At 58.3% G+C, this 55894-nt stretch carries 57 protein-coding genes, 1 tRNA gene and 1 other RNA gene (2 of these 59 cut by a window edge); 35 read left to right on the plus strand and 24 right to left on the minus strand.

Translation table 11 applies throughout. The annotated features are described in order from the left end of the window. The 6 genes from WG934_RS06730 to rpmB form a co-directional block, all read right to left on the minus strand. A protein-coding gene (locus WG934_RS06730) for a TIGR03089 family protein (protein WP_339989318.1) crosses the window boundary here: on the minus strand, nt 1-557 show its 5' portion. It extends 169 nt beyond the left edge of the window; 557 of the gene's 726 nt are visible here — the first part of the coding sequence; it begins with the start codon at nt 555-557; its stop codon lies beyond the left edge, outside the window. A 28-nt stretch (nt 558-585) separates the two neighbouring features. Beyond that, a complete protein-coding gene (locus tag WG934_RS06735) occupies nt 586-1515 on the minus strand; it encodes an AEC family transporter (RefSeq protein WP_339979122.1) in 930 nt (309 codons plus the stop codon). A 281-nt stretch (nt 1516-1796) separates the two neighbouring features. Then, nucleotides 1797-2048, minus strand: coding sequence for a 30S ribosomal protein S18 (gene rpsR, locus WG934_RS06740; RefSeq protein WP_339979124.1), 252 nt, complete (start codon nt 2046-2048; stop codon nt 1797-1799). An 11-nt stretch (nt 2049-2059) separates the two neighbouring features. Beyond that, entirely contained in the window at nt 2060-2365 is a 306-nt protein-coding gene (gene rpsN, locus WG934_RS06745; RefSeq protein WP_339979126.1) for a 30S ribosomal protein S14, read from the minus strand. A gap of 4 nt (nt 2366-2369) precedes the next feature. Next, nucleotides 2370-2534 (minus strand): 50S ribosomal protein L33, encoded by a 165-nt coding sequence (gene rpmG / locus WG934_RS06750; RefSeq protein WP_005511413.1) that lies wholly within the window; start codon nt 2532-2534, stop codon nt 2370-2372. A 2-nt stretch (nt 2535-2536) separates the two neighbouring features. Beyond that, nucleotides 2537-2773 (minus strand): 50S ribosomal protein L28, encoded by a 237-nt coding sequence (gene rpmB / locus WG934_RS06755; protein ID WP_339979142.1) that lies wholly within the window; start codon nt 2771-2773, stop codon nt 2537-2539. A 492-nt stretch (nt 2774-3265) separates the two neighbouring features. Between rpmB and WG934_RS06760 the strand changes: the two genes are divergently transcribed. From WG934_RS06760 to WG934_RS06790, 7 genes are all read left to right on the plus strand, one after another. After that, complete coding sequence (locus WG934_RS06760) at nt 3266-3532, plus strand: type B 50S ribosomal protein L31 (protein WP_339979144.1); 267 nt, start codon at nt 3266-3268, stop codon at nt 3530-3532. 21 nt (nt 3533-3553) lie between these two features. Then, on the plus strand, nt 3554-3727 hold the full coding sequence (gene rpmF, locus WG934_RS06765) for a 50S ribosomal protein L32 (RefSeq protein ID WP_339979146.1): 174 nt from the start codon (nt 3554-3556) through the stop codon (nt 3725-3727). Between the two features lie 177 nt (nt 3728-3904). Then, nucleotides 3905-4597, plus strand: coding sequence for a response regulator transcription factor (locus WG934_RS06770; protein WP_339979149.1), 693 nt, complete (start codon nt 3905-3907; stop codon nt 4595-4597). A gap of 152 nt (nt 4598-4749) precedes the next feature. Continuing rightward, nucleotides 4750-6159, plus strand: coding sequence for a sensor histidine kinase (locus tag WG934_RS06775; protein WP_445228225.1), 1410 nt, complete (start codon nt 4750-4752; stop codon nt 6157-6159). A gap of 72 nt (nt 6160-6231) precedes the next feature. Next, a complete protein-coding gene (locus WG934_RS06780; RefSeq protein WP_339979155.1) occupies nt 6232-7515 on the plus strand; it encodes a S1C family serine protease in 1284 nt (427 codons plus the stop codon). Nucleotides 7516-7666: 151 nt separating this feature from the next. Further along, nucleotides 7667-8152 (plus strand): MogA/MoaB family molybdenum cofactor biosynthesis protein, encoded by a 486-nt coding sequence (locus WG934_RS06785; protein ID WP_339989625.1) that lies wholly within the window; start codon nt 7667-7669, stop codon nt 8150-8152. Then, a complete protein-coding gene (locus tag WG934_RS06790; protein WP_339989323.1) occupies nt 8152-8355 on the plus strand; it encodes a hypothetical protein in 204 nt (67 codons plus the stop codon). The genes WG934_RS06785 and WG934_RS06790 overlap by 1 nt, the downstream gene beginning before the upstream one ends. 22 nt (nt 8356-8377) lie before the next feature. Here WG934_RS06790 and mscL read toward each other — a convergent pair whose 3' ends face one another. The 3 genes from mscL to WG934_RS06805 all read right to left on the minus strand — a co-directional run bounded on the left by mscL (nt 8378) and on the right by WG934_RS06805 (nt 10428). Continuing rightward, nucleotides 8378-8863, minus strand: a complete 486-nt coding sequence (gene mscL / locus WG934_RS06795; RefSeq protein ID WP_339979157.1) for a large-conductance mechanosensitive channel protein MscL — start codon at nt 8861-8863, stop codon at nt 8378-8380. A gap of 101 nt (nt 8864-8964) precedes the next feature. Next, nucleotides 8965-9576 carry an SAF domain-containing protein gene (locus WG934_RS06800; protein WP_339989324.1) on the minus strand — a complete coding sequence of 204 codons (612 nt, stop codon included), beginning with the start codon at nt 9574-9576 and terminating at the stop codon, nt 8965-8967. A 132-nt stretch (nt 9577-9708) separates the two neighbouring features. Beyond that, nucleotides 9709-10428, minus strand: a complete 720-nt coding sequence (locus tag WG934_RS06805) for a 5-formyltetrahydrofolate cyclo-ligase (RefSeq protein ID WP_339979162.1) — start codon at nt 10426-10428, stop codon at nt 9709-9711. A 94-nt stretch (nt 10429-10522) separates the two neighbouring features. Between WG934_RS06805 and WG934_RS06810 the strand changes: the two genes are divergently transcribed. The 7 genes from WG934_RS06810 to WG934_RS06840 all read left to right on the plus strand — a co-directional run bounded on the left by WG934_RS06810 (nt 10523) and on the right by WG934_RS06840 (nt 16320). Then, nucleotides 10523-11470 carry a UTP--glucose-1-phosphate uridylyltransferase gene (locus tag WG934_RS06810; RefSeq protein ID WP_339989326.1) on the plus strand — a complete coding sequence of 316 codons (948 nt, stop codon included), beginning with the start codon at nt 10523-10525 and terminating at the stop codon, nt 11468-11470. Nucleotides 11471-11510: 40 nt separating this feature from the next. Continuing rightward, nucleotides 11511-12791, plus strand: coding sequence for a molybdotransferase-like divisome protein Glp (gene glp, locus WG934_RS06815; RefSeq protein ID WP_339989328.1), 1281 nt, complete (start codon nt 11511-11513; stop codon nt 12789-12791). A 22-nt stretch (nt 12792-12813) separates the two neighbouring features. After that, complete coding sequence (locus tag WG934_RS06820; RefSeq protein ID WP_339989329.1) at nt 12814-13437, plus strand: GNAT family N-acetyltransferase; 624 nt, start codon at nt 12814-12816, stop codon at nt 13435-13437. Between the two features lie 110 nt (nt 13438-13547). Further along, nucleotides 13548-14843: a divisome protein SepX/GlpR gene (sepX, locus tag WG934_RS06825; protein ID WP_339979172.1), complete on the plus strand. Its 1296-nt coding sequence runs from the start codon at nt 13548-13550 to the stop codon at nt 14841-14843. A 107-nt stretch (nt 14844-14950) separates the two neighbouring features. After that, nucleotides 14951-15026, plus strand: a tRNA-Ala gene (locus WG934_RS06830). A gap of 82 nt (nt 15027-15108) precedes the next feature. Further along, a complete protein-coding gene (locus WG934_RS06835) occupies nt 15109-15513 on the plus strand; it encodes a DoxX family protein (RefSeq protein ID WP_339979175.1) in 405 nt (134 codons plus the stop codon). 9 nt (nt 15514-15522) lie between these two features. After that, nucleotides 15523-16320 (plus strand): zf-HC2 domain-containing protein, encoded by a 798-nt coding sequence (locus WG934_RS06840; protein WP_339979178.1) that lies wholly within the window; start codon nt 15523-15525, stop codon nt 16318-16320. A 28-nt stretch (nt 16321-16348) separates the two neighbouring features. Here WG934_RS06840 and WG934_RS06845 read toward each other — a convergent pair whose 3' ends face one another. Further along, nucleotides 16349-17899 carry a dolichyl-phosphate-mannose--protein mannosyltransferase gene (locus WG934_RS06845; RefSeq protein ID WP_339979181.1) on the minus strand — a complete coding sequence of 517 codons (1551 nt, stop codon included), beginning with the start codon at nt 17897-17899 and terminating at the stop codon, nt 16349-16351. Nucleotides 17900-17955: 56 nt separating this feature from the next. Here WG934_RS06845 and rsmI point away from each other — a divergent pair, with 56 nt between their 5' ends. Continuing rightward, on the plus strand, nt 17956-18801 hold the full coding sequence (gene rsmI, locus WG934_RS06850; RefSeq protein WP_339979183.1) for a 16S rRNA (cytidine(1402)-2'-O)-methyltransferase: 846 nt from the start codon (nt 17956-17958) through the stop codon (nt 18799-18801). Between the two features lie 186 nt (nt 18802-18987). After that, nucleotides 18988-20643, plus strand: coding sequence for a BCCT family transporter (locus WG934_RS06855; protein WP_339989331.1), 1656 nt, complete (start codon nt 18988-18990; stop codon nt 20641-20643). 12 nt (nt 20644-20655) lie between these two features. Here WG934_RS06855 and WG934_RS06860 read toward each other — a convergent pair whose 3' ends face one another. After that, nucleotides 20656-21909, minus strand: coding sequence for an aminodeoxychorismate synthase component I (locus WG934_RS06860; RefSeq protein ID WP_339989332.1), 1254 nt, complete (start codon nt 21907-21909; stop codon nt 20656-20658). Nucleotides 21910-21978: 69 nt separating this feature from the next. Between WG934_RS06860 and metG the strand changes: the two genes are divergently transcribed. Further along, the gene (metG, locus tag WG934_RS06865) at nt 21979-23808 is read left to right on the plus strand and encodes a methionine--tRNA ligase (RefSeq protein ID WP_339989334.1); all 1830 of its coding nucleotides are present in this window, start codon (nt 21979-21981) and stop codon (nt 23806-23808) included. Nucleotides 23809-23837: 29 nt separating this feature from the next. Here metG and WG934_RS06870 read toward each other — a convergent pair whose 3' ends face one another. Further along, nucleotides 23838-24101: a hypothetical protein gene (locus WG934_RS06870; RefSeq protein WP_339979194.1), complete on the minus strand. Its 264-nt coding sequence runs from the start codon at nt 24099-24101 to the stop codon at nt 23838-23840. A gap of 110 nt (nt 24102-24211) precedes the next feature. Further along, complete coding sequence (locus tag WG934_RS06875; protein ID WP_339989336.1) at nt 24212-24904, minus strand: TetR/AcrR family transcriptional regulator; 693 nt, start codon at nt 24902-24904, stop codon at nt 24212-24214. A 349-nt stretch (nt 24905-25253) separates the two neighbouring features. Between WG934_RS06875 and WG934_RS06880 the strand changes: the two genes are divergently transcribed. The 7 genes from WG934_RS06880 to WG934_RS06910 all read left to right on the plus strand — a co-directional run bounded on the left by WG934_RS06880 (nt 25254) and on the right by WG934_RS06910 (nt 33126). Then, nucleotides 25254-26087, plus strand: coding sequence for a TatD family hydrolase (locus WG934_RS06880; protein WP_339989339.1), 834 nt, complete (start codon nt 25254-25256; stop codon nt 26085-26087). Nucleotides 26088-26336: 249 nt separating this feature from the next. Further along, entirely contained in the window at nt 26337-27518 is a 1182-nt protein-coding gene (locus tag WG934_RS06885) for a transglycosylase family protein (protein ID WP_339979198.1), read from the plus strand. A gap of 115 nt (nt 27519-27633) precedes the next feature. Next, nucleotides 27634-28524 carry a 16S rRNA (adenine(1518)-N(6)/adenine(1519)-N(6))-dimethyltransferase RsmA gene (gene rsmA / locus WG934_RS06890; RefSeq protein ID WP_445228226.1) on the plus strand — a complete coding sequence of 297 codons (891 nt, stop codon included), beginning with the start codon at nt 27634-27636 and terminating at the stop codon, nt 28522-28524. A gap of 217 nt (nt 28525-28741) precedes the next feature. Then, complete coding sequence (locus WG934_RS06895) at nt 28742-30151, plus strand: extracellular solute-binding protein (protein WP_445228227.1); 1410 nt, start codon at nt 28742-28744, stop codon at nt 30149-30151. Continuing rightward, on the plus strand, nt 30151-31068 hold the full coding sequence (locus tag WG934_RS06900; RefSeq protein ID WP_339979204.1) for a carbohydrate ABC transporter permease: 918 nt from the start codon (nt 30151-30153) through the stop codon (nt 31066-31068). Before WG934_RS06895 ends, WG934_RS06900 begins: the two co-directional genes overlap by 1 nt. A 5-nt stretch (nt 31069-31073) precedes the next feature. Beyond that, on the plus strand, nt 31074-31907 hold the full coding sequence (locus tag WG934_RS06905) for a carbohydrate ABC transporter permease (RefSeq protein ID WP_339979206.1): 834 nt from the start codon (nt 31074-31076) through the stop codon (nt 31905-31907). 7 nt (nt 31908-31914) lie between these two features. Beyond that, nucleotides 31915-33126: an ABC transporter ATP-binding protein gene (locus tag WG934_RS06910; protein WP_339979208.1), complete on the plus strand. Its 1212-nt coding sequence runs from the start codon at nt 31915-31917 to the stop codon at nt 33124-33126. A 7-nt stretch (nt 33127-33133) separates the two neighbouring features. Here WG934_RS06910 and WG934_RS06915 read toward each other — a convergent pair whose 3' ends face one another. Continuing rightward, on the minus strand, nt 33134-33985 hold the full coding sequence (locus WG934_RS06915; protein WP_339979210.1) for a chromosome partitioning protein ParB: 852 nt from the start codon (nt 33983-33985) through the stop codon (nt 33134-33136). 95 nt (nt 33986-34080) lie between these two features. On the opposite strand from WG934_RS06915, the gene WG934_RS06920 reads away from it, so the two are divergent. Both WG934_RS06920 and WG934_RS06925 read left to right on the plus strand, forming a co-directional pair. After that, nucleotides 34081-35019, plus strand: a complete 939-nt coding sequence (locus WG934_RS06920) for a hypothetical protein (protein ID WP_339989346.1) — start codon at nt 34081-34083, stop codon at nt 35017-35019. A gap of 31 nt (nt 35020-35050) precedes the next feature. After that, entirely contained in the window at nt 35051-36883 is a 1833-nt protein-coding gene (locus tag WG934_RS06925) for an ABC-F family ATP-binding cassette domain-containing protein (RefSeq protein ID WP_339989349.1), read from the plus strand. A gap of 10 nt (nt 36884-36893) precedes the next feature. Here the strand turns inward: WG934_RS06925 and WG934_RS06930 are convergent, their stop codons facing one another. The 3 genes from WG934_RS06930 to WG934_RS06940 all read right to left on the minus strand — a co-directional run bounded on the left by WG934_RS06930 (nt 36894) and on the right by WG934_RS06940 (nt 40289). Next, a complete protein-coding gene (locus tag WG934_RS06930) occupies nt 36894-37844 on the minus strand; it encodes a cation diffusion facilitator family transporter (protein WP_339989351.1) in 951 nt (316 codons plus the stop codon). 91 nt (nt 37845-37935) lie between these two features. Continuing rightward, nucleotides 37936-39453 carry a carboxylesterase family protein gene (locus WG934_RS06935; protein ID WP_339989353.1) on the minus strand — a complete coding sequence of 506 codons (1518 nt, stop codon included), beginning with the start codon at nt 39451-39453 and terminating at the stop codon, nt 37936-37938. Between the two features lie 65 nt (nt 39454-39518). Further along, nucleotides 39519-40289, minus strand: coding sequence for an alpha/beta hydrolase family protein (locus WG934_RS06940; protein WP_339979221.1), 771 nt, complete (start codon nt 40287-40289; stop codon nt 39519-39521). 54 nt (nt 40290-40343) lie between these two features. Between WG934_RS06940 and WG934_RS06945 the strand changes: the two genes are divergently transcribed. Next, on the plus strand, nt 40344-40754 hold the full coding sequence (locus WG934_RS06945) for a YbaN family protein (protein WP_339989355.1): 411 nt from the start codon (nt 40344-40346) through the stop codon (nt 40752-40754). On the opposite strand, the gene WG934_RS06950 is transcribed toward WG934_RS06945, so the two are convergent. Further along, nucleotides 40751-42439 carry an AbgT family transporter gene (locus WG934_RS06950; protein ID WP_339989357.1) on the minus strand — a complete coding sequence of 563 codons (1689 nt, stop codon included), beginning with the start codon at nt 42437-42439 and terminating at the stop codon, nt 40751-40753. The genes WG934_RS06945 and WG934_RS06950 overlap by 4 nt on opposite strands. Nucleotides 42440-42573: 134 nt before the next feature. On the opposite strand from WG934_RS06950, the gene smpB reads away from it, so the two are divergent. Together smpB and ssrA are read left to right on the plus strand one after the other, a co-directional pair. Continuing rightward, a complete protein-coding gene (gene smpB / locus WG934_RS06955; RefSeq protein WP_339979229.1) occupies nt 42574-43077 on the plus strand; it encodes an SsrA-binding protein SmpB in 504 nt (167 codons plus the stop codon). Nucleotides 43078-43168: 91 nt separating this feature from the next. Next, nucleotides 43169-43552, plus strand: a transfer-messenger RNA (tmRNA) gene (gene ssrA / locus WG934_RS06960). On the opposite strand, the gene WG934_RS06965 is transcribed toward ssrA, so the two are convergent. Genes WG934_RS06965 through WG934_RS06970 form a run of 3 tightly spaced genes read right to left on the minus strand, consistent with a single transcriptional unit; the run spans nt 43531 to nt 45683 of the window. Beyond that, a complete protein-coding gene (locus WG934_RS06965; RefSeq protein WP_339989360.1) occupies nt 43531-45102 on the minus strand; it encodes a recombinase family protein in 1572 nt (523 codons plus the stop codon). The two genes, ssrA and WG934_RS06965, sit on opposite strands and share 22 nt — an antisense overlap. After that, a complete protein-coding gene (locus tag WG934_RS10425) occupies nt 45102-45284 on the minus strand; it encodes a helix-turn-helix domain-containing protein (protein ID WP_445228213.1) in 183 nt (60 codons plus the stop codon). The genes WG934_RS06965 and WG934_RS10425 overlap by 1 nt, the downstream gene beginning before the upstream one ends. Nucleotides 45285-45293: 9 nt before the next feature. Beyond that, nucleotides 45294-45683 carry a recombinase family protein gene (locus WG934_RS06970; RefSeq protein ID WP_445228214.1) on the minus strand — a complete coding sequence of 130 codons (390 nt, stop codon included), beginning with the start codon at nt 45681-45683 and terminating at the stop codon, nt 45294-45296. A gap of 183 nt (nt 45684-45866) precedes the next feature. Between WG934_RS06970 and WG934_RS06975 the strand changes: the two genes are divergently transcribed. Genes WG934_RS06975 through WG934_RS06990 form a run of 4 tightly spaced genes read left to right on the plus strand, consistent with a single transcriptional unit; the run spans nt 45867 to nt 51105 of the window. Then, nucleotides 45867-46553: a hypothetical protein gene (locus WG934_RS06975; RefSeq protein ID WP_339989363.1), complete on the plus strand. Its 687-nt coding sequence runs from the start codon at nt 45867-45869 to the stop codon at nt 46551-46553. A 4-nt stretch (nt 46554-46557) separates the two neighbouring features. Continuing rightward, the gene (locus WG934_RS06980) at nt 46558-49839 is read left to right on the plus strand and encodes a DEAD/DEAH box helicase (RefSeq protein WP_339989366.1); all 3282 of its coding nucleotides are present in this window, start codon (nt 46558-46560) and stop codon (nt 49837-49839) included. 1 nt (nt 49840) lies between these two features. Next, nucleotides 49841-50872, plus strand: coding sequence for an Eco57I restriction-modification methylase domain-containing protein (locus WG934_RS06985; RefSeq protein ID WP_339989369.1), 1032 nt, complete (start codon nt 49841-49843; stop codon nt 50870-50872). A 5-nt stretch (nt 50873-50877) separates the two neighbouring features. Beyond that, nucleotides 50878-51105, plus strand: a complete 228-nt coding sequence (locus WG934_RS06990; RefSeq protein WP_339989371.1) for a helix-turn-helix domain-containing protein — start codon at nt 50878-50880, stop codon at nt 51103-51105. Nucleotides 51106-51260: 155 nt separating this feature from the next. On the opposite strand, the gene WG934_RS06995 is transcribed toward WG934_RS06990, so the two are convergent. Beyond that, complete coding sequence (locus tag WG934_RS06995; RefSeq protein WP_339989374.1) at nt 51261-51533, minus strand: DUF2188 domain-containing protein; 273 nt, start codon at nt 51531-51533, stop codon at nt 51261-51263. 153 nt (nt 51534-51686) lie between these two features. Here WG934_RS06995 and WG934_RS07000 point away from each other — a divergent pair, with 153 nt between their 5' ends. After that, the gene (locus WG934_RS07000) at nt 51687-52463 is read left to right on the plus strand and encodes a DNA-processing protein DprA (protein ID WP_339989377.1); all 777 of its coding nucleotides are present in this window, start codon (nt 51687-51689) and stop codon (nt 52461-52463) included. Continuing rightward, complete coding sequence (locus tag WG934_RS07005) at nt 52460-53443, plus strand: DUF4192 domain-containing protein (protein WP_339989379.1); 984 nt, start codon at nt 52460-52462, stop codon at nt 53441-53443. The genes WG934_RS07000 and WG934_RS07005 overlap by 4 nt, the downstream gene beginning before the upstream one ends. A gap of 5 nt (nt 53444-53448) precedes the next feature. On the opposite strand, the gene WG934_RS07010 is transcribed toward WG934_RS07005, so the two are convergent. Further along, nucleotides 53449-54261 (minus strand): hypothetical protein, encoded by an 813-nt coding sequence (locus WG934_RS07010; RefSeq protein ID WP_339989383.1) that lies wholly within the window; start codon nt 54259-54261, stop codon nt 53449-53451. Then, nucleotides 54258-55894 carry the 3' portion of a hypothetical protein gene (locus tag WG934_RS07015; RefSeq protein ID WP_339989386.1) on the minus strand. Its footprint extends 34 nt past the window's final position, so only the last 1637 of its 1671 coding nucleotides appear in the window; its start codon lies beyond the right edge, outside the window; it ends in the stop codon at nt 54258-54260. Before WG934_RS07015 ends, WG934_RS07010 begins: the two co-directional genes overlap by 4 nt.

Below are 55894 nucleotides of genomic sequence, written 5' to 3' on the forward strand. Positions count from 1 at the left end.
ACACGCGCCTGAGTTGGTAGCTCCTGATCGCTGGCGTATTGCTCGGCCATCTCCAACAGCTTCTCGACGGAATGCCCCTCGATCAACTCCGCTCCCATATCATCCAACCCTGGCCCCAGGTACTGATCAGGATGGAGTCGAACCTCTGGGCCGAAGTCGATGACACCTGGAGGAATCGAGCCACCACATTCAGCGACCCCGCGCCCAAAGACATCATCAGTGACAGCAGCAAGGTAGGCATCTGGGCACTTCTCGTCCCACTCGCTCAGTCGATCCAGGGTGGTGAAAACTGCCAACGGCTCGGTCGGGCTGAGATGCATGCCTGCGCGTCGGGCACCCACCAGAATGCACACTGCCGACCAGATCGGGGGCAATTCGATCCAGATGGGGTCTCCTGCTTCCAAGTCGAATTCGTCGTGAAGCATGTTGGCGATCTTGGAGGCCCAGTTATCAAGCGTTGTCGCGGAAAGATCGACGCGTCCGCCCGTCGTTTCGTCGTAGCACGTAAGGCGGGGGATACTGGGATCGGAGTTGAGAAGCTTTTTCAGAAGTTCCACGCCTCTCAATGGTAGCGACTTCTGCCCGTCACCCGAGGAGTAGTGCGATGACGACGACTACAGGGACACACGCAAGAGTCGTAACAACGCCAGAATCACGTGCTTGAATAGTATTCCGCCCGTAGCGAGTACTGAATGTGTAGACGTTCTGTGCGGTTGGCAGGGCAGCGATTACAACGGCGGACAACAAGGTATGCCCACTCATCCCGAACAGCTGAGAAGCGATCAGCCAGGCAGCTGCTGGCTGGCCTATATTCTTCGCAAATGAGGACACCGCCACCGCTCGTCGTGGAGACACTCCATTCCGCAGAAACGGCATGCCATGAAGACTGACTCCGAAAGCAAGCAACGCCATGGGCACTGCCGCCTGGCCAAGCAAACTGACTGGCGTTTCTACCATCGTCGGCAGCGTTACCCCGGTCGCATTGATAGTGAGCCCGATAATTGCAGACAGGAAAATCGGGTTCTTTAGCGGCGACAGCAACGATCTTCCGAGGTTCAGCGAACCTTGCGACGAAGTCAGAACATCAAGAATCGTCAAACAAAAGGGTGCATAAAAGGCAATTTGGAAAATAAGCGCAGGTACGACGGAGGTGGCGTCGTGAAGCACTGCGATGGCAATGGGGATACCGAGGTTCGCGACATTGTTGTAACTGGAACTCATGGCGCCAACAACGGCGTCTGCTCCGCGTTGTTTGAGAAGCGGGGCAGCGATAAGAAGATAAAAGATCGCAACGGTTAATGCAGAACCTGCAGCGACGTAGAAGGGAAGACCGAATACAGCGCTCGTATCAGAGGTGGCCAGTGTGTGCACCAACATGCACGGCATAGCAACCCAAAACACGACCATATTCAGGGTGATGCCACCATTCTTACCCAGGACACCAGATCGACCGACCAGCCAGCCCACGGCAATGATCAGCGCGACAGATCCGAAGCCGGTGAGGATCTCTGTCATATGGGGCATCTAAGGTCGCTTTCGTGGGCAAATAACCGAAAAGTTCATGGGGTCGAGCGGTGGGTAGCAGAGGCTGAGTCGGGAGTCCCCCTTAGAGAGTATCTTCCGTCGCACGCTCTGCTGTGCTTGTCCGCGAGCGGTGTTCTACGTGCCTAGAGAAATAGAAACGGACCCGAGCCAAAAGACTCGGGTCCGTAGACGCTGTCGTCGCAGGTTTATTCACCATGCGGCCCCAGCGCCAAATCAGCCGTGAGGGACTACTAAATCCTCGACCAGCTTTTTTAGCGGCTGGTGAATGGCAGGAGTGCCATCTCGCGGGCATTCTTCACAGCGGTAGCGACCTGGCGCTGCTGCTGTGGGGTCAGGCCGGTGACGCGGCGGGAACGGATCTTACCGCGGTCAGAGATGAACTGGCGAAGCAGGTTGATGTCCTTGTAATCAACCTTCTCAACACCAGCAGCCTTGAGTGGGTTCTTCTTTGGGCGGCGGGACTGCTCCATCCGCGCCTTCTTATTGTTCTGATTGCGCTTCATTTGAGTCTTCCTTACCAGCTGGACTTACGAACGCCCGGGAGCTCGCCACGGTGGGCCATCTCACGAACGCGAACACGGGACAGGCCGAACTTACGGAGGTAGCCGCGTGGGCGACCGTCTGCAGCGTCGCGGTTGCGAACGCGAACAGATGCGGCGTCACGTGGCTGACGGTTCAGTTCGAACTGAGCGTCCATACGCTCTTCGTCAGTGGAGTTAGGGGACTTGATGATGCGCTTGAGCTCTGCGCGACGCTCGGCGTAACGAGCGACAATTTCCTTACGCTGCTCGTTCTTGGCAATCTTTGACTTCTTAGCCATGAATTTAGCGCTCCTCGCGGAATTCGACGTGCTTACGGACTACCGGGTCGTACTTCTTGATCGTGATGCGATCCGGGGTGTTCCGCTTGTTCTTACGCGTGACGTAGGTGTAACCCGTGCCAGCGGTCGACTTAAGCTTGATGATTGGACGAATATCGTTACGGGCCATCTTTAGATCTTCTCCCCACGTGCACGGATCTGGGCAACAACTGCTTCGATACCCTGCTTATCAATGGTCTTCAGACCCTTAGGAGACACGGTCAAAGTGATCGTGCGGCCCTCGGATGCGAGGTAGAACTTCTTTCGCTGCACGTTGGGATTCCAACGGCGCGACGTACGCCGGTGCGAGTGAGAAACGGACTTGCCAAAGCTTGGCTTCCGTCCCGTGACCTGGCAAATCGCCGACATGGAGATTTCCTTTGCTTCTTGGTGGCTCAACAACCACGACAACGGTGCACAAGGAATGACTAAAATTAGCCCCCGGCACTACGTTTTCATCGGCAATTGAGCGTAAACGAATAAACAGACAACAGCGAGAGTCGAGAATACACGGGGAACCCCTGAAAAACCTAATCGCCCGTACACGGTTCCGTATTACCTGCAACCGCTACGCACCTAGGCTCAGCCCAGATCAACTGTTGTGCTGCTTGACGACGAGTCGTCGCAAAGCATGCCGAGAGAATGCTGCAATAGAGCGATTAGGAATCTTACCAGTGACCTTGTACTATTTTCGGAGTCTCATCGGAAACTGCGCGAACGCATTAGGCCAACGCGTTAGGCCTCGATGAAACGGTCACGTACATCCCAACTCGGGCACGAACGCATCGTGATCTAGGTAATTCTAGAGCTCAGCCGATGTGAAAGCGACCCGTAGTTCAATCCTGAGGGAATCGAGAACTTATGAAGAAGGATATCCATCCTGATTACCACCCAGTGGTATTCAAGGACGCCGGCACGGGTCACTCTTTCCTGACCCGTTCGACCGCTACTTCCGACCGCACTATTGAGTGGGAAGATGGCAACGAGTACCCGCTGATCGTCGTTGACGTCACCAGCGAGTCCCACCCATTCTGGACCGGCGCACAGCGTGTCATGGACACCGCTGGTCGCGTTGAGAAGTTCCAGCGTCGTTACGGCAACCGCGTTCGCCGCACCAAGAAGAACTAAGAGTAAGGAGGGTAATTCGATATGGCAGTTCCAAAGCGTCGTATGTCGCGTGCAAACACTCGTGCACGTCGTTCCCAGTGGAAGGCCGACAACGTCGACCTCCAGGAAGTCAAGATCGACGGTCGTGTGGTTCGTATCCCACGTCGTCTGGTCAAGGCTGCACAGCTCGGCCTCATTGATGTTGAGCAGTACTAATTAGTTCTTAACTAGAACTCAAGCTTCGGCTGAAAAGACCCGCGCCACCTCCGGCATTGCCGGCAGGTAGCGCGGGTTTTTGTTTTCAGCGCTTGTGGGAGTCCGGGTTTGGGATATACAGGAACTTTTCAGTAAGTCTCTAGGCACGCAACATACATAGACGGCACAATGGAGAGTATGAAGATTTTGGTTGTCGATGACGATCAGGCGGTCCGGGAATCCCTCCGCCGTTCGTTGACGTTTAATGGCTATACCGTTGACCTTGCTGAAGATGGCTCACAGGCGCTGATGAAGATCGCAGACGATCGACCGGATTTGGCAATTCTTGACGTGATGATGCCGAAGCTCGACGGCCTGGATGTGTGTCGTCGTCTTCGCAGCGAGGGAGACGATCTTCCTGTGCTGATGCTCACCGCGCGTGACTCCGTTTCGGAGCGTGTCGCTGGGCTGGATGCTGGAGCGGATGACTATCTGCCTAAGCCTTTCGCTCTGGAAGAGCTTTTGGCGCGTGTTCGCTCCCTGTTGCGTCGTGCTGCTCTGGAACCATCGTCGTCAGCTGCGCCAGCAACCTTGTCTTTTGAGGATCTGACGCTGGATCCAGATACTCGTGAGGTGTTCCGTGGCGAGCGTCGTATCTCACTGACCCGCACCGAGTTTGCGCTGCTCGAGTTGTTGATGAGCAACCCTCGTCGAGTGCTGAGCCGTACCTCTATTTTGGAAGATGTGTGGGGATACGACTTCCCAACGTCTGGCAATGCGCTGGAGGTGTACATCGGTTACTTGCGTCGTAAGACGGAGTCTGAAGGCGAGCCTCGTCTTATTCACACCGTTCGTGGTGTTGGCTACGTGCTGCGGGAGACCGCTCCGTGATCTTGCGGCGTCGACGTCGGCTGGATACTAGTTCAGCTGGCGTCTCTTCTGTTTCTCCGACCGAAACCCCGGGAGTTCCGGGAGTTGTGCCTCCTGTAGTGGATCCGCGTGATGACCTTAAACGTGCTGAGCCTGCGGATGAGCACGGTGGGATCATTGAATTCCTACTACGGCGTTTTCGCATCGTGTCATTGCGGTGGCGACTGACCATCTTGACGGCGCTGATCGTAGCGGCATCCGTAGGGTTGATGACTTTGGCGGCGTTTGTCACTGTGCAGGCCACGCTGTACCGAGAAGTGGATAACAACTTGCGGGCACAGGCGACGCAGTTGCTGAATTCCCCGTATGCTTCCGAGTTCGCCATCGAACCGATGATTACGGCTGACACCCTAAAGATTTTGAACCCTGACCTGGATGCCATGTATTTCGGTCGGGGCAGTGTCACCGGTCGCGGTGATGTGATCGAACTAGGTGGCCCAGAACTGGCAGTCTTGCGTGGGCACCGATCGGAGTCTATCCGGACGGATGATTTCAATCAGCGACGTATTTTTGCCATCCACGATCCGTCGGGCGCTACTTTGGTGCTCGCTCAGGATCTGAGGTCAACTCGAACCATTTTGGGCTCATTGGGCATGGTCTTACTGATCATTTCCGTCATTGGCGTCTTATTCGCTGTCGCAGCAGGTATCACGGTTGCCACTGCCGGTCTGACTCCAGTAGCTCGATTGCGTAAAGCCGCGGAACGTGTTGCTGACACGGGAGAACTTCGTCCTATCCCCGTCGAGGGTGACGACGAACTCGCCAGATACACCCGAAGCTTCAACGAGATGCTCGTGGCATTGGAAGCATCGCGAACTAAGCAAACGGAGTTGGTGGCAGATGCGGGTCACGAGTTGAAGACTCCATTGACTTCACTGCGTACCAACGTCGAGTTGCTCATGATGGCATCCCGCCCAGGTGCAGCGGGTATTCCGGAACAGGATCGTGCGGACCTGGAAGCTGACGTCATCGCTCAAATCGAGGAACTGTCGACTCTGGTCGGTGACCTGGTGGATCTCGCTCGAGAAGATGGGCCTCAACAGGTTATCGAGGAAGTTGATTTGGTGGATGTCGTCGAGACATCGCTCGAGCGAGTGGAACGACGCCGACCAGACCTTACTTTCGACCTGAAACTGACGGATTGGTATCTGTTTGGTGATCCCGCGGCGCTGGGACGTGCAGTACTGAACCTTATGGATAATGCGGCAAAGTGGTCGCCTGAAAAGGGCACAGTACGGATTCGCCTGGTGCCTTTGTCCGAGGATTTGGCGGAGCTTACTGTCGCGGACTCCGGGCCGGGAATCCCAGCTGAGGACCGAAATAAGGTCTTTGAACGCTTCTTCAGGTCTATCCAGTCTCGGTCAATGCCTGGCTCTGGCTTGGGTCTGGCTATTGTGAAGCAAGTTATCGTCCGTCACGGCGGAACTATTGTTGCCGAAGAGTCTGACGACGGCGGTGCACAGATGCGTGTGTGTTTGCCAGGTTCGCCAGTTCGGAAGCATGACACAGAAATCGATGCCTAACTTTTGGACTTCACGGTCCAACTGAAGAGAATTCTCAGCTATTTGTTAGACGCATTGGGCAAGGTATTTACTATGACAAATCCAGATTCGAACGGACTGTTTGGTACGAGCGGTGGTTCCGGTTACGGGAGTTCCGGTCAGGGAAACTCACAGTGGGGTAGCACTCCACCACCAGGAAATGCATCTTTCGGTAGTTCCCCGCAGTACCAGCAGGCATATTCTGCGCAGCAGCCGAATGGTCTGGCACAGCCAGAGAAGAAGAGTGGTTCGAAGCTGGGGGCAGTGACAATCGCTGCGTTGATGTTGGGAAGCGCGGCGGTAGGTGGTGTCGCAGGAGCATTGGTCACTGACGGTGGCGGATTCGCGACAACCGCGACGGGTTCTCGTGGTGGCAACAATGCACTGGATGAGCCTGGTGCGAAGCGTACTGAGCCACCTGCACCGGGGTCGATTGAGGAAGTCGCGCAAAAGGTGCTGCCAAGCGTGGTGTCTATTCAGGTGAATTCGATGGCGGGCCAGGAATCTGGGTCGGGGTCAATTCTGTCGTCCGATGGTTTGGTGCTTACCAATAATCACGTTGTCGCTTCTGCCGAGAAGCCTGGCTCTGAAATGACTGTTCTGCTTAGCGACGGCTCCTGGCATCCAGCAACCGTCGTTGCTGGTGATGCTGCGACAGACATCGCTGTCATCCGTGTGGAAGGCGTCCGTGATTTACGTCCGATTTCTTTGGGTGAGTCAGATTCTGTGTCAGTAGGCCAAGAAGTTATTGCAGTGGGTTCGCCGTTGGGTCTGACTTCTACAGTAACGTCGGGAATTGTATCCGCGAAGAATCGTCCTGTTGCTGCAGGTCAGGGTGGTGAAACTTCAGTGATCGATGCGATCCAGACTGACGCCGCGATTAATCCTGGTAACTCCGGTGGCGCGCTGGTCGATATGGAAGGCAATCTTATCGGCGTACCCAGCGTTATTGCTTCGAACAGTGCTGAAGGACAGCAGGCTGGCAGTATTGGCCTAGGTTTTGCTATTCCGATCAATCAGGCGCGTCGTATTGCCGATGAACTCATTGAAAATGGTCGTGTGGTGATGCCCGCTATTCAGGCCCAGATTGATACGCAAGCCCCGGTCATGGGCGCGCTGGTGCGTGAAGTAACTCCTGGTGGGGCGGCTGAGCGAGCTGGTTTGAAGTCAGGTGATGTGATTGTGAAGTTCGGTGACCGCACTATCGACAACGGTATTGCACTGATAGCTGCTATCCGGTCGCATAAGGTTGGAGACACTGTCACACTTACAGTGACCGATGAGAATGGTGAACACGAGCGCACTGCTGATGTCACGTTGGATCCGGCTAGGGGCTAGTTCCGCGAGACGGTGGATAGCGATCATCCGTTAGTAGATTGGAATTTCCGTGAGTAAGCAAGAATCAGCCGAGGTTGATGCTCCAGCTGTGCAGTCCACCGAGCCTGGTTTTGAGCCCGATGCCGGTAGCTTGGCGGAGCTGGAACGACTGATGGATCCTGCGGTAGCTACGCGCCGTGCACTTATCGTTTTGTGCAGTGACCATCCGGAAGATGAAGACCGTTTGGGTGAGCTCATGGTTGAGCTGCTTGAGGAAGACGGTTTTATTGTCGATGCTGTCGTTGCAACTCCGTTGGCTAAGCGTAGTATTCGCCAAGCACTGGAGACTGCAGTAGTGGGTGGCGCAGATGTAGTCATCACCATCGGTGGTGTCGGTGTTGGCCCTCGTGATGTTACTCCGGAAGCTACCCGCAAGGTTCTGGATAAGCGCCTCATGGGCATCGAGCAGGCGCTTCGCGCGTCGGGGCTTTCTGCAGGATCTGCAGAGGCTGGAGTTTCCCGTGGTCTCGCGGGCGTTTCTGGTCAGACTCTCGTGGTGAATATGGCGAAAACCCGCGCGGCTATTCGCGATGGCATGGCAACGCTCGGACCGCTAGCCCACCATGTTTTGAAGGACCTGGGGCGTTGGGCAGTCTAATGGGCGAAGAAGGTACCCGTCGTCCACGCCGTAAGCGTCGTAGGGCAGGGGCTGCCCCAGAGGCATTTGCTTCACGACGAGATAGTGAACGCACCTCGCCACTGAAAAGCGAAAACCCCCCACCGGAAACTCCAGAAGAATCTTCTGAGTTTGATGAGGGGTTTTGGAACTCGGAACGACCACCACATTGGGGCAGTTCCTAGAAGGTTGAGTTTCTAAGAACTCTTACTTTGCGTGACGTGGGCCTTCGTCGAGGTCCTCGATGCCCTGCTTAGCAAGGGACTCGTCGGTTGCATTGAGTTCGGAGCGAGGCGTGCGGTTCTGCTCTGCAAGCAGGTCGCGGATCTCGGTGAGCAGGTCTGCCTCGGTGGTTTCCTCTTCAGCAGGGGTTTCCAGCTTAGCTTCGCGGATCTCGTTGAGCTTGTTCATCGGTGCGACGATGAGGAAGTACACAACTGCAGCGACGAGCAAGAAGTTGATTGCTGCGGAGATGACCGTACCGAAGTCAAGGAAAGTGTTCGCCTTGTCCTGAAAGATGCGGAAGCCCAGGCCATCCGCTGCATTGGTGCCACCGACAGCATTCAGCAGTGGCTGAATGAGGTTTTCGGTGAATGCAGTGACAATTGCGGTGAATGCCGAACCGATAACGACACCGACTGCGAGGTCGATGACGTTTCCGCGCATGATGAATTCTTTGAATCCCTTGAGCAAGGAAGTTCCTCTCAAATAAAAGCGTGAACAGCCACGAATCTTGGCCCCATGGAGTATCCCACGATCGAGCCCGCTATGGCGAGTTATTGACTGCGGTCATCTTATGCAGCATCAGTCATTGTTGACAAGACAAGAGATAAAGGAATATCTAGACTTGCCGTCGCAACCTCCCCCGCTCGCTCTCTGGGGAGCGCTAGGAGTACCACGCCGGTTTCATTGTCCGTAACGAGTACACGCGCGCCCGGGGCGATAAGGTGAACGGAATTCTGCTCTTGACCAGCAGAAAAAATATCTACGACTGCGCCGGTATGCAGTACAGGCAAAATGCCTTGGTCATGCGGTGTGATTGCTACTACATGGGCGTTTGGCACCCCCGTTAGTTCAGCTGCTAGCTCTTTGCCGACGAATCGAGGTTCAGTCAATACCTCATTGCGTGCGATTGGCGTAGCTACTCGGCGTCCGACGACACCCTCAGCCGACGCAAAGCTGTGTTGTGACACAAGACCTTCGGGAATTGCAGTCAGAACCACATCGTGTTCAGCAACCTCTGCACCTGCCGAAATATCGCGGGCAGCAACAGCAACGGTGACATGACCTGATTCTGGCTGAACGCGATCGGCGATAACGAGTGCGACGGCTATAGCAAGAAGAAACATGGCGATTGCTTGTCGCCACAACCGGCGCGGATTCGCACGCCGAAATGAATGACGCATGATGGAACTCCAAGTGGATGGCAGTGTGTAGTAAAAGTCCCTCTACTTATACGGACGCTGCGTAACCACTTTCGGTTCCATCGCTTCGAACTGCATCTGAGTTAAATCCGGTGGACTACACCACAGTGTGGGTCAAATCGTGGTGATTCCGTCAGCGGTGATGATGGCATCGACAGGAACATCATGATCGTCAAATGGCACATGATCGACTAGTTCGGAAGGGTGTAGGAGCAAACCAATGAGTTGCTTAGTCTCCTGGACCCCCTCGGGAGAACCGTCAACCGATACGCGACTGCGCTGCTGGACTAGCTCCAGTGAGCGGTCATAGTAGCCTGCGCCTCGCCCCATCCTGTTTCCGTTGCGGTCTCCAGCAATTCCTGGAAGCAACACAATGTGTGCCCCGACGATCGCGGACGTGCCTAGGCGTTCGCCCGCAGGTTCGTACAGACCGTACTTACCGGGAACCAGTGGCTCTTCCAGGGAAGTGTCGTAGCTTGCCCAGTTGAGTGCTGATGGTTTACCTGGCGGGCAGATCGGCAAAAGAAGCTCCGCTTCTGCTGGAATGCCCTGGCGAATCCTGTCCAAGAAACGCGTCGTTGCAGCAAGTGCCTCGGGAATCTTGTCCCCACCAGTGGCGCCAGGCTCAGTTTCCACAGGAGCAAAACAGGTGATTACTGGAGTGGTGATTCCGGCGTTCTTCAGCGACTCACACTGTTCGTTTACCCAGGTCAGGGTGTTGTTGATCAGGCGATCGTCGTGAAGCTGGCGAGTAGAACGCAGCATTTGGTCGCGCTGCTCCAAGAGCCACTGCCGGAGCTCTGGTTTCGTCTCAAATCGTGGCAAAGTACCCATGTTTATGAGAATACGCCGAGAATGCGAAACGAATGTCAAACTTCACCGCCTTGGCTCCGCAGATTCGAAAGATGTTGTGGGTATCGTGGCCACTATGATCCCTGCGACCGATTCTGACGTGACTTCAGCGGAAGAGCGTGTGATTACACCTGCCCGCACCGTAATTGTTCCCGCAGCTGGCATGGGAACCCGCTTTTTGCCAGCTACGAAGACGGTTCCGAAAGAGCTACTACCCGTAGTGGACACGCCAGGTATCGAGATTATTGCCGAAGAGGCGGCAAGCGCCGGTGCATCTCGGTTGGCTATCGTGACGGCTCCATCGAAGGACGGGGTGCTGGGGCATTTCGATGCTCGCCCGGACCTGGAAGAGCTGTTGAATCAGCGTGGCAAGGAAAAAATCGCGGCGAAGGTTGCTCGCGCATCCGAAGTAATCGCAGTGGAATCCGTTATTCAGGACAAGCCGCTTGGTTTGGGGCATGCAGTGCTGGTCGCAGAGCAGTTGCTTGCTGATGACGAAGATAGTGTCGCCGTCATGCTCCCAGACGACCTGGTCTTGCCGATGGGCGTCATGGAACGCATGGCCGCAGTCCGTGAGCAGTTTGGTGGTTCGGTGCTGTGTGCGCTGGAAATCCCTCGTGAAGAAGTCTTCAACTACGGTGTGTTCGACATCGAAGATGCAGATGGCAGCGCGGATAACAACGAGATCGTCAAGCGCGTGAAGGGCATGGTGGAGAAGCCATCCCCTGAAGAGGCGCCATCAAACTTTGTCGCAGTTGGTCGCTACCTGTTGGATCGCGCAATCTTCGATGCGTTACGACGAATCCCGCGTGGCAAGGGTGGTGAGTACCAGCTGACCGACGCTATCGAGCTGCTAATTCAAGAAGGTCACCCAGTGCATATTTTGGTGCACCAGGGCTTCCGTCATGACCTGGGTAATCCAGGTGGTTTTATTCGCGCGTGTGTTGACTTTGGGTTGAAGGATCCGGCATATGGCCCAGGACTAAAGAAGTACCTGGAACAACGGTTGGCTGAAGAGCAATAGACTCAGTTAGTAACTACGGCTGTTTGGCTAGGAGGATCTTGTGCGTTCGGTAGAAGAACAATTGGCGGCAATTACCGCTAATGCAATGCGGCCTGATCCAGTACGTATTGCAATTTCTGAGTCGTTGGGGCTTCTCTGCGCTGAGGATGTCTTGGCGGAGCAACCGTTGCCAGGATTCGTGCAGGCTGCCATTGACGGATACGCCGTCCGTGCGGTCGATGTGGGTGGCCAAACTGGTGCTTTACGTAGCGCCGGAGAGGGCTCTTTGTCCTCTTTCGAGGAAGTAGAGCTTCCGGTTGTGGGCGAAGTGTCTGCTGGTTCTCAGCACCCGATGCGTTTGCAGCCTAATCAGGCGGTTCGTGTGCAGACCGGCGCTCCGCTGCCAACGTTGGCGGACGCAGTATTGCCACTGAACTGGACTGATCAGTCGGGAAAGGGCGGTCGCCGTGTGACGGCGCTACGTCCGGTTCGCACCGGTGATTTCATTCGTCGTGTTGGCGACGACGTCCAGCCAGGTGACATTGCAGTTTCAGCTGGGTCCGTCATTTCACCTGCTCAGGTCGGTTTGTTGGCGGCTGTTGGCAGGTCGAAGGTGTTGGTGCATCCGAAACCACGCATGGCTGTGATTTCTATCGGCAAGGAATTGGTTGATATTGATCGCACCCCTGGGCCAGGCCAGGTCTTTGATGTGAACTCGTACGCATTGGCGTCTGCCGGACGTGATGCGGGCGCAGAGGTGCACCGCGTGGGCATCGTTGATGGAGAGCCACGTCGTATCCGTGAGATCATCGAGGGCCAGCTGATCAAGAGCGAATTGCTGGTCATCACCGGTGCAGTTGGTGGGCAAGCTGGCGAGGAGATCCGTCGTCTGTTGTCGGAGCTGGGCGACATGGATGTGTCGCGTATCGCCATGCATCCAGGCTCAGTGCAAGGCTTCGGATTGGTCGGTGACGACCGCGTGCCAACGTTCTTGCTGCCTTCCAATCCAGTGTCGGCGCTCATTGTCTTTGAAGTAATGGTCCGACCTCTGATTCGCCTGGCGTTGGGGAAGCGGAATCCGCGACGTCGTACGGTATCGGCGCGTGTTGTTGCTCCGATTGAATCGGTGGAGAATCGTCGTGGATTCATTCGTGGCCAGCTCATGCGTGATCGGGAAACTGGCGAGTATTTGGTGCAGCCACTTGGCGGTTCCGGTGGTGCGCAGACGCACTTGCTGGCAGGTATGGCGGAGTCGAACTGCCTTATTGTTATCGATGACGATGTCACGTACGTCCGTCCCGGCGATGCCGTAGACGTGTTGTTCCTAGCGCGACAGGCCTGAGCTTAAGGTGCGCACTTTTCGCTTGCTGACAGACGCTGGTGCTGTTCGGCTTCGTAGCCCTGCGCGTAGCGACGGTCGCCGTTGGCGCGAGCTTCGCCTCGCTGACGAGAACATTCTCCGTAAAGTTGAGCCCACCGTTGGAGTGCCTTGGGCTGATGCGCACACATTGCGTGAGTTTCGCCGGTTCCGTAGAAGGTGGCATGCGTCTGAGCTTGCCGGAACTGGGATAAGCGCCGTTATCGATCTTGACGACGAATTCGTCGGCATGGTGACCATTGGCGGTATCCAACCATTCCCTATTTCTACGTGTTGGATTGGTTACTGGGTTAGTTCTGAGTACGTGGGTAAGGGAATCGCCACGGCGGCGCTTGCGTTGGCCTGCGATTATGCCGCCAGTATGGGTGTGCATCGTATCGAAGCGACGGTCCGCGCAGACAATACTGCGTCCATCAAGGTGTTGAAGAATTGTGGTTTCGTCGAAGAGGGCGTTGCCCGTGAGGCGTTCCATATGGACCACGCATGGCGCGATCATCTCATGCTGTCCAATATCGAGGGCGCTCGGACGGTAGATCGGCTTGTTGAGGCAGGGAAGTTCCGTCGTGAAGCAGCTCCTACTGAAGACGACTGTGATTGGGACTTACGCTGAGTTGAACTCTGGCTAACATGCCGTGAATTTGCGGCGTGGCACAATGTTGCGTGCACGCTGGGGCGATACGGTGTAATGAACTTAACAAGAGCCCGGAGGAGCCCCCAAGAATGTCGACTTCGTTGATTCTGGTGCTATTCATCGTGGTGTGGCTATTTGTGCTGGCACCGCTCGTGGTGAATACCCGTGAGCCGATTCGTCGCACATCAGACGCGCTGGGAAAGACTCGCCTGTTGCACCGTGGTGGTGACGAGGTGGAATCGTCGCGTCGTCGTCCGACGTTGTCTGCGCGCGATGTGCGACATGCTGAGGAAGTCGATGAGTCGTTGGAGACCGTCGATCCGGTAGTCGACGATGCCGATGATCTCTCTGATGTGCTTATCGACGATGACCCAGTGAAGCCGACTAAGTTTGCGCGGAAGACTGCGGAGCACAAGTCTGATGACGCTGATGGCGCTGATGACGCTGATGGGTCGGCTGCGCCGGAAGCGGCACCGGAAGCGGAAGTCGTCGACGGTGACGTTGTCTACGAGTTGGAGTCGGCAGGCGACAAGGCTGACGAGTCGGACAACGATACTGACGCCGATGCGAAGACTGCAGAATCCGCAAATGTTGACGGGGAGCAAGATTCGGAACCAGCTGCCTCGGCAGTTCGCGCAGACGAAGGAGCCTCGGCTGCTACGGCCGTCACGGCCAAGCTTGAGCCGATGTCGGCCGATGACATTGATGTCGCAATCGAAGATGCAATTGCTGATGAGCTTGTTTCTCAGCGCACTGTCGATGTCGATGCTGAGGCTGACTCCGGCTCTGACGCAGTAGCTGATGTGGAGGACGAGTCGACTGCCGACGCGGATTCTGAGACTGACATCGATGCGGAAGACAGTGGCAATGCTGTCGCGGTTGGTGCCCGAAACGATGCTGACCAGCTTGATGACGAGCTCACCGAAGATGACTATGCTTTCGCCGAGCGTCGACGTGGACGTGGCGGTTTCGACCCAGTGTCGGACGCAAAGTACGCTGCAACTCGCTTCGAACGTCGTCGTCGTTCTGTGGCAGGTCTTGTCGCGCTCATTGTCATTCTGGCTGTCGCGGCCTTCTTCATCGGTGGCTGGGCTTGGTGGATGCCACTTGTCGGTGTCGGTCTGCTGACGTTCTACTTGGTGACTTTGCGTCGTACCGTCATGGCTGAGCAGGAGCTGCGTGCCCGCCGTATTCGTCGTATGAAGATGTCCCGACTTGGAGTACGCAACAATGAAGATGAAGAACTCGGTATTCCAGACCGTCTTCGCCGGCCAGGCGCCGTCGTCGTAGAAATTGACGACGAAGCCCCAGAGTTCGCCGACCTCCCTTATGGCGAGTTCGATGACTATGACGACGGCGACGATTACCGTCGCGCTGTTGGCTAAGCAATAACCGTCGAAAAGCTCTCGGCACTACGTTCTAGCAGCTGATTTCAAATGAACACCTGAGGCGCGTAACATGAAAATAGCTACAGCGCAATCGCAGTAGTGTTGGGGCTATAGCGCAGTTGGTAGAGCATCTCGTTCGCAACGAGAAGGTCAGGGGTCCGATTCCCCTTAGCTCCACCATGACACACCGGGTGTGATGGCAGAAAGTCCTCTCCAAGGGGTTGGAGGGGGCTTTTTTGCGTGGTGCGGTACCATAACCGGCATGAACCGACCCGCCGTACGTGACGGAGCGCTGCTGATACTCCGATTGATTCTTGGCGTGATTTTCATTTTTCATGGCTGGGACAAGATTTTTGGCACGGGTGTCGAGGCCACCACGGGCTACTTCGTGGCAGCTGGCATTCCGCAGGCAAGTCTGACGGTATGGGTTGTCGCACTCGTTGAGCTCGTCGGTGGGGCGCTGCTCATTCTGGGACTGTTAGCGCCGACCGTGGCAATCATTCTCGCCATCGAGATGCTGGGGGCTTGGTGGGCCGTCCACTGGGGAAATGGGTTGTTTGTACGTGACGATGGCGCAGAATTGGTTCTCTCGCTCATTGGCGGGCTCATCATCGTGTTTGTGTTTGGTTCAGGGCGAGTAAGCCTCGACCGACTGTTCACTAGGTAGAGGAAAGTCATGGATTGCGAACGTGTCAGGGCAGCGTTGTCTGCTCGACTCGATGGCGAAACCTCGGGAGCTGACGACGACGTCGTCGATGCTCACCTCGATGCATGCCAAGAGTGCCAGGCCTGGTTTGAAAAGGCAGTCTCCCTGAATCGATCGTTGTTGATGGGGCCAGCGTCGTCGTCAGGTCTGTTCAGCGAAGTGAACTCGACCCCAGGCGCGGTGGATCTGAATCTGGATGATCTATCAGAAAGGATCTTGTCGACGGTCGAACCAGAGCGACGTCGCCGCGAACGCGCATGGCTGTTCATGTCAGGTAGCGCACGTGTTGTTTTGGTGATTCTGGGTTTGCTATGGGTGGCGTGGGCGATCATGTCTCTGGTGCATGCCAGCGACATTGCGCAGTCGGTTAATGCTGCTTATGAAGACATGTTTGGTTTCGAGTCGGCATCGATCACCTCGACGCTGGATCCAATGGCGGAAGGCGCTCGCCTTGCTGTCGAACTGGCAGCTATTCGCCTGGCGTTGGCAGTGGGGTTGTTCTGGGCATCATGGCGACCACAAGCCGCGATGGGCATGATGCCGGTCTACGGCGCTATTGCCATGTTTTCGTTTGGCTTTGGCACCCGTGACATGATTCTCGGTGCGTTCACCGTGGCAGATGCTTCCGGCATGGTGTTGATGATTCTTTCTGCGATTGCCCTGGGCATGGTCTGGCTTGGTGGCTTCACCCCAGCTGCATTCGCTCAAGCATGGCGAGCTGCATCTGGTGACCCGGTCCCAGGACTACCTCAGTCACGGTGGTCATAGTGGTGTGACGGGGCCGTCGCAAAGCTCACTACTTCCAGCTTGGCAGCCAGAAGCGCAGATTGAATGTGTCCTCTGGCAGCGGAATACCAGTCATGATGGGGAGCCAGAAAACGAACGAGGCGAGGACAAGGCCCGCGTGGAGTGATACCAAAGCCAGTCCCACCCGACGTCCCTTGACAGTCCAACGTGCGAGGTCACTTGCAATCAACGCGAATGCGATAAGGACAAAAGGAATAAGCGCAGTCGCATAGAAGAAATACATTTGGCGGTCGTACGCGATAGCCCATGGCACCCACGACACGACGAATCCAACAACGGCAATTCCGTAGCGATGATCTTGCTTGACCAGCCAGCGCCACATAGCCCACACCATGACCGGAACGAGCAACCACCAGATTGGTGGCGTTCCGAATAGCATGAGCCAACCCTTGCAATCCCGATCCCCGAAACACTGAGTCTCAGTGGAGTAGTAGAGCATGGGGCGCCATGAAACCAGCCATTCCCACGGCTTCGATTCCCACGGGTGCTCATGGCCACCGGACGTGGTGAGTGAGCCGTGGAATTCCAGCACGCCCCGCTGGTAATGCAGGTAATTCAGAATAGGTTCGGGAAGCCAGTCGAAGCCGAGAGGACCTGGATCGCGGTCGGCTGGATTCTGGTGACGGTACACCGAGGTCTCTTCGGCAAACCAGGAACGCCACGACATAAAGTAGACGATGAGTGGCACGAGGACGAGGTCTCGTAGCGCTGGTGCGGTGTCGCGACCGAGAGCACCAGTGACAGGCTTGTCCACTCCGGCGCGCTTTCGGTCAACGAGGTCGGAAAACACGCTCCAGAGTCCAAGTCCAGCGATGTAGTAGAGCCCCGACCACTTCACGCCTAGCGATAGCCCCAGCAAAATGCCGGCTGCCAGACGCCACCACCGCCAACCGAGATACGGGCCAATGGGGGAGTCCAGAATGGTTCCAGCATCACGATTTTCGCGGAGGCGACAGACTACATCGTCCCGGTCGAGCATCAGAGCCCATACCGCACCGATGACAAACACTGCTTGAATCATGTCCAGCATGCCGACGCGCGAAGACACAAACAAGACGCCGTCCAGCACGGCATACATACCGACGATGGTGACTGCAAGGGTAGAGCCACTGAGTCGTCGCACAATGTCCATCAATGCCATAACGACGAGAACACCTGCGACAGCGGACATGAATCGCCAACCAAGTGGCGTATACCCAAAGAGCCATTCGCCGATAGCAATGACATGTTTAGCAACAGGTGGATGGACGATTAAACCAAAGCCAGGGTTGTTCTCGATACCACCAGATATCGGATCACCAGTGGACTGGAGGATCTGCCATGCTTGCGGTACGTAGTGCTTTTCATCGAATAGAGGAGTGCCCTCGTCAGTGGGATGGGAAATCCACGTGAAGCGAGAAACAGCAGTCACCAGTGCAATAACAGCGAAAACCCACGTATCTGCCGTCGTCCAACGTACTGGCGTACGGAGTGACTTTGGTTCACGTCGCGCGCGTGCGCGATGAGGTTTTTCTACCGAAATTGTTTGAGTCCCGTCCACTGTTACGAGTTTAGGCAATGTCATTAGGAATCTCTGCTTACGGATAGGATCGCAGTATGTCGGTACTCGAGCCAGGAATCACACTTGCAGCTACTCCACTGGGAAATATCGGTGATGCAACCGATCGTTTGCGCAGTGCTTTGGCTGAGGCGGATGTCATTGCAGCGGAAGACACTCGTCGCGCCCGCAACTTGGCATCGGCGTTGAACATTGAGATCCGTGGTCGCGTGGTGTCGAATTTCGACCACAACGAGGAATTCCGTATTACTGAGCTTCTCGACGCCGCCCGCAGCGGCCAGCGGGTGTTAGTGGTGACGGACGCAGGCATGCCGGTGGTGTCGGATCCAGGTTTGGCAGTGGTGGCGGCAGCGCGTGATGAAGGCCTGCCGGTGACATGTATTCCTGGGCCGAGTGCAGTGACGACTGCGCTTGCCTTGTCCGGGCTGAAGGTCGGGCACTTTTGTTTTGATGGGTTCGCACCACGCAAGCAGGGAGCTCGTCGGGAATGGCTGGAGTCTCTGAAGGCTGAACGACGTGCGTGTTGCTTCTTTGAATCACCACATCGGTTGGCCGTGACGTTAGCTGACGCAGCTGAAGTGTTAGGACCGTCGCGCCGGGCAGCGGTGAGTCGTGAGCTGACGAAGATGTACGAAGAAACCAAGCGAGGCACCCTCGGAGAGCTCGCTGAGTGGGCTGCGGGTGGAGTGCGCGGAGAAATTACGGTTGTCATTGAAGGCGCTGAAGCGGCGTCGGCCACGATGTCCATGGAAGAACTGGTGCAACTCGTGGAGGATCAAGTAGCGGATGGTGTCCGCCTGAAGGATGCCTGCAAGGCCGTGGCAAAGAGCGCACGCATGACGAAGCATCGGGAACTCTACGAGGCAGTTCTAAGTGCACGCTAATGGTGACGAACAGTCACTAACGGGTGATCCACTCTGGGATTGTTAGGAAACTGTGATGTTGGGTCGCCATAACTTGACGTGAACTGCAGAAACTTCAGTGGTGGTGTCTGAGGATTAACAAGAGAAACCTCATATTTTCATGAATACAAGTTGAAAAGACCCAGCGCACGCGGTCAAGCTAGAAGAATGACCGATCCACACCACGAAGAATTAATAGGACAGGCTGAAAAAGAGCCCGGTATCGATTTGGGAGTGACAATCCCAGCTGCGTTGTCGATTCTGGCTATTGTGCTGTGGGGCTTGATCAGTCCAGATTCGTTTTCCAACTTCGCAGGAAATTCTCTCAGCTGGGTTGTCACCAACTTTGGCTGGTTGTTCGTCCTTGCAAGTACCGTTTTCGTTTTCTACATCTTCTTCATTGCTATGTCGAAGTTCGGCCATATCCGGCTAGGGCGCGAAGCTGAAGCACCGGAGTTTTCGACTCCGAGCTGGATTGCCATGATGTTCGCTGCCGGCATGGGCATCGGTCTGATGTTCTACGGCGTTGCGGAACCACTGAACTTCTATCGCGATGGTGTTCCAGGACATGAGAAACAAGAAGTAGGTACGGCGATGGCCTCCACGATGTTCCACTGGACGCTTCATCCGTGGTCGGTGTACGCCATCGTTGGTTTGGCCATTGCATATGGTTCCTACCGACTGGGACGTAAGCAGCTGATCTCCGCAGCTTTCATTCCACTGATTGGTGTCAAAAGGGCAGAAGGCGGCATCGGTAAGATCATCGATATCCTCGCAATCTTTGCGACGGTATTCGGTACAGCAGCCTCGCTCGGCCTGGGCGTCATGCAGATTTCGGCTGGACTGAAGTACACCGGCATGATCAGCACTGAATCTATGTGGTTGTGGTTGGGCATCATCCTGGTACTTGGTGTGGCATTCTTGGCATCTGCGTTGTCAGGCGTGGGCAAGGGTATTCAATACGTGTCCAATTTCAACATGGTTGCTGCGGCAATTCTTGCCTTGTTCGTTCTCGTCCTTGGTCCGACGGTGATCATCATGAATATGATGCCAACGGCACTGGGCTCGTACCTCTCGCAGTTCTTCGAAATGGCCTCTCGAACTGCTAACTCAGTTGATGGCACCGCTGGAGAGTGGCTAAGCTCCTGGACCATCTTCTATTGGGCATGGTGGGTTTCGTGGACTCCGTTCGTCGGTATGTTTATTGCTCGTATTTCGCGAGGGCGTACTATCCGTGAGTTCGTTTTCACCGTGGTCCTCGTTCCATCGATTGTGTCGGTGGTGTGGTTTTCCATCTTCGGTGGTACTGCTATTCACCATGAGCAGGACGGAACATCGATCTGGGGTGACGGCAGTGCCGAAGGACAGCTGTTTAACCTGCTGGATCAGCTTCCAGGCGGATTCGCTGCATCGCTTTTGGCAATGGTTTTGTTGGCAACATTCTTCGTTACTTCCGCAGACTCGGCATCGACTGTCATGGGCACGATGAGTCAGAACGGTCGCGAAACGGCGTCACGCCCAATCACGGCAATGTGGGGTATCGGTACCGCAGCTATTGCCATGATTCTTCTCCTCACGGGTGGCGAGGATGCCCTGTCGAATTTGCAGAACGTCACTATTCTGGCCGCAAGCCCGTTTGTCATCGTTATTTTGTTGCTGATGGTTTCTCTGGTGAAGGGGCTCATGGAAGACCCGATGTACTTGGATGACCGCGAACAGCGTCGATTTGCGTTGAAGATGGCTCGCGAACGTCGCATCAGCGAGGCACAAGATAGGCGAGAACACCGTCAAGTCCGCCGCATGAAAATGACGAAGGACTACTAAGTAGAAGATCAGCTACTCAAACAGCGGCGCAACTTTGGATTGAATCTCTGCCCATTCTTGCGCAGGCTGAGAGTCGATCGTGATCCCGCCACCAATTCCCGTTTCAACGCGGACGATATTGGTGGCGGGATCGTCGTAAAATTCGGCCGTGCGAATGGCCACGCTGAGTTCTAGTTGAGCGCCTGTCGACGCGCCAATACAGCCACAATGCACGCCACGGGAGACTGGCTCCCACGTTGCCAACAATTCTTGGGCGCGGAGCTTAGGTGTGCCAGTCACAGATGCAGGCGGGAAACATGCCTCGATGACATCCGCGTGGGGCAACGTCTCCGGAATATCTGCTTCCACCGTAGAGAACAAATGCCAGACGCCCGGGGCAGGTCGAACTGACAGCAAGTCAGTGACCCGGACACCGCCGGTGCGTGCGATTTGACCCAGGTCGTGGCGGACGAGATCGACGATCATGATGTTCTCGGCCACGTCTTTGTCACTTGCCAGCAGCTCGGCCGGGTCAGCTGTAATTGGCAAAGTGCCCTTGATCGGCGTTTCGGTGACGGTGCCCTTGTTCCGAATCAGGAATTCTTCCGGTGACAGGGACGCCACCGTCGGTACGCTTTGCGACGGGCACCCAGGAATGAACGCAGCTCGTGCCGGGGAGAACTCTCGTACTTTGGTGGCGAACCAATGTGCAGAGGCCACGAGTGACGCATCTGTAGTGAGCTCGCCATAGAAGCGGGTAGAGATACAGGCTTGGTAGACCTCACCGGCTTGAATTGCCTCCTTGCAGGCGGTTACCCCACGGGTGTGAGCAGACTCGTTGCCGTTGTCCCATGCAATTGTTGGCGCGGTGGCCTCACGAGCACCACTGAAGGCATGACGTTGCACGTCGGCGGGGACGTTGATGGCGTGCCAGGAGCCGTCGTTAAGTACTAGTACTGATCTAGAGATCCCTCCGAAAGCAGGACCGGAATAGGGGCGAACGCCGAAAAACCAGGGGGAATTGTGAGGAGTGCCACGACCACCGGGCTCGCAGGTTAACTCTGCGACGGATGTCGGCGCGTTTTCCGCAGTAGGGAAGAGATCAACAGGATCCATGGTGCGAACCGAAATGTCCGGCGCAATCACTGCCTCATACCCAAACCAATCACCAATCAGAGCCGCTGGCCGGTATCCCGCAGCCACGAGATTGAGGATGACACTGGCAGCGTCAATCTTGTTGCTGTCGACAGGTTTTCCGTCGCTGGAGACTGGTGTTTGAACACTCACAACTGACAAGCGTAGGACATCGATCGAGGGTAAATGGGGATGACCCAGGTGATGGATTATTCTGTATATATGTCTCGCATCCTCACAGCTGTCGCATGGCCGTACGCGAATGGTCCCCGTCATATCGGGCACGTCGCAGGTTTCGGTGTTCCTTCGGACGTTTTTGCCCGCTACCAGCGAATGTGTGGCAACGATGTGCTGATGGTTTCTGGCACCGATGAGCACGGAACTCCACTGCTCGTGCAGGCTGAGAAGGAAGGCGTGACGGTTCAGGAACTTGCGGACCGCTACAACAGCCAGATCGTCCATGACTTGGCCGGGCTGGGGTTGTCATACGACTTGTTCACGCGTACGACGACTCGGAACCACTACGCAGTCGTCCAGGAACTCTTCCGCGGTCTGCATGACAACGGCTACATGGTTCGTCAGACCACGATGGGTGCGATTTCGCCGTCCACAGGCCGTACTTTGCCCGACCGCTACATCGAAGGAACGTGCCCAATTTGTGGCGCGGGCGGTGCCCGCGGCGATCAGTGCGATAACTGTGGCAACCAGCTCGATCCTGCCGATCTCATCGATCCAGTATCCAAGATCAACGGTGAAACCCCGAAGTTCATTGAGACTGAGCACTTTTTGCTCGACCTTCCTGCGCTTGCCGACGCTCTCGCGGACTGGCTGAAGGGACGCGAAGATTGGCGTCCGAACGTGCTGAAGTTCTCGCTGAACCTGCTTGACGACATCCGCCCGCGTGCCATGACTCGTGACATCGACTGGGGTGTGCCAATCCCGCTGGATGGTTGGAGCGACAACAACGCCAAAAAGCTCTACGTCTGGTTCGATGCTGTGGTGGGTTACCTGTCTGCGTCTATCGAATGGGCCTACCGCACTGGTGATCCCGAAGCGTGGCGCAAGTGGTGGAACGAAGACGATGCATTGTCCTATTACTTCATGGGTAAGGACAACATCACGTTCCATTCCCAGATCTGGCCAGCTGAGCTGCTTGGTTATCGTGGCGAAGGCTCCCATTCCGGTACCGCCGGCGAGCTCGGTGCATTGAACTTGCCAACGGAAGTTGTCTCGTCTGAGTACCTGACCATGTCTGGTTCAAAGTTCTCGTCTTCCAAGGGTGTTGTCATTTATGTCAAGGACTTCCTGAAGGAGTTCGGTCCCGATCCGCTGCGTTACTTCATCGCAGTTGCTGGCCCAGAGAATCAAGACACCGACTTCACGTGGGATGAGTTTGTCCGCCGCGTCAATAACGAGCTCGCGAACGGTTGGGGCAACCTGGTCAACCGCACCGTGTCCATGGCGCACAAGAATTTCAAGGAAGTACCAGCTCCGGCTGAACTACTTGACGACGACCGCGCGCTCATCGACCTCGCAGATACGACCTTCAACTCCGTCAGCGAGAGCCTGAAACTGTCGAAGTTCCGTGCAGGAATTACAGCCGTCATGCACCTGGTTGGTGAGGCAAATGCTTACATTGCAGCGCAGGAACCGTGGAAGTTGGCGAAGGACGAGTCGCAGCGAGATCGCTTGGCGACGGTGCTGTGGACCGCATTGCAGGTAGTAGCAGACTGCAACGTCATGTTGACACCATTCCTGCCAGCTAGCGCACAGAAGGTATTTGAAACCTTGGGTGGCGAGGGTATTTGGGCAGCGATGCCGGAGGTCCGTGAGGTACAGGACGATATGCCAGTTGACCCAGTTGGTGTGGGGATTCCGGAAGCCGGACGCACGTACCCAGTCATCATGGGCGACTACGTCAATCAGAAGGCAACGTGGGGCCGTTACGACATGGTTCCAGGAACCTCGCTATCAAAGCCAAAGCCTCTGTTTATGAAGCTCGACCCAGAGTTGGCCGAAACTGGCCCAGAGTGGGCTCCAGTAGTGAAGTAGCGACACCGGCTGGTGCGTACTTCAGTGATCTAGGATTCGCCGAGCAGCGAACTCGCTGACCACGCTGCTTCCAGATGGCCGATGCCCAAGTCCATGGCATCGGCTGCACGGCGAAGCTCCTCGATGACGGTTGCCACCGTGTCTTCAGAGGTGCGTACCGACGAGTCGTCGACAAGTAGGTTGTTTGGATCCCACACCTCGGCGCTAGCGATGAGCTGGCGTAGTTGATCAACAATGCCACTGAGACCCTCGTGGGTCATACCAACCTGGTGATAAAGCTCCTGTGGGCGCATAAGTTTAACGCTAGCAACGAAAAAGCGGGTACACACTTTGATAGGTGTGTACCCGCTGAACTGTCTAGCAAAAGAATATGCCTGCGAGATGTAACTAGTTCAGGTGGAAACTAGCGTGCGGAGAGGAAGCCAGCATTAATTCCGGCGATGATGAAGTCAACCTTCTTATCGAGGTATCCACGAGCATCCAACGTTGCCGTTGCGAAGTCGGAGTTCTTCTCAATCGCTTCTGAACGAGCCTGGCGAAGCACCTGGTGATTCACCTGATCCAATGCCTGTGCGTTTACTTCACGTGTAGCCTTCAGTGCCGTCATGCCAAGGTGGGTGCCAGCACAGGTTGAGGTCAAGAAATCAACAACAAAGTCGATTTCTTCCTCCGCACATGGTGCGCCCTTCTCCCGCAGTGCGCCAGCGAGAGACTGAACGCGGGGTTGGAAGTGGACCAGCGTGCCAGGGTGGCTAAACAGTATGTGGTCGGTGCCTGGGTACGCATCCATAAGCTCCCAGCTGCCGTCGACGAAATCGCGAGCGACTTCTTCCCAGGAACCATCAAGGTTCAGTGGGCGGAACTGCGATGCGATGTATTCCATGCAGCGGTCAACCAGTGCATCGCGGGATGGAACCACGCGGTACAGGGACGGCGCGGAGACTCCCAGTTTCTTCGAAACCTCGGCGAGTGTGAACTGCTCCAGACCCACTTCAAGTGCTGACTTGATTGCGTCATCAATGCTGAAGCTTGGCTTAGGCCCGGTCTTGCGTCCGCGGTACGGCGAGGAACCGTTACTACTAACAGAGTTAGGCATGTATCGAACTCTACCGCTTAGTTTCGTTGAGTTGTCACTTAACGACCTGTGAGATTAACCGCAAATCTATTAACGGGGTAATCCATTTGCGTAGCCTGGATTTCCCTATTAGTGCCGTGCCTTGATTGGGGGAGGTGTCACGATGTGTGTGAACTGTGTTTTTGTTCGGCAGGCGCACGGTCGGTGATTGTAGGTGTCGCGCCCCATATGGTGGCCCATAATTGTGTGGGGGTATCCATTTTGTGACCAAATACACAATCTTGAATCGCTTTTGCGTGTCGCCAACGTTCTCTGGTGTTCTCTAATACTCGCGCATGGGGTTCGCGACGGGCTATGAAACAATGTGCGTATGTCCAAGAAGAAGCGTCGCATTGCGGAACCGGCACCATTTCTTACCCCTCTCTTTGATGCGCATACGCATCTCGCCTCCTGCGGGGCGCGCGAAGAGCCTGACGTTATTGCTTTGATGGACCGCGCTGCAGCAGCCGGGGTTATTGGCGTTTGCACAATTGGCGATGGCCTGCCGGAAACGGAGCTCGCTTTCACTGCGGCGCACATGGATCCACGTGTCTGGGCGGCGGTTGCTATCCATCCGACGAAGGCTCAGCAGCTTGACGACGTCGCAAAGCAGCGCCTCACTGAGATGGCGCAGGATGAGCGTGTGGTCGCGATCGGTGAGACGGGTCTGGACTGGTATTGGATCGATAAGATGGAGGACTGCGCTTCTCGAGATGAACAGTTCGAGTCGCTGGCCTGGCATATGGAACTAGCGAAGTCAGTGGGGAAGCCACTGATGATCCATAATCGCGATGCGGACGAGGACCTGATGGAGCAGCTGCGGGGCTACGACAATACTGTCATCCTGCATTGCTTTAGTTCGCCCATCGATGTTGCTCGTGAGGCTTTGCAGCGTGGGTACATCCTGAGCTTCACGGGCAATGTCACGTTCAAACGTAACGACGAGCTGCGACAAGCGGTCGCCGAGGCTCCAGTGGAGCAGTTGCTCGTGGAAACGGACGCTCCTTATATGACTGCGGAGCCTTTCCGGGGTGCGCGAAATGAGTCCGCCTTCATTGGGTGGCAGGCCCGTGCGATGGCAGAAGTACGTGACCTGCCCGCTGAAGTGATGGCGAAGCAGCTAACTGACAATGCCACCAGGGTTTATGGCATCGAACTGAATTAATAGTTCTGTGACGGTTGTTTCCATATGTTGTGCAAGAAATGCTTGTGGCGACGTTGGGGGTACTACTGCTTGTGAAAAAGAGTGATACGTCACTCTTTTGGGTTTGTTGTTGGACATTTACGCGTCCTTTATCGTATTGTTACCGAAGAATTGTGACAGGCAAGAAACGGTCACGTGCGGATCACGCTCGCTAGCGCGATTCAGACACCGACCGCCCAACGCACCCAAGCGCAGACAGAGGAAACCTTCGTGGCGAATCAGAAGCAACACATCAACCGTCAGAACAACAAGATCTCGACCCCACAGAAGCTGGTCGCAGGTGGCTTGACCGTCGCCTTCGCAGCTACCGGTGGCGTCGCAGCGGCTGGCTACCAGAATGTCACTGTCGACATCGACGGTGAGATCCAGCAGGTCTCCACCATCTACGGTGATCAGCAGCGCATTCTCGACCGCGCAGGTATCACTGCTGGACCAAAGGACATTGTCCGCGAGCAGGGTAACCTGAAGGACGGTGGCAAGCTTGTCTACCGTTCCGCAAAGCCTGTCCACCTCGTTGTAGATGGCAAGGAAACCCAGATCACCACGAACGCGGTATCTGTGGATGAGCTCATCAAGTCCCTGCCAAACGTGGCTGACACTGATGATATCGACGCTCCAAAGGGTCGTATCCCAGCTGAGGGCATCAAGCTCTCCATCACCACTGCAAAGGACATTGTTCTGCAGGACGGTGGCAAGGAGCAGCCACTGAACATTGCTGCCGCGACTGTAGGTGACGTGCTGAAGCAGCGTGGCATCAAGTTGGGTAAGTCTGACACGGTTTCCCCTTCGGTAGACACCAAGCTGACCGACGGCATGCTCGTTGACGTTTCCCGCATCATCGAGAAGACCATTGAAGAGACCAAGGCTATCGAGCCAACCGAGCAGGTTGTTGAAGATGCTGATCTCTACGAGGATGAGCGCGTTGTAGACACCGAGGGTGTCGCTGGCGAAAAGCTCGTCGAGGTCAAGGTCACCACTCGTGACGGTGTTGAAATGGCACGCGAGGTGCTGAAGGAGACCGAGGTTAAGGCTCCTACTGCAACCGTCATTCGACAGGGCACCAAGGCTCGTCCATCGGCAGCTCCAGCTGCTTCGTCGGAATCCTCCGCAGCTTCCTCTGCGGCAGCAGCTCCAGCGGTTGCAAACGGTTCGGTCTGGGACTCCCTGGCTCAGTGTGAGTCCGGTGGCAACTGGCACATCGACACTGGCAATGGTTTCTCTGGTGGTCTGCAGTTCCACCCACAGACTTGGCAGGCATACGGTGGTGGCGCATACGCTCCAACCGCTGCAGGTGCATCGCGTGAGCAGCAGATCGCTATCGCTGAGAAGGTTCAGGCTTCCCAGGGTTGGGGCGCATGGCCAGCTTGCTCGGCACAGCTGGGCCTGCTCTAAAACTTCCGCAGTTCTTCTGCGACTTCACAATTCACGTGACGACGTCAGTGCGTGGGGCTTTCCCCACCTCTGGCGTCGTTGCCGTTTGACTAGTTCCTGTGCAACGTAGGGTTTAATAGACACTGTGCGATTCCTTGGGCCTGTAGAAATCCGCGAATTGGCGGCTGAACTTGATCTGACTCCAACAAAGAAGTTGGGCCAGAATTTTGTGCATGATGCCAACACCGTGCGTCGGATCGTCGCCGCTGCGGATCTATCGCCGGAGGACTACCCAGTTGAAGTGGGGCCGGGGCTTGGCTCGCTCACACTTGGTCTCCTAGAGCACTGCGGACGCGCTGCAGCCGTCGAGATTGATTCCCGGTTGGCAGGTCGGCTGCCACAGACAGTGGGGGAGTGTGCTCCAGATCGTCCGCTGTATTTGGTACACAAAGATGCGATGCAGGTGACGCAGACAGATTTTGCTGATGCTCCTCAGCTACCGACGGCCTTGGTAGCAAACTTGCCATACAACGTTTCTGTTCCTGTGCTGCTTCACATGTTGGCTGAGTTCCCCTCTATTCGACGGGTGTTGGTCATGGTGCAGTCGGAAGTGGCTGACCGGCTAGCAGCACAGCCAGGGTCCAAGATCTACGGTGTACCCAGTGCAAAGGCATCGTTCTATGGGGCAGTAAAGCGTGCGGGCGCGATTGGGCCCCATGTGTTTTGGCCGGCGCCAAAGGTTGATTCAGGGCTTGTGCGTATTGACATGTACGGGCACGAAGGGGCACCAGCAGCGCCATGGCCTCTCACTGCGCAGATGCGGGACGCTGTGTGGCCACTCATCGATGCCGCTTTTGCACAGCGTCGTAAGACACTGCGGGCAGCGTTGTCTGGGGTCTACGGATCGGGAGCTGCAGCAGAAGAGGCGTTGACTGCGGCGGGAATCGACCCGACATTGCGTGGGGAAAAACTCGATATTTCTGACTTCGTGCGTTTGGCAACAGTGACACAGTTGGATAACGGGTGACCTAAGTTCCTAACAGTTGTGTAAAGAGTTTGCCCAATTGTTGGTGAGATTTTCCTTAAGAACCGGCTCGTACGCTGCGTCAATGTTGCGCATGATGGGGCGTTCAGATCTTTTCGGCTCAGAATCAAATTTGAGAAACGCAGCAATTTTGCAGCAGTAGTGCTCTTACAGTTGTCGTCAAAGCACGATCACATCCCAATGTGAGGAGCTGATGACAATGGTTAGAATGACAAGTCCATCGCAAAAAGGGCGATGGCGCACACGAAGTACCGCGCTTTTATCCGCGTTAGCACTCGCTGCTCCAGTGCTCGGAGCGTGTAGCCCCGAAGCAGAGGGCGCTCCAGTCCTAAGATTTATGGGTCCGGCCGACGGCGCTGATCAATATTCGGCAGCTGCCAAAAACTGCTCGGAAGCCGCTGGTGGGCGCTACACAATTGAGTATGATGTCTCCGCGAAACAAACGGATGATCAGCGACTGCAATTAGCGCGACGAATCGTCGGTGGCGATGATTCCTTCGACATCATGACGCTCGATGTCACCTGGACTCCTGAGTTTGCCGAGGCAGGATGGGCGGTGCCGCTCCCTGACGACGTCGCAAAGCGAGTAGCAGACGGAACTCTGTCCGGCCCGCTGGAGACTGCAACGTGGAAAGACACGATGTATGGCGCTCCGCTCAATACCAACACCCAGTTGATGTGGTACCGCAAATCGCTGATGCCGAAGGGCCCGGATGGGCAGCCTCAGCCACCGAAGACGTGGGATGAAATTGCCGATCATGCGGAGAAGCTCGCTGATGAAGGCAAGCCCTCGTACATCGGAGTACAGGCTGCGCAGTTCGAAGGTGCCGTCGTGTGGCTGAATTCGATGCTGGAATCGGCTGGTGGATCCATGATCGGTGAAGACGGCAAGACCGTGACCATTGGTGATGGGGATGCTGGTCAGCGTGCTCTTGAAACTATGCACCGGGTCGCGACCGCCAAGGGCGCAGACCCTTCCATGTCGCAGTTGGATGAAAACCAAGCACGACTGGCGTTTGACCGTGGCGACGCATTCATGCAGGTCAATTACCCGTTCGTCTACGCAGGTGTGAAGGAAAAGGCAGCCAGCGGTGACAAGAAGGCGAAGGAAGTAGCTGATGACATTGCATGGGCACCATTCCCAGGCCTCGACGCAGATAAGCCGTCGAAGGTGACTATTGGTGGCTTGAATCTTGCGGTGCCGTCGACCTCGAAGTATCAGAAGGAGGCATTCGAGGCTATCGAATGCCTGCGCAACGAAGAGAATCAGATGCACAACGCACTGACAGGTGGTTTGCCGCCTACGCTGACGAAGCTGTACACCGAGGCGACCCCTGAATTTGAGAAGGAATATCCGTTCTATAAGGAGATCTTCGAGTCCGTTTCCAAACTGGAACCGGAAGAGATTACTCCTGAAGAAAAGGCACTCCTGCCGGATGAACGCAACGTCTCGGTAGCAGTTCGTCCGCAGTCGCCGGCATACCAGTCGATGTCGATTTTGCTGGCCTCCCGCATTAGCCCGCCACAAGATATTGATGCTGGCACGCTTATCGACGAACTGCAGACCGAAATGCAGGATGCCGTTAACTCTGAAGGTTTGGTGCCGTGATGAGTAACGCCACGAAACACACAACGAAGAATAAGCAGCATTACTCGGACGGTCGTCGTGCCGAGCGTCGGCTAGGGCTGTGGTTGGTTGCTCCATCGATCATTTTGATGTTGGCAGTGACTGCGTACCCGATCATTTACGCTGTGTGGCTGTCGATGCAGCGTTACGATCTTCGTTTCCCTGAAGATCGCGAGTTCGTAGGACTGTCCAATTACGTGTCGGTACTGACTTCGTCGTACTGGTGGGAGGCACTGTGGGTCACCGTCTTCATCACTGTGGTGTCGGTGATCATTGAGTTCATCTTGGGTTTGGCTATCGCGATGGTGATGCACCGAGCTATTTTTGGGCGCGGCATTATCCGCACCGTGGTCCTCATCCCGTACGGCATTGTGACTGTTGCAGCTGCGTACTCCTGGAACTACGCCTGGACTCCGGGGACTGGTTACTTGGCAAACCTTTTGCCTGACGGTTCGGCTCCGTTGACTGAGCAGTGGCCGTCGATCTTCATCGTGATTATCGCCGAGGTCTGGAAGACCACTCCGTTTATGGCTCTGCTGTTGCTCGCCGGTTTGGCGCTTGTTCCTGACGACGTTCTCAAAGCCGCAGCACTCGATGGAGCTGGCTTCTGGCAGCGACTTTTCAAGATCACTCTGCCGCTAATGAAGCCATCAATTGTGGTCGCGTTGCTGTTCCGAACCTTGGATGCGTTCCGAGTGTTCGACAACATCTTCATTCTGACCAAGGGCAACAACGGTACAGGTTCCGTGTCGATTCTGGGTTACAACAACCTGTTTAAAGCGTTCAACCTCGGCATTGGTTCAGCCATTTCGGTGCTGATTTTCCTGTGCGTTGCCATTATCGCTTTCATCTTCGTTAAGGGACTTGGTGCCTCGTCACCGGGCCAGGGCAAGGACTGATCGCCATGAATTCTGCAACTAGTAAAGAGAAAGTGGCGTGGACCATCGCACTCATCGCGGTGGTGCTGTACGCCTTGATTCCAGTGGTGTGGATTGCGAGTTTGTCCTTCAAGACAACCGCTACTCTCCATGACGGGCACTTCATTCCTCGCGAATGGACCCTGGACAATTACAAGGGCATTTTCCAAACGTCTGAGTTCACCCGCGCCTTGCTTAACTCGATTGGCATTGGACTCATTACGACGATTATTGCGGTCATCATCGGCACGATGGCGGCGTATGCAATTGCTCGATTGGAGTTCCCGGGTAAGTCGTTGATCCTGGGCGTATCGCTTCTGATTGCGATGTTCCCGCAGGTCTCGCTGGTTAGCCCGTTGTTCGACATTGAACGAAAGCTAGGACTTTTTGATACGTGGGCCGGCTTGATTCTTCCGTACATCACGTTTGCGTTGCCGATGGCGATCTTCATTCTGTCGTCGTTCTTCAAGGAGATTCCGTGGGAGTTGGAGAAGGCTGCGCAAATGGATGGTGCGACTCCTTTTCAAGCGTTTCGCATGGTGGTAGCGCCGTTGGCTATTCCAGGCATCGTGACGTCGGCCATTCTGGTGTTCATTTTTGCGTGGAATGACTTTTTGCTTGCGGTGTCATTGACATCCACGGAAGCGGCTCGTACCGCACCAGCTGCGATGGCAAACTTCACGGGTTCCTCGCAGTTCGAAGAGCCCACAGGGTCGATTGCTGCGGCAGCAATTGTCATCACCATTCCAATCATCATTTTCGTTGTTATTTTCCAACGTCGTATCGTCGCCGGCCTGACCTCCGGTGCAGTGAAGGGATAGACCTGTCATGGCTGAGATTGAGCTAAAGAATGTGTACAAGAGGTTCCCCGACGGTCAAGTAGGCGTCGATAATGCGAACCTGAAGATTGAGGATGGGGAGTTCATCATCCTCGTTGGGCCATCTGGCTGTGGTAAGTCCACGACATTGAATATGATTGCTGGGCTGGAGGACATCTCCGACGGTGACCTGCTTATCGGTGGCAAGCGCGTTAATGATGTGGCGCCAAAGGATCGCGATATTGCGATGGTGTTCCAGTCATATGCTTTGTACCCGCACATGACTGTTCGAGAGAACATTGCATTTCCATTGAAGTTGGCCAAGCGACCGCAGTCGGAGATCGACGAGAAGGTCGATGATGCTGCACGTGTCCTTGACTTGGAGCAGTTCTTGGATCGCAAGCCATCGAACTTGTCTGGTGGTCAGCGTCAGCGTGTGGCCATGGGACGAGCGATTGTGCGCCGTCCGAAGGTGTTTCTCATGGATGAGCCGTTGTCCAACTTGGACGCGAAGCTCCGTGTGCAGATGCGCGCCGAGATCTCCCGGTTGCAGGACAAACTGGGTGTGACCACCGTATATGTCACTCACGACCAAACGGAGGCGATGACGCTGGGCGACCGTGTCGTCGTAATGAAGGGTGGCGTTATTCAGCAGGTGGGAGCTCCTCAGGAGCTGTACCGAAATCCAAAGAATCTCTTTGTCGCTGGTTTCATCGGATCACCATCGATGAACTTTATGCCGGGCGCCCTGCGCGGTGATTCCATTGAGACTGCGCTGGGCACGCTGCCGGTGTCTGCAGATTTGAAGAATCGTTTGTCGGGTGCGCAAGATCGCGAGGTAATCGTTGGTGTTCGCCCTGAGACCTTCGAAGACGCTGCGCTTGTCGACGAATCGCAAGCGGGCAGTGGCACGACAACGGATGTCACTGTCGACGTGTTGGAATCGATGGGTGCTGATACGTTCATTCACTTTGCACTGCCAGATGCGGACCTAAGTTCGTCGGCTGCAGTGTCTGATGCAGGGATTTCAGATATTGCGTCTGGAAAGCTCGTTGCGCGATTGTCTGCCGAGTCGCAAGCTCGGCGCGGCGAGAAGGTGACGCTGTGGTTCGACTCAGAGAAGATCTCCGTTTTTGATGCGGAAACTGGGGAAAACCTTGCGCTTCACGATGATGTACAAGGTAGTAACCACTCGGCAGTAGCAAACGGACCGATTAACTAATCGAATATCACGTTGGCCCGGTGCCTTCTTCGCGAATCTTCGTGAAGACGTCATCGGGCCATTCGTGCTTTCGGATGAGCCGATAGCGTTCGTTGGCAATCCATAAGTACAGCTCTGCGTCAGTGTGATGAGGCGCGATGTCACTGGCACGGGCTGCAGTGACCACCGGGTGAAACTCCTCGTTGAACCAGCGCTGCGCGATAGTCTCGCGGTCGTAATACTGCTTATCTGCTTGCATGACACGGAACCCCCATGCTTCGACGCACTCGGCCAGTTCCGCGTACTTCCACGGATTGGGCAACGAGATGGCGACGGCGTGTTCGTGGGGGAGTGGAACTCGAGTCATGAAGACACGGCGGTGAGATTTCAAAACAATGTCTCGATTGCCTTGGATTCCCGATGGATCCACGCGGGTATGGACTTCCGTCACGTGAGCAGCAATGTCGATATCTCCGCGCGCTCTCGCAATAGATACTCGATTATGGCCGTCTACCACGAAGTACATTGTGCCGATTTTGCGCAGCACGACGGGCGGGACCGATTCTCCACGACGCTGTGCAGCGTTCAACTTCGCCCAACGAGCGCGTGTTACTGATGAGGTGGGACGAAAGGAACGGTCGAAATGCTGCGTGCGATCAACCGACCCAACGATGTTCACGACAGGCACCAGACACAACCCGTGGTCAGTCGTCCCGGTGCGTCCAAGAGCCTCAACGACTTCGTCGTAAGGCAGGACTTGGGTGACATCATCGGGTTGGCCACGCAGCCTAGCGATCGTCCGGCCGATGCGAGCGCGGCGCCGGGCGCTGGAGAAATCAGCGTGGGCATCGGCATCAGGAAAACCAGTGTCAGCCATCACGGTGTCCTTTCTCTCTGTAGGGAAAGTGAATCACATGAACTTCGGCTGTGGCGGTGGTTTTCGCAGATGCTGCAGTTCAGCCTTAGGATTGCCACATGATTTCCGCTCATCGAGACGCCCAGACGGTGACAGCGTCCGCACCCGCGTTGCTGACGCTGCACTGTGAGCTGGCAAAAGCTACGAGCACAACTGGCGAACGTGTGCTCGAGATGCTGATGATCGTGCAAGCAGTATCGATGCATGCAACCGTGGAGCTGACGTGGTCTGGTGTCCCTGTGCCGACGGCATCGCTGCCCGATGTGGTCAGGGTAGCTGTACTAGCGGTCGTCGGAAAGCAATCCCCGCATGCGGAAACAGTGCCGTTTACCGCAACCGTGGGTACGGAGATCCCGGACTGTTTGGGGAGGCAGGCTGCGACCCGTGCCGCGGCCGTGGTGGCAGTATCCGAGGCCTTGGAGCTGCAACTGGATGAACAGCAGCTGTCCACGGCGGTGGCTGAGCTGGATCCGCTTGCGCCACTGAGCATGCGCGGGGGAACGCATAGCGTACGAGGCTCGCTCGAAGTGGGGACTGGAAAGCTGTCAGACGTTGTCTCTACGCGGGTGCTGGCGCGCGGTGATCAGTGGTGGGCAATTGCGCTGCAACGAGATTCCGTGAGCGTCGCAGATTCGGTGGCAACGCTGGAGGAATTAGGCCGTGTCAAGGATGCTTCCACAGAAGGCTTGGTGGCGGCCGATGCGGTGTGTGCCAGGCAATTGCAGCAAGCCTTGATTGCGGGCGATGTGATGCGTATCGGAGCACAATTACGCAATGACTTCGACGCAGCAGCGGCCACGTTGGTGCCGAAAGTCCGACGAGTGAAATCGCACGCGAATTCAGGTTTGAACTGTGCACCCGCCGCCGGGGCAGTGCTGTGTTTCAACGGGCCGGCGATCGCCTTTTTAGGGCGCGATCGGGATTCCGCGATTGATCTCGCGGGAGAACTGGCGGTGTCCGGCACGTGCTATGGCGCGGTCGTTGCCGGTTCCAGTTGAATCCGCAGGATCTGGCACAATTAGGGCCATCATGGCGAACTTGATTAATTGTGAAAATATCTCCAAGGCCTTCGGGTTAAAGACACTTCTCGACGGAGTGTCGTTGGGCATTCAAACTGGCGACCGCATCGGCGTCGTCGGTTTGAACGGCGGTGGCAAGTCCACTTTGCTGAAGATTTTGGCGGGGGTTGAACCTGCGGATTCCGGTCGAGTATCGCGCGCTAACGATTTGGCCATGGCGCACGTCACGCAGGGTGCCGAGTTGGATCCGGAAGCGACCATCTTCGATTGCGTCATTGCGCCACTCGGGTTGACCGAACACGAGTGGGCGGGCAACGCGAAGGTACGAAATGTGCTTGAGGGACTGGGCATTAATTATTTGGGGCTGGAAACCCGTGTAGGCGGGTTGTCTGGTGGCGAGCGCCGTCGTGTAAACCTCGCAGCTGCGTTGGTCCAGGACCTGGATTTGCTGATTTTGGACGAGCCAACGAACCACCTTGATATCGAAGGTGTGCAGTGGCTTGCAGATCACGTCATGTCGCGACGGTCGGCTTTGGTAGTTGTCACGCACGACCGTTGGTTCTTGGACACCGTGGCCACGAAGACATGGGAAGTGCATGACGGGGTCGTCGATATGTATGACGGCGGTTATAACGACTGGACGTTTGCTCGTGCCGAACGTGCGCGACAGGCAGATGCAGCCGAGCAGCGTCGGCAGAACCTCGCGCGTAAAGAACTTGCGTGGCTGCGCCGTGGTGCACCAGCGCGAACTTCGAAGCCACGCTACCGTATCGAGGCTGCTGAAGCGTTGATTTCGGATGTGCCACAACCCCGTGACTCAGTGGAATTGATGGCGTTTTCGAAGCGTCGTCAAGGCAAAGTCGTTGTTGAGTTGGAACATGCTGCGTTCTCTGCGCCCGATGGGCGACAGCTGGTGAAGGATCTGACGTGGCGGCTCGCGCCGGGCGAACGCATCGGTTTGGTTGGCGTGAACGGCTCGGGAAAGACGACTCTGCTGCGCACGCTCGCCGGTGAGCACCCGCTGGACGAGGGGCGACGGATCGAAGGCAAGACTGTCCGCATGGGGTGGTTGCGCCAGGAACTCGACGATCTGCCAACGGACATGCGCGTGCTCACTGCAATCGAGGACGTTGCAACGTACATCGATCTGGGCAACAAGCAATTGACGGCGTCGCAGCTTGCGGAGCGTCTTGGATTTTCGCCGAAGCGCCAGCGCACTCCGGTGGGGGATCTGTCTGGTGGCGAGCGTCGCCGGCTCCAGCTCACCCGGGTGTTGATGAGCGAGCCGAATATTCTGCTTCTCGACGAGCCGACGAACGACCTCGACATTGACACGCTGCAGGAACTCGAAGATCTCCTGGATTCGTGGCCGGGCACTCTGGTAGTCATTTCCCACGACCGCTATCTCATTGAGCGCGTGTGTGATTCCACGTGGGCGCTGTTCGGCGATGGCACGCTCACGAACTTGCCGGGTGGGATTGAGCAGTACTTGGAGCGTCGCAAAGTTTTGGCTGCAAGCGGTGTCACTGGTGCTGCGCCGACGCGTGCTGCTGGGGCAGGAGAAGAGTCAACCAACGAACGCGCTGAGTCTGCCGAACGCGCTATTTCTGCTGCCGAAGCTCATGCTGTGCAAAAGAAGATGAACAGCCTTGAGCGCAAAATGGCGAAGCTTTCTGAAAAGGAAGCGAAGCTGCATGCGCAGATGGCGGAAGCCAGCGCTGACATTGCCAACCTGGATACCGAGAAACTGGCGAAGTTGGATAAGGAAGCAGCAGCAGTCCGCGAAGAACGCGACGAATTGGAAATGGAATGGCTGGAACTGGGAGAGCAGCTAGAGGGATAGAGCGCGTCGCCTAACAGTGCGTTTCAAACTCGTGATGTACGTGATCCACGTGTTCGATCTGAATCGTTGAGTGCTCGATTCCGAACTGGGTAGCCAGCATGGTCTGGGCACGATCCAGCAGTGTGGTCTCGTCACAGTTGCCGTGGCAATGTCCGTCCGTGACCAAATGCACGGTGAGCAGTGTCTCGGATCCGGATAGTGACCACACATGAAGATCATGGCTGTCCACTACGCCGTCGAGGCTCTCCAGCGCTTGGCGGATTGTGGTGATGTCGACGTCGTCAGGTGTGTGCTCCATGAGGATGGACACGCACGTGCGCGCGAGTTTTAGTGATCGTGGAACGATGAGCGCTGCAATGATCAGCGATACTACTGCGTCGACGGAGGTCCAGCCGGTGGCTGCGATGAGCAACGCAGAAATGATCACCGCGACGGAACCTGCGGCATCAACGAGAACATGCAGGTAGGCGCCGCGAATATTGACTGAACCCTTGGCTGGTTCCGAGAGCAGCCACATGCCAATGAGGTTGGCGATCAGGCCGACAATCGCGATAATCAACATCTGTTGAGTATTGATCTCCGCGCCCGCCCCGAATCGTTTGACCGCTTCCCACACGATGAAACCGGCGATGACCAATACGCTGATTGCGTTGGCGAGAGCTGCGAATACCTCGGCGCGACGATGCCCGAAAGTCGCGGAATCATTAGCTTTGCGACGACCGATAAACAAAGCAGCAAGCGCCATGAGTAGCCCAGCTGCGTCGGTGAGCATGTGGCCGGCGTCGGCAAGCAGTGCGAGGGAGCCGGACACCAGCCCGCCGATGAGCTCAGCGAAGAAAACTGTGAGTGTTACCGCGGTGGCCGCGATTAAGCGGCGAGGAGAACTGGGCACATGCGAATGATCGTGATCGTGTCCGTGATCGTGGCTGTGGGCGTTGTGTTCGGAAGACTGCTCGCTCATGATTGCCACCCTAGCCGGGGCGGTAAACCCTTGTCTACCTGCGAAAACAGAAAGGATTACCGTTTGCAATTAGCGCGAGGTTGGTTCGAGGTTAGTACGTCTGTTCCAGCTGGAGGAAGTGGGCAGTTTGTTGCGTGACCTCCTTGGAGAATCGACCAAACCGGATGAACTCTGCCCACGCGCGACGTAGTGCATAGCCGTCCACTTCTACCTGCTCCCAGCTCAGGCCATCGATGAGCGCGGAGTTCTCCCACGTTTCTTCGTTTCCCCACAGCAAGGGAAGTTCAGAACAGTGCACACTTCGGTAAGGATTGCTCGGCGCGCCCCAATCGAGCAGGTACCGAAATCCGTGACCTCCACGACGCGCATACATGGTGGTGAAACGGCGTGGGGAATATGTCTTACGTGAGTAGTGGAGAATCGCCTTTTCGGCAAGTCTCTTGCCGACCAGAGGAATGTCACTCATGGACTGGATGCGTTCGTCTGAATTCATGAACAGCGCAGCCTCGCGAGTGCTGCGACCCGCAAGAATGTCGATGTGCGGTGACACGTCGGCAATGCATTGTTCGAAATCCTCGGCAGATGGGAGTGGCGCGAACCCATAGCTGGGACCGAACGGCATGGCCTTTCCATTCGGATAGTCGGCAGCAGCTACTAGCGCGCGTTTCTCGGCTTCCAGCACTTCACTGACAGGCGCATCAGGTGCAGGAAGGCGTGCCTCAGTGCGCATTGCCTCATGCATCAGTGCACGTGGCGACGGCTCTCCATGTCCGGGCGGCAAAGTGAAACTTTCCAAGAAACCGAACGGGGCGCTCTGCAAAATGACTCGATGGAAAAGAGGCTCAAAAGCGTTCTTCTCGGCGAGGGGCGCGCCCATGATGCGGGCGCCCTCGGCGGCCATCATCGCGATGGCTAGGTCGGCACCTGCTGACTGACCCATGAGCGTGACATTGCTGGGGTCGCCACCGAAGCGATCAATGTTCGTGCGGATCCACTTCAGCGCGCTGCGGATGTCGTAAAGCCCCAAGTTTGGCGAAATTGAGTTGGACGCATCGGCATCATCGCTTGTGCCTAGAAAGCCGAAAGCGCCCAAACGGAACGTGAGGTCAACAACGATGATCTCGTGCTCGGCGACAAAGCGACTGGGATTGAAGCGCCCAGCATCGCCGCCACCGGCGACGTTGCCACCGCCATGAAGCCAAACTGCTACGGGAAGGCCACAGAAATGCTGGCTATTGTTCTTGTCCTTCACTGGAATGCCGGACGGTGTGGTGATGGAAAGACGGAGGCAATTTTCGTCCTGTCCTAGTGGATCATCGGCAGGCGCGACGAGCTGCGTTGCTGCCGTCGGCGGATTTTGTGGACACATCGGTGCCGGCGTCGTGGCCTGGAATGCCTCACCAAAATGATCCGCCAAATGCCCAGTGTGCTGCGGGCGTTGGTAACGCTCGGCATAGGCGTAGGGGATGCCTAATGCGCGCGCAACTACTGAATATCCTGCCGTTTTCCCACTTGCCATCGGAACCTGTTCGTACAGACCCTCGATGGTTCCAACTGCGCATTCCCACTGGGGAGGTGCGATTGTGTCACCTTCATTGTGTCCGTTCATGGAACAAAGTATTTCACAGTGAATGGCACTCACGCAGGACTTCGGTTAACGGAGTTCCCTAACGCCTAGTCAAAGGGCAAATATTCCTCAGCCCACACGCGAATCAGATCTGCAGCTCGGGAGGCGGACTTCGCTCTCGTGAGCAAATGATCTGCCCGGTCGAGGCTCATCAGCGACTTCGGATACCTCGCAACCTGAAATATCTTCTGCGCGTTATCAATTCCCACTACCTGGTCCGTCGGAGAATGCAAGATCAACAACGGCTTTCGAAGCTTTCCGACGTAGCTTTCCGGGTTCGTCTCCGCGAGGACTTCGAGGAACTCTCGGGAAATCGGAACCTCGCGACCGCCGATATTGAGGTTCTGGGTTCCGTATTGGTCGACAGTGCTGATGTCTTCGGCGATGCGCAAGATGGAGTGGGCCGGGTCAAATGGGGCGCCAATGGTGGCTACGGCTTTGGCCTTCGGCATGTCCTGCCCGGCGCGAAGTACAGCGGCGCCACCGAGGGAATGGCCGACAAGGAGTGACGGCGCCTGCAATTCTGGGTGCGAGTCCATGAATTCGTAGGCTGCGATGAGGTCATTGACGTTGGTCAGAAACGTCGTCTCGCCGAAGTCGCCACCGGATTCGCCGAGGCCAGTGAAGTCGAACCGAAATGCTGCGATTCCTTGTTTAGCTAGTGCTTTGCAGGTGCGCGAAGCGCCTCGTACTTGTCGATTGCACGTAAAGCAGTGACCGAAAAGCGCCCAGGCGCGAATGTGTCCGTCGGGAAGATCGACGGAAGCCGCGAGCGACTCTCCAGTGGAACCAGTAAAAGACAAGTGCTTGGTAGGCACGGAAAACAGCTTCCTCTCGGTTTTGTGAAGTTAGCTTACGTTAAAATTGCCGCCGTGAAGTATGTGTACATCGGCATCGGCGTGCTGAGTGTCGCGCTGGGTTCGATTGGCATTGTGGTGCCATTGTTGCCGACTACACCATTCCTACTACTTGCGGTGTTTTGTTTCGCGCGAAGCTCTGACAGCTTGCAGCAATGGTTGCTCAACCATCGACTATTTGGCCCATACCTTCGCAACTATTACGACGGCACGATGACCCGTGCGCACAAGGTACGCACGTTGGCCTTATTGTGGATTGGTCTTATGGCGTCTGCATTTTTCATTGGCAAACCAGTGGTGTGGGCCATTTTCGTGTTGCTAGGTGCTGCCGTCACGACGCATATTGTGATGTTGAAACCAGGTCGGAGCCAGAAACCCGGCAGAAAGGCCGGGCGAAACGATGTGGAAGAACCCGAGGTTCGTTAACGCACCGGAACGCCTGGTCCAAGCGGAATGCCTGCGAGGTACCAGATCACGAAGAACAGGAACCAGCCGACAAGCATCGAAATTGCATATGGCAGTGCCAGTGACATCAAGGTGCCGACGCCTGCTGGTTTGTAGTACTTCTGCAAGAAGGTCAGTGCCAAAGCGAAGTACGGCGACATCGGCGTGATGATGTTCGTTGGCGAATCGCCAATACGGAACAACTGCTGTGCAACTTCCGGCGAAACATTGACGTACATCAGCATCGGGACCACAACGGGTGCCATGAGCGCCCACTGTGCTGAGCCAGAGGTGATCAGCAAGTTAAGTACTGCAACCAGCAGCACCAACGCTGCGAACAAGACCAGCGGTGGCAGATCAGCCGTAGTCAGGAATTCGGCACCCTTGATCGCCGTCCACTGACCGAGATTCGACCACTTGAAGTACGCCGTAAACTGCGCAACCGCGAAGAACAACACCATCATCGCGGTGAGCGTATCCAGGCCTCGCTCCATGAAGTCTGGAATATCTGACGACGACCGGATTGTTTTCGCACCAACGCCATATGCAATGCCCGTCGCAGCGAAGAAGATCGCGATGGACACCACGATGTCGGTCAGCAGAGGTGAGTTCAAGATGCCATCGCCTTCACCGCGCAGTGGCGAACCTGGGATGACAAGGAATGCTGTCCACGACGCCAGCGCAATGACCGCCATAATGCCCGCGAACGCCAAGCCTCGGCGTTCATTGCTATCAAGCTTGAGCTGCTCGCGATCGTCAGTGGAGTCACCAGAGGCATGGTTCTCCGCGTTTGCCTTGGCATCTGCCTCGGCTACAGCCTTCTTTGCTCCGGGCTTCGTGAACTCCGCAGCTTCGTGGTTAATGTGCTCGTCATTGATGGTTTTGACAACATGCTTCGTAATGAAGAACTCAGTGACCACCGTGATAATCGTGGCCAGCACGATAGACGATGCCATCGTGAAGAAGTAGTTAGCCAGCGGTGATACCACGTACTCGGGGTCGACGAATGCGGCGGCAGTCGTCGAAATGCCGGCGAGAAGAACGTCGGTAATGTTCAGGACGAGTGAGGCGTTGAAGCCTGCCGACGAAGCTGCGAAGGCCACCATCGCACCAACGATGGGGTTGCGTCCCACGGCTTTGAAAGATGCAGCGCCGAGCGGAATGAGGATTACGTAGACGGCATCCGAGGCAATAGAACCGGTAACACCCGCGAGTGCGACCACAAAAGTCAGCAGCATCGGGGAGTGAACTTTCGCGATTGCAGCGCGAATCGCGGAACCAATCAGGCCTGAATACTCGGCAATTGCGACACCCAGCATGCACACAAGAATGAGTCCGAGTGGCGCGAACTCAGTGAAGTTCGTGACGGCATCGGTCACCATCTTTTGGAAGTACTCGGCGGTGGCCAAGTTTTGAACCGCGATGGTGTCACCGGTAGCCGGATCCTTCGCAGTCATGCCAGCAGCGGAGCCAATCCACGACGAAATGATGACTACGCCTGCAAGAATGACAAACAACCAAAATGGGTTGGGGAGTGCGTTGCCGACTCTTTCTAGCGTCGCCAAGAAGCCCTTTGCTTCGTTCCCAGTTGTGCCCTGGCTAGAGCCACTATTTTCGTTCACATCGGCAGGTCTGGCAGCGTCCCGTTGTGCTGCGTCAATACTCATGAAAACCTCACAGACTTTTAGTGGAATTAACTCGACGTTAAGGGACATCACATCCACGAGTGCCCGGTTTTCCCGAAAACATTGCCCAATTGTTTTGATTCCATGCCCGCCGACGAACTAGGATTGTCCAGGTTATGGGCAAAAAGAAGTCGAAGAAAGAAAAGGTATCGGCCAACAATTCGGTCGTTGCCACTAATCGGCGTGCCCGGCATGACTACAACATCCTGGACACGTACGAGTGCGGTGTTGTACTCGTCGGCACCGAAGTCAAAGCCATCCGTGAGGGACGTGTTTCCCTCAACGACGCCTTCGCCACTATCGATGACGGCGAAGTCTGGCTGCGTGGTCTCCACATTCCGGAGTATTCTCATGGCTCGTGGATGAACCACGCGCCTCGTCGTAACCGTAAGCTCCTGCTGCATCGTGGCGAAATCGATTCGCTGTGGGGCAAAGTCCGCGACGGCAACAAAACCCTCGTGCCGATGAAGCTTTACTTCAAGGATGGCCGTCTCAAAGTCGAACTCGGCCTCGCCGCGGGTAAGCAGGACTACGACAAGCGCCAGGACATTAAGCGTCGCACTGAGGAACGCGAGATCACGCGCGAGCTGGGACGACGAGTCAAGGGCATCACTGGATAGGTGCTGCTTGACGACGGTCGTCGCAAAGCGTTATCCTGATATATCCATCCAGCGCAGATGTACGCGCACCCGCGCCGGGATGGGCGATTGAGGGGCTGATTTTTGGTTTCGACATCGTACAGCGAGCCAGGGGAAGCGTGCCGGTGCAGGCTAGAGACCACCGTAAGCGTCGTAGCAACTATATAAGCGCCGAGAATACTCAGCGCGACTACGCACTCGCTGCCTAAATAGCGATTAGCGTGTCTGTCAGACCGGGCTTGCCCTTTGGTTCGGACCCTGGCATCGACTAAAAAGGGCTTGCCTGCTGTGTTGGTCGCAAGGTGCAGCAGGGATCTTCTTACTTGTGACTGGGCCCGTCATTCGGACATGTTTGCCTGAGCCGAAGGGTCGAGTAGAGACGATCGTGCGAACTGCGCACGGAGAAGTCCTGGCGAGGTGGCGATGGACCCGGGTTCAATTCCCGGCAGCTCCACCCCAGGGGGAAGTGTCGAACTCCACGTTCAACACTTCCCCCGTCTGTTTGAGCTCGTCGAGGTCGGCCAGCGTGAACTCTGCGCCATGGTCGAAGAACCACGACGCGATGGTGAGCGTTGAGGCCCCGACGAAGATCTTGTCGACGAAGTACTCCAACAGCAGGTCTCGCGTCTCGATGTTGTCCATCGTGGCGTGCGCGAACCGCTGGTAGAACGCCCCGATTGAGGCCGCGTCCTCGAACAGCGCCACCTTCACGTGCTCGGCCTGGATTGCCGCGTCCAGGTCCTTCTTCTGCTCCTCCAGGGCCCGCATGGCCTCGGCGGTGGTGTCGTTGAAGATCCCCGCCGCGATTGCCTTCACGAAGTTGCCCAGCTTGGCCTCAACGTCGCGCCTGCGGGCCTCCAGGGCCTCCAGGACGTCCCGGCCGCGCTCGTGCGTCTTCCGGTAGTGGTCGGCCAGATCGACGGCCAAGGAGGCCAGCATCTCGGAGTCGTCAAGGAACCCCTCCACCAGCTCGACGACCCGCGCCTCGATGGCGTCCTTGCGCACGTTCTTGGCCGGGCACTTCTTCTTCCGCTTGTTCAGGCAATAGTAGTAGCGGTACTTCCGGCCGGTCTTGCTCGTGCCCGACACGCCCTCCATCGGCGCGCCGCACAGTTCGCAGAGCAGCTTGCCCGTGAGCCAGTAGTCGGGGGCCTCGTCACCCATGGCCGCGAGCTCGGCCTTCGTCTTGGCGCCGCGGCGCTTGTTGACCGCGAACTTCTTCTGCACCTGCTCGAACGTCTCATCGTCGACGATGCGCGGCATGCCGCCGGGGATCACGAAGCCGGCGTAGGAGTACTCCCCGAGGTAGGCCCGCGACTTCAGCAGCTTGTTGAGGGGCTTGGGCGAGAACTTGAACCCGTTGGTCGTGCGGACGCCGGCAGCGTTCACCTCGTCGCAGATGCGCTGCATCGACTTGCCGGCGGCATAGTCGGCGAACATCTGCTCGACCACCGGGGCGTTCTGCGGGTCCAGCTCGTAGCGCTTGTCAGCGCCGATGGCGAAGCCGAAGATCTTCCTGCCGTTGGCCAAGGCCTTCTCGGCGTTGAAGTGGACCCCGCGGCGGATGTTCGCCGAGAGCTGCCTGGAGTAGTACTCGGCAAAGGCATCGCTGATCCCTTCGACCAAGACCGAGTCGGGGTCATCGGTGGGGGAGAAGCCTTCGATGTAGTGCAGCTTGGCGCCGGCCATGCGGATCGCGTTCTTGACCTTCAGCAGGTCCATCCGGTCGCGGCCCAGGCGGTCGTTCTTCCAGACCGCCACGTAGGAAGGACGGATGCTCGGCAGCTCGCGCAGCATCAGCTGGAACTCGGGTCGTTCAGTGTTGGTGCCGGTCTTGGCCGCGTCGGCATACTCCCGCACCACTTGGAGCCCCTGAGCCTTGGCCCAGCGGTGGACCAGCTCACGCTGCTGCTCGATCGACGCCTCGTTCTGGGAGGCCGACGAGTACCGGTAGTAGCCCACCACGAGGGTGTTGTCGTTGTAGGCAGGTGCACTTCGTCGCGCCATCACGCCACCTCGGCGTAGCGTCCACGGCCCTCCAGGGCGTCGTAGAGCGTCTGGCGTGACACCCCCAGCTCGCGGGCCACCCGGGCCTTCGGCACCCCGTCAGCGACCCGCTGGCGGGCCGCCTGGATCTGCCCAGTGCTGAGCTTGGGTCCTCGGTCGTAGACCCCTTTCGCCTTGGCCAAGGCGATGCCCTAGGCCTGCCGCTCCCGGATGGTCGCGCGTTCGAGCTCGGCGACCGCGCCCAGGATCGTGAGCATGAACTTCCCCTGCGGGGTGTCGGTGCTCAGCTGGGGTGTGTCGACGAACCGCACCTGCACGCCCTTGGCCTTGAGCTCCTCGAGCAGGCCTAGCAGGTCAGTGGTGGAGCGTGCCAACCGATCCGGCGACTTCACCAGCACGACGTCGCCGGTGCGCACGTAGGTCAGCAGCTCGTTGAGCTGGGGCCGGTCTCGCGTCGCGCCGGAGACCCTGTCGACGAACAGCCTGTCGACCTCGCCCAGGGCTTCCACCTGCCGGGCCTCGTTCTGGTCGAGGCTGCTCACGCGCACGTAGCCAACCACCTGACCAACCTGTCCAGTCATGTCTAGACCTTTCGCTGAACCTGTCCAACTAGCGAGAATCCTACTGTGTTGGACGGGCTGGGAGCCCGCTGGCGCGCCCGTCGGACGAGTACACCCTGATGGACACGCATGAGCGTTCGCCACCCCGCCAACGGGTGATCAGGTAAACTATCTGATACAACGTCACCCGACCGAAGCGAGCCCATGACCACCGCCTCAGCCCCCGTGCTCCAGCAGCAGCGCCAAGCCGTCGTCGTCGGCGACCGCGTCGAGGTGCTGGTGAAGTCGCGGGAGCGCGTCAAGGCCTACGGTGAGGTGTTCACCCCGGCAAGCATGGTGAACCGCATGCTCGACCTCGTGCGCCCTGAGCTCGAGACCGGTCCCGGCTTCGTCGACAAGACCTTCTTCGAGCCGGCAGCTGGTGACGGCAACTTCCTCACCGCGATCTTCCGGCGCAAGCTGGCAGCCATCGAAAAGCGCTACGCGCCGCCCATGTGGCCGACCGAGTCGCTGTTCGCCCTCGCGTCGATCTACGCCGTCGAGCTCCTGCCCGACAACCACGCCGACGCCCAGGCCAACATGCTCGGGGAGTTCGTCGACTTCCAGGTCAAGCACCGCACCAAGTGCACGCCCCGGACGAACCTCTTCAAGGCTGCCCAGTACCTCATCACCGCCAACATCCAACAGGGCAACACCCTCACCGGCCTCGACGCTGCGGGGCAACCCCTGGTGTTCTCCTGGTGGCACCGCATCCTCAATGTGCCCCCCACCGTCCAACGCGAGGCCTTCAAGTTCTCCTCACTGCGCTACGCCGACGAGTCCCTCCTGGACTTCGACGTGCTCCCCACCTACCCGCCCTGCCGCATCGACCACGTCCACAAGGGAGCCTGACCCGATGAACGCCCCCCAGCTCAGCACCTACCGCGAGATCAAGCCGGTCATCTACTCGTGGTCGACCCCCGACGTCCCCAAGTACAACGGCTGGGAGAAGATCGGCTACACCGACCAGCAGACCGCGGCCGACCGGATCGCCCAGCAGGCCTCCCAGATGAACGTCACCAAGGACATCAACTGGACCCGGAAGGCGTTCTTCACCAGCGAGGGCGCCGACGGCTCGTTCACCGATCACGAGTTCCACCGCTACCTCAAGCAACAGGGGGTGGAACGCGAGCTGAAGCCCAAGCGCAGCGAGTGGCACCGGTTCGCCGACATGCCGCGCCGGTCCATCGACTACTTCAACGACTTCGCCGGGCAGGACTTCACCGACCTGCAGGTCGAGAGCCAGGACCTGTACCAGCTGCGTCCCGAGCAGGAGGATGCCGTGCAGCAGGCCATGGAGGCCTTCGGCAACGGCGCCACCGACGTGCTGTGGAACGCCAAGCCCCGGTTCGGCAAGACGCTCACCACCTACGACCTCATGCGCCGACTGGGTGTCACCAAGGCCCTCATCGTCACCAACCGGCCCGCCATCGCCAACTCCTGGTACGACGACTTCGTTCGCTTCATCGGCCACCAGACCACCTTCAAGTTCGTCTCGGAGTCACCGGCCCTGGCCAATCGCAGCCCGATGACCCGGGCGCAGTACCGCTCGCTGCTGGCCCAGGAGCCCGAGGCCACCATGATCGAGTTCCTCTCCCTGCAGGACCTCAAGGGCTCCCAGTACTTCGGCGGCGAGTACGACAAGCTGCGCCACGTGGCCGACCTGGAGTGGGACCTGCTCGTCATCGACGAGGCCCATGAGGGCATCGACACCGACCGCACCGACGTGGCCTTCGACCACATCCACCGTGCCCACACCCTGCACCTGTCGGGCACGCCTTTCCGTGCACTGGCCTCGGGCAAGTTCGCCCCCGAGGAGATCTACAACTGGACCTACGCCGACGAGCGCGAGGCCTTGCAGGCCTGGGACGACGAGGCCGAGGACAACCCCTATGCGGCCCTGCCCAAGCTGAACATGTACACCTATCAGGTGTCACGCATGATCAGCGACCAGTTGGAGGTCGGCGTGGCCCTGGCCGAGGACGAGGCCAACATCGACTACGCCTTCGACCTGGGAGAGTTCTTCGCCACGAAGGACAACGGCTTCTTCGAGCACGAGGCCGAAGTCATCAAGTTCCTCGACTGCCTCACCGCCAACGAGAAGTATCCGTTCTCCACCCCCGAACTGCGCGACGAGATCCGGCACTCCTTCTGGCTGCTGGATCGCGTGGCCTCCGCAAAGGCCCTCGAACGGCTGCTCAAGAAGCACGAAGCCTTCAAGGACTACACGGTCGTACTGGCCGCAGGTGACGGACGCAGCGCCGACGCTGATGTCGCCCTCGTCGGCAAGTCGCTCGACCGGGTCCGGTCGGCGATCGCCGAGGCCGAGAAGACCGGCGGGAGGACCATCACGCTGTCGGTCGGCCAGCTCACCACCGGCGTCACCGTGCCGGAGTGGGCCGCCGTCATCATGCTGTCCAACATCACCTCGCCGGCTCTTTACATGCAGGCGGCCTTCCGGGCCCAGAACCCGCACGCGTTCGAGCGCAACGGCCAGCTGCTGCAGAAGCACAACGCCTACATCTTCGACTTCGCCCCCGAGCGCACCCTCACCATCTACGACAAGTTCGCCAACAACCTCAGCGCCCACCCCTCGGTCACCACCGCCAGGCGCCAGGACAACATCCGCACCCTGCTCAACTTCTTCCCGGTGATCGGCGAAGACTCTGAGGGGCGCATGGTCGAGCTCGACGCATCCCAGGTACTGACCTTCCCGCAGGTGTTCAAGGCCCGCGAGGTAGTGCGCCGAGGCTTCCTGTCCAACCTGCTGTTCGACAACGTGGCAGGCATCTTCCGCTTCTCCGAACACGTCATGGACATCCTCAAGAAGCTCCCCGAGGCCAAGGCCGGCAAGCTCAAGTCCGGCAGCGAGATCGAGCTGCCCGAACCCGTTCCCACCGTCGACTGCGAGGGCAATGTCCAGGTCGACGCCGAGACCGTCATCAACCCCAAGGTCGAGCACCTCGGCAAGCTGGTCTGGGATGTCCAGGAGCTGGCTGCCATCACCCCCGACACCCCGCGCGGCGAGGCCGTCAAGCGCGTCGTCGACCTGGTCAACCAGAAGCTCCAGCCCACCCGCGACGAGCTCAAGGAAATGTACGGGCTCACGGCCAAGCAGGTCGAACGCGACGAGAAGGCCACCGCAGAGCGTGCACGCGTCGTCATCGAGCGCAAGATGACCGAGCAGACCATCGCCGACAAGCACCTCACAGCCCGTCTCGCCGAGGCCGCCACCGAGGCAGAAGCACACGCCATCGAAGCAGAGCGCGAGAAGAAGCAGCAAGCGTTCAGCGCCGAACTGGTCGCCGCCGTAGAGGAACTCACCAGCACAGTCCCCGCCGAGGTTGTCACCCGGGAGGAGACCAAGAAGGAACAGACCCGCGCGAACACGGCCATGGAGGATGCCCGCTCCCACCTTCGCGGCTTCGCCCGCACCATCCCGATGTTCCTCATGGCCTACGGCCAGCGCGAGGTCAAGCTGTCCAACTTCGACGAGTACACCCCCGACGATGTCTTCGAGGAGGTCACCGGGATCACCGAGGAGGAGTTCCGGACCCTGCGTGACGGCCAGACCATCACCGAGGACGACGGCACCCAGGTGAACATCCCCGGGCTGTTCGACGAGGCTGTCTTCGACCAGTCGATCCAGGAGTTCCTCGACAAGAAGGAAGAGCTGGCCGACTACTTCAACCCGGCGCTCAGCGAGAACATCTTCGCCTACATCCCCCGCCAGAAGACGTCGTTGGTGTTCACCCCACAGGCCGTGGTGACCCTCATGGTCGACGAGCTCGACACCCAGAACCCGGGCATTTTCAGCGACCCCGACAAGACGTTCGCCGACCTGTTCTCCACCGCAGGCCTGTTCCTGATGGAGCTGGTGCGGCGCTTGGACGTTGGCCTGGCCGACCAGATCACTGACCCCCACGAGCGGCTCCGTCACATCCTGACGACTCAGCTGTTCGAGATGAGCCACAACGAGATCCTGCACGAGATCACCTTGGAGGCCGTCTCCGGCGGCGTGGAGGAACGCAGGCGGTGGATGGAGGAGTCCGGCCACTACCGTGTCGGCAATCTCGCCAAGATGACCCCCGACGAGCGCCAGGCGCTGGTCGACGACATGCTCGCCGGAAGGAACTGAGATGCCCAAGAAGTTCGACGTCGTGATCGGCAACCCGCCCTACCAGGAAGAAGCCAAGGGGGATTCAAACCGAAGCGAGCCGATCTACAACAAGTTCATGGACGCTGCGTACGAGGTCGGGATGAAGATCGTGCTCATCACCCCTGCACGATTCTTGACTCGAGCCGGACAGACGCCTAAGGCGTGGAACGAGAAGATGCTCGCCGACAGCCACCTAACGGTGGCTCACTTCCAGCAGGACTCCTCGCTGTTGTTCCCCGGGACGGACATCAAGGGTGGTATCGCAGTGACCTATCGCGACGCGGATCGCGAGTTTGGTCCTATCGGCACATTTACGCCCCATAACGAGATCAACAATCTGCTCGCGAAGACCAGGCATGAAGCGAGCCTCATGCCTATCGTGAGCCCCACCGGTCTCCACCGCTTCTCGAAGAAGGCTCTGGATACGGTTCCACTCATCGCTCAGGTGCAGGGAGCGGGAACCGGCACAAAGATCACGTCCACAAGCGTGACCGCGCTCGTCGGCCATGTGTTCTTTGACGACGTGTCCGAGGAGAGCGAAGACCATGTTCAGATCATCGGGATCTCGCGCGGTCAGCGGGTCCGGCGGTGGGTACGCCGTTATTACCTCGAGCCCCAGACGTCGCTGGGCAAGTGGAAGGTGATCATTGCCAAGGCGAACAACAGCGGTGCCTTCGGCGAAACGCTCTCTGGGCCGTTCGTGGGGGAGCCTAACCTGGCGCACACCGACTCGTTTATGTCCGTTGGTGCATTCGACAGTGAAGCCGAAGCCGCTGCGGCCCTCGCTTACCTAAAGACAAAGTTCTCCCGGGCACTTCTAAGCGTGCTCAAGACGACCCAGGACAACCCCAAGGGTAAGTGGAAGTACGTGCCGGCTCAGGACTTCTCAGCCAACTCCGACATCGACTGGACCAAGCCGATCCCCGAGATCGACCAACAGCTCTACGCCAAGTACGGCCTCGCCGCCGAAGAGATCGCCTTCATCGAGGACAACGTCAAGCCGATGGAGTGAGCGTGATGACCGACCCACTCGACCCGATGCAAGGCATCGCTGGCCGTGTGCGGGCCGCCCGCGAAGCGCTGGGTTGGACCCAGGCAGAGCTGGCCACCCGTGCTGGCCTGTCACGCCCCACGATCGCCCGGATCGAGCGCGGGGATGACGTCTCCACCGCGACCCTGGCCAAGGTCGTAGATTGCCTTGGACTGACGCTCACGGTGTTGCCTGAGGAAGCAGATCAAGGTTAGAACTCGCTGTCACGGGATCGGCCTCTGTAACGAAAACAACCCCACGCCTGTCAGGCGTGGGGTTATTTCCTATGATGAGTCACCTACGGCCATTGGGAAGGACCCCAACGCTCCGCGAGTGGCTCCTCGGTACTTAGGGATACCGAGGAGCTTTCTCATCCCTTGGGCGGGTGCGGATCGTTCCCGTAGGAGTTCGAGCCACCGATCTGGCCGTCCTTGTTGTGGATGACGTGCTCGGTGCCCCGACGCATCGCGGTCTCACGACCGGTCGCCTGGGCCTCGGCCTTGGTGTCGAACACCTTGGGGACGCGCGACGCACCCTCAGACTTGTTGCCCCAACCGCCGCCCGGCATCGGGACGGTGTGAACAGGGTTCTTCGGCATTGATTTCACCTCCTCTCGCGCAACTGGTGTGGATGATTTCCACACCTCACCATTGTATCGAACACATGTGTGATCAAGTGTGGTGAAGCACCGCAGTCGCGGTGCCGGGAACCCCCTCGGGAGCCCCGGCCAGCGCCACATTCACCTGAGCTCGGCAGCGACGACGCCGGGGCTCCTCCCCAACACCGAGGAGGACCCATGCGCACCTATGCCCAGAAGCTGCACCAGACCGCCTGCGAGCGCGCAGGAACTGACGACAACCATGCCCGTTGGCTCGCCGAGGAGCACGGCATTCGCTTCATCACACCCCACCACGAGGAGTGGCCTGAACAGCTCAACGACCTCCACCTGCTGGACATCGGCGAGGTCGGCGGCGCGCCCATCGCCCTGTGGGCCCGCGGTGGCGCCGTGTCGACCGGTCCCGCTGTCTGCCTGGTGGGCTCTCGGGCCTCCACCGCCTACGGCGACCGGGTGGCGGCCGATCTGGCCACAGGGCTGGCCGAGGCCGGTCTGGCCATCGTCACCACCCCCAGTTACGGTATCGACGCCGCCGTTGCCCGCGGGGTCCTGGCCGCCGACCGGGGAGCCCAGCTCGTCCTTGTGGCCGCCAGCGGCCTGGAGACCGCCTATCCCCGAGCCCACGCCGACCTGATCGAGCAGGTGGTGGCATCCGGCGGCTGCCTGCTCACCGAGGTACCGCCGGGCGTCTCTCCCACCAGAGCCCGGTTCCTCGACCGTGCCCGCATCCTGGCCGGTCTGTCGACAGGCACCGTCGTCGTCGAGGCCGGCATCCGGGCGGGTGCCCGGCGGACCGCCGACTGGACCACGGCCCTCCAGCGGCCCCTGATGGCCGTCCCCGGGACCATCCACTCCGCCACCTCCCACCTGCCGCACCAGCTCATCCGCGAGGGCCATGCCGCCCTCGTCGCCTTCACCACCGACGTCCTCACCACCCTCGAAGGAGCCCAGTCATGACCACCGAGACCATCCGCGTGAGTGACGACCAGGACGTCCTGGCCGTCATCCCGCCCCTGTTGGGCTTCCAACCTTCCCGATCCCTGGTCGTCGTGCTGCTGGCCGCTGGCCGGGTCGCAGTGACCGGCCGGTTGGACCTGGCCCAGGCCCGGGAGCCGGGCTCACAGCGGGCTCTGGAGGCAACGCTGCGCCGGACGCACGCCGACTCAGCCATCCTGGTCGCCTACGACGACGAGCTGAGCACTGGCACCGCCGACCTGCTGCAGCACTGGGTCGACGAGTTGCCGACCACCGCGGCCATGGTCGGCATCGACTTGGACGTGCTGACCGCCATTCAGGTGGGCACCTGCCAGGGCCTGTGGCGCTCGATCTGGGGTGCCCCTGAAGGCGAGCCACTCGACGACCCACGCACCAGCGCTGCAGGCTGCGCGGCCATCTACGCAGGGTGCGCCCCGGCGGCCTCCAGGGAGGCCGCAGCCGCACTCCTGGAGCCTGGGTCACAGCCGGCCCCGTCCGGGTTCGAGGTGGCCGCCGAGGCGGCGCTGCTCGGCGTCCAGGACCTCGGTCTGAACGAGGCCGGCTCGGTGCTGGACGGCTACCTCGACCAGATCGACCGAGACGAGGCCCTGCCCGATGAGGTGCTCGGCGCCGTCGCGGCACTGAGCTGCCTGGACGCCGGCCTGCGGGCGGCCATGCAGCGGATCAGCACCGACACCGCCGAGCGCTGGCACGCCTTCTGGTCTCAGGTGGCCCGGCTGTCGCCTGGCGCGCTGGCCTATGGCCCGTTGGTGGCGGCTGGGTGCTCGGCCATCGCCACCGGGGAGGGCATGGCCGTCAACGTGGCCGGCGACCACGCTGAGCGGCTGCGCCCGGGCCACTGGGGTGTTGCCCTCCTGCGTCGAGCCAACCAGGACGCGGTGCCCCCGTCGGAGTGGCCGGCGATCCGCGAGGCTGCGTCCCTGCTGGAGCTCTCGGCATGAACCGCTCAGACCCCCGCTGCCCACGAGGCGGCGGGGGTCTGAGTTTTCAGTCCTTGGGGCTCTGGGGGGCGCTTGTCCTGCTCACTCTGCAGATCACTCGACCCCTCGCCCGAGCCCTCTCCCGGCCGACGCCAGACCCTCGGCTCGAAGTCGCCCTCAGCCATCCGCTCCAGCTGCTTGGCGCGCAGTTGGTCGAACCATTGGCGCGTGTGCTTCAGCTGCATCACGTCGTCGGCCATGTACCAGCCCGTCGGGTCATCGGCCTCGCGCTCGGCCCGCAACTGCTCGATCTGGGCAGCGGCATCCTTGGCCTCGGCGAACCACTTGCTGTTCTCCTGCTTGCGGTCCTCGCGCTTGGTCATCAACGTCAGCACGGCCGGGTGGAACACCTGCGCATGACGCCTCAGGAACGCCGGACCCAGACCCTGGGGGAAGCGAGCCTCGCCGACACGACCACTGGCCACGATCGTCGGCTGGAACTGATTCTCGAACGCCTCCACGGCACGCAGCACGGCCTCGCGCTTCGGGTTCTCGTCGTGCACGTCGGCAAATCCCGAGACGAACGCCTTGGGCTGCCCGGTCGAAGCGTGAGCGGAGGACGTCGGTTCGGTGGTCTGGCGGACTGCCCCTTCGGCGGCCTCCCGTGCTGCGCTCTCGGCGGCCTCCCGTGCTGCGCTCTCGGCAGCCTCCTGGGCAGCCCGCTGATGCTCGGCGAAAGCCTCCGACTGCTCGTAGGCCCCCCACTCGTCCCAGGCACGACCAACGGCCATCACCTCGTCCAGGGACAGGCCTCGCTGAGCCGCCTCGGTGAAGCTCATCCCGGGCTTCTCCGGGGGTTCTCCAACCACGCCTGCTCGTCGAAGACCGGCTCCTCGGACTGCCCGGTCGCAGCGTGAGCGGAGACCGGGGCATCGACGTCTGCAGCGTGAGCGGAGGACGGCGTGGGAGTGTCTTCGTGAGCGGGCTCCTCGGACTGCTTCTTCCACTCCAGCACGATGTGGCGATCCTCGGCATCGTCGAGCCACAGACCACGCTCAGTGAGCAGCTCGTCGACCGTCACACCCTCGCGCTGTGCCCAGTCCTCCAACCACGGCTCCAACTCGGCCAGCTCGGCCCGCAACTGCGCCTGTGCGGCGGCCTGCTCCTGGGCCTCCCGGGCCAGCCGCGCGACCAGTTCCCGCTCGCTTCGGGCGAGCTCGTCGACGACGCGCTGAGCCTCGTCGAGTTCAGCTTGTGTGGGCGTGCTTGCAGCACGCGACGGGGGAGTCTGCGCGTGTGTCGGTCGTGACTGCCGCGGACGACCAGCCGCGTTGCACTCCAACTGCGACCCGATGCCCTCGATCACCTCGCCGGTCTCGGCGACGACGACATCGTCCCAGCCATACCGCGAGCCCAGGGTCCTCGCCCCGGTGAAACGCGGCATGTGTGGCAGCTTGAACGAGATGCTCTGCCGACCGGCATTCCGACCGGTCTTCGTGGTGCGGTAGTGAGACTCGATGCCCTGCTCGGCCAACACCGCGCGCAGGCCATCGACGTCGACGGCACGCGGGTCGTTCATCGCCACCTCGATCGCGTTACGGATCACGTCGGCGTCGCTGCGCTGGCCAGCGGCCTCGGCACGACGATCCTGGACGGTCCGGTTGACCGCCGGGTCACGCACGGACTGCGGCAGGATCTGCGGCCCCAGGCCGTACTCGTGACCCCGCTCGGCGAGCCAGTCGTCGAACGTCGTCCGCAGCACGAACACGTCGGACAAGCCGCCGGCCTGCTTCTGCCCGGCGTGGTACGTCCTGCCGCCCAGCCCCATGTCGGCGAACAGCGTTGCGTTCTCGACAGCGTGGACGTGGAACTTGGGGTCCGGCCTGCTGCCCTTGAGCGGCGCCGTCCCATCGGCCTGGGCGATGAGTTGCACCTGCAGACCGGGACGCTGCTCGGCGTAGAAATCGACGACGCACCGGAACGCCGCGGCGCACTTCTCGGGATCGTTCGGATTCACCTCGTGCAGACCAAACGACAGGATCACATGCCGGGCCTCCGCCTCGCGCACCCGGCCGCCCTCGATGGCGATGTGCGTGGCCTCGTCAGGACCAGCCTCGACATAGCGGCGCCGGACCAGCTTGTGGGTGGCTCCCTCGGCACCCCGGCCGGCGTACTCATAGGCCACACCCTCGCGCCGGACGTGGGTGGCGTCCTCACCGTCGCGCGGCACGCGCCAATAACGCCGACCGTTCGGCCAGCGGTCACGCACGTACGACGGGGTCTCACTCGGCTCGGGGAGCGTGTACGTCGCCTTCACCGTACGCGTCCGGCCGTTCGTGCCGTGACGCCTGCGCGTGGCCTCGAACTCACGGGCCGCAGTTCGCGGTTGGCAATGCTGGCCCGCGGCGTACAACACGCGCTCGCCGACCTGGTTCGTCTTCTCCGTGGTCGTGTAGGCCAACGCGCTCGCGG

It is taken from the genome of Corynebacterium sp. H78 (genome assembly GCF_037572275.1).
In the GTDB taxonomy this organism is placed as follows: domain Bacteria; phylum Actinomycetota; class Actinomycetes; order Mycobacteriales; family Mycobacteriaceae; genus Corynebacterium.

Excerpts from the sequence above, each read along its gene's own strand:
- WG934_RS06810 (WP_339989326.1), top strand. The coding sequence starts at position 10,523 with ATGATCCCTGCGACCGATTCTGACGTGACTTCAGCGGAAGAGCGTGTG.
- WG934_RS06910 (WP_339979208.1), top strand. The coding sequence starts at position 31,915 with ATGGCTGAGATTGAGCTAAAGAATGTGTACAAGAGGTTCCCCGACGGT.
- smpB (WP_339979229.1), top strand. The coding sequence starts at position 42,574 with ATGGGCAAAAAGAAGTCGAAGAAAGAAAAGGTATCGGCCAACAATTCG.
- rsmI (WP_339979183.1), top strand. The coding sequence starts at position 17,956 with ATGTCGGTACTCGAGCCAGGAATCACACTTGCAGCTACTCCACTGGGA.
- sepX (WP_339979172.1), top strand. The coding sequence starts at position 13,548 with ATGTCGACTTCGTTGATTCTGGTGCTATTCATCGTGGTGTGGCTATTT.
- WG934_RS07010 (WP_339989383.1), bottom strand. The coding sequence starts at position 54,261 with ATGAGCTTCACCGAGGCGGCTCAGCGAGGCCTGTCCCTGGACGAGGTG.
- WG934_RS06880 (WP_339989339.1), top strand. The coding sequence starts at position 25,254 with ATGTCCAAGAAGAAGCGTCGCATTGCGGAACCGGCACCATTTCTTACC.
- WG934_RS06800 (WP_339989324.1), bottom strand. The coding sequence starts at position 9,576 with ATGCGTCATTCATTTCGGCGTGCGAATCCGCGCCGGTTGTGGCGACAA.
- WG934_RS06925 (WP_339989349.1), top strand. The coding sequence starts at position 35,051 with ATGGCGAACTTGATTAATTGTGAAAATATCTCCAAGGCCTTCGGGTTA.
- WG934_RS06965 (WP_339989360.1), bottom strand. The coding sequence starts at position 45,102 with ATGGCGCGACGAAGTGCACCTGCCTACAACGACAACACCCTCGTGGTG.
- WG934_RS06805 (WP_339979162.1), bottom strand. The coding sequence starts at position 10,428 with ATGGGTACTTTGCCACGATTTGAGACGAAACCAGAGCTCCGGCAGTGG.
- WG934_RS07005 (WP_339989379.1), top strand. The coding sequence starts at position 52,460 with ATGACCACCGAGACCATCCGCGTGAGTGACGACCAGGACGTCCTGGCC.
- WG934_RS06835 (WP_339979175.1), top strand. The coding sequence starts at position 15,109 with ATGAACCGACCCGCCGTACGTGACGGAGCGCTGCTGATACTCCGATTG.
- WG934_RS06895 (WP_445228227.1), top strand. The coding sequence starts at position 28,742 with ATGGTTAGAATGACAAGTCCATCGCAAAAAGGGCGATGGCGCACACGA.
- WG934_RS06855 (WP_339989331.1), top strand. The coding sequence starts at position 18,988 with ATGACCGATCCACACCACGAAGAATTAATAGGACAGGCTGAAAAAGAG.
- WG934_RS06975 (WP_339989363.1), top strand. The coding sequence starts at position 45,867 with ATGACCACCGCCTCAGCCCCCGTGCTCCAGCAGCAGCGCCAAGCCGTC.
- WG934_RS06985 (WP_339989369.1), top strand. The coding sequence starts at position 49,841 with ATGCCCAAGAAGTTCGACGTCGTGATCGGCAACCCGCCCTACCAGGAA.
- WG934_RS06970 (WP_445228214.1), bottom strand. The coding sequence starts at position 45,683 with ATGACTGGACAGGTTGGTCAGGTGGTTGGCTACGTGCGCGTGAGCAGC.
- rpsN (WP_339979126.1), bottom strand. The coding sequence starts at position 2,365 with ATGGCTAAGAAGTCAAAGATTGCCAAGAACGAGCAGCGTAAGGAAATT.
- WG934_RS06840 (WP_339979178.1), top strand. The coding sequence starts at position 15,523 with ATGGATTGCGAACGTGTCAGGGCAGCGTTGTCTGCTCGACTCGATGGC.
- WG934_RS06990 (WP_339989371.1), top strand. The coding sequence starts at position 50,878 with ATGACCGACCCACTCGACCCGATGCAAGGCATCGCTGGCCGTGTGCGG.
- WG934_RS06780 (WP_339979155.1), top strand. The coding sequence starts at position 6,232 with ATGACAAATCCAGATTCGAACGGACTGTTTGGTACGAGCGGTGGTTCC.
- WG934_RS06905 (WP_339979206.1), top strand. The coding sequence starts at position 31,074 with ATGAATTCTGCAACTAGTAAAGAGAAAGTGGCGTGGACCATCGCACTC.
- WG934_RS06980 (WP_339989366.1), top strand. The coding sequence starts at position 46,558 with ATGAACGCCCCCCAGCTCAGCACCTACCGCGAGATCAAGCCGGTCATC.
- rpmB (WP_339979142.1), bottom strand. The coding sequence starts at position 2,773 with ATGTCGGCGATTTGCCAGGTCACGGGACGGAAGCCAAGCTTTGGCAAG.
- rpmF (WP_339979146.1), top strand. The coding sequence starts at position 3,554 with ATGGCAGTTCCAAAGCGTCGTATGTCGCGTGCAAACACTCGTGCACGT.
- WG934_RS06870 (WP_339979194.1), bottom strand. The coding sequence starts at position 24,101 with ATGCGCCCACAGGAGCTTTATCACCAGGTTGGTATGACCCACGAGGGT.
- rpmG (WP_005511413.1), bottom strand. The coding sequence starts at position 2,534 with ATGGCCCGTAACGATATTCGTCCAATCATCAAGCTTAAGTCGACCGCT.
- WG934_RS06785 (WP_339989625.1), top strand. The coding sequence starts at position 7,667 with ATGGATCCTGCGGTAGCTACGCGCCGTGCACTTATCGTTTTGTGCAGT.
- metG (WP_339989334.1), top strand. The coding sequence starts at position 21,979 with ATGTCTCGCATCCTCACAGCTGTCGCATGGCCGTACGCGAATGGTCCC.
- rpsR (WP_339979124.1), bottom strand. The coding sequence starts at position 2,048 with ATGAAGCGCAATCAGAACAATAAGAAGGCGCGGATGGAGCAGTCCCGC.
- WG934_RS06930 (WP_339989351.1), bottom strand. The coding sequence starts at position 37,844 with ATGAGCGAGCAGTCTTCCGAACACAACGCCCACAGCCACGATCACGGA.
- WG934_RS06900 (WP_339979204.1), top strand. The coding sequence starts at position 30,151 with ATGAGTAACGCCACGAAACACACAACGAAGAATAAGCAGCATTACTCG.
- WG934_RS06790 (WP_339989323.1), top strand. The coding sequence starts at position 8,152 with ATGGGCGAAGAAGGTACCCGTCGTCCACGCCGTAAGCGTCGTAGGGCA.
- WG934_RS06935 (WP_339989353.1), bottom strand. The coding sequence starts at position 39,453 with ATGAACGGACACAATGAAGGTGACACAATCGCACCTCCCCAGTGGGAA.
- WG934_RS06760 (WP_339979144.1), top strand. The coding sequence starts at position 3,266 with ATGAAGAAGGATATCCATCCTGATTACCACCCAGTGGTATTCAAGGAC.
- WG934_RS06920 (WP_339989346.1), top strand. The coding sequence starts at position 34,081 with ATGATTTCCGCTCATCGAGACGCCCAGACGGTGACAGCGTCCGCACCC.
- WG934_RS07000 (WP_339989377.1), top strand. The coding sequence starts at position 51,687 with ATGCGCACCTATGCCCAGAAGCTGCACCAGACCGCCTGCGAGCGCGCA.
- WG934_RS06770 (WP_339979149.1), top strand. The coding sequence starts at position 3,905 with ATGAAGATTTTGGTTGTCGATGACGATCAGGCGGTCCGGGAATCCCTC.
- WG934_RS06735 (WP_339979122.1), bottom strand. The coding sequence starts at position 1,515 with ATGACAGAGATCCTCACCGGCTTCGGATCTGTCGCGCTGATCATTGCC.
- WG934_RS06875 (WP_339989336.1), bottom strand. The coding sequence starts at position 24,904 with ATGCCTAACTCTGTTAGTAGTAACGGTTCCTCGCCGTACCGCGGACGC.
- WG934_RS06950 (WP_339989357.1), bottom strand. The coding sequence starts at position 42,439 with ATGAGTATTGACGCAGCACAACGGGACGCTGCCAGACCTGCCGATGTG.